Source organism: Snodgrassella sp. ESL0304, assembly GCF_013344995.1.
Taxonomy (GTDB): domain Bacteria; phylum Pseudomonadota; class Gammaproteobacteria; order Burkholderiales; family Neisseriaceae; genus Snodgrassella; species Snodgrassella alvi.
In genome coordinates this window covers 115,343-173,013 of sequence record NZ_JAAEDR010000013.1, presented here as the reverse complement: position 1 = coordinate 173,013, position 57,671 = coordinate 115,343, and the positions used below count along the sequence as shown (strand labels likewise).

50 protein-coding genes (2 of these 50 running past the window's edge) are annotated in these 57,671 nt (G+C 42.5%); 20 read left to right on the top strand and 30 right to left on the bottom strand.

Annotated features, from left to right (window positions below; translation table 11 throughout):
* The 3 genes from GYX91_RS06525 to tssH form a co-directional block, all read left to right on the top strand.
* Window positions 1–1,264, top strand: partial view of an OmpA family protein gene (locus tag GYX91_RS06525; RefSeq protein WP_078474410.1) — the 3' portion only. Its footprint begins 347 nt before the window's first position; the window shows 1,264 of its 1,611 coding nt (coding positions 348–1,611); its start codon lies off the left edge, out of view; its stop codon occupies window positions 1,262–1,264.
* Between the two features lie 34 nt (window positions 1,265–1,298).
* A complete protein-coding gene (locus GYX91_RS06520) occupies window positions 1,299–1,784 on the top strand; it encodes an Hcp family type VI secretion system effector (protein WP_037392137.1) in 486 nt (161 codons plus the stop codon).
* A 61-nt stretch (window positions 1,785–1,845) separates the two neighbouring features.
* On the top strand, window positions 1,846–4,536 hold the full coding sequence (tssH, locus tag GYX91_RS06515; protein ID WP_174830292.1) for a type VI secretion system ATPase TssH: 2,691 nt from the start codon (window positions 1,846–1,848) through the stop codon (window positions 4,534–4,536).
* A 453-nt stretch (window positions 4,537–4,989) separates the two neighbouring features.
* Here the strand turns inward: tssH and GYX91_RS06510 are convergent, their stop codons facing one another.
* Both GYX91_RS06510 and GYX91_RS06505 read right to left on the bottom strand, forming a co-directional pair.
* Window positions 4,990–6,219: a hypothetical protein gene (locus tag GYX91_RS06510; protein ID WP_084550019.1), complete on the bottom strand. Its 1,230-nt coding sequence runs from the start codon at window positions 6,217–6,219 to the stop codon at window positions 4,990–4,992.
* A gap of 315 nt (window positions 6,220–6,534) precedes the next feature.
* On the bottom strand, window positions 6,535–7,737 hold the full coding sequence (locus GYX91_RS06505) for a hypothetical protein (RefSeq protein ID WP_084550017.1): 1,203 nt from the start codon (window positions 7,735–7,737) through the stop codon (window positions 6,535–6,537).
* Between the two features lie 289 nt (window positions 7,738–8,026).
* Here GYX91_RS06505 and GYX91_RS06500 point away from each other — a divergent pair, with 289 nt between their 5' ends.
* Together GYX91_RS06500 and GYX91_RS06495 are read left to right on the top strand one after the other, a co-directional pair.
* Window positions 8,027–8,242 (top strand): DUF4177 domain-containing protein, encoded by a 216-nt coding sequence (locus tag GYX91_RS06500; protein WP_025330941.1) that lies wholly within the window; start codon window positions 8,027–8,029, stop codon window positions 8,240–8,242.
* Window positions 8,243–8,294: 52 nt separating this feature from the next.
* Window positions 8,295–8,450, top strand: coding sequence for a hypothetical protein (locus tag GYX91_RS06495; protein WP_172338487.1), 156 nt, complete (start codon window positions 8,295–8,297; stop codon window positions 8,448–8,450).
* Between the two features lie 324 nt (window positions 8,451–8,774).
* Here GYX91_RS06495 and xerD read toward each other — a convergent pair whose 3' ends face one another.
* From xerD to rph, 8 genes are all read right to left on the bottom strand, one after another.
* A complete protein-coding gene (xerD, locus tag GYX91_RS06490; RefSeq protein WP_084550015.1) occupies window positions 8,775–9,674 on the bottom strand; it encodes a site-specific tyrosine recombinase XerD in 900 nt (299 codons plus the stop codon).
* Window positions 9,668–10,126 carry a methylated-DNA--[protein]-cysteine S-methyltransferase gene (locus GYX91_RS06485; RefSeq protein WP_025330938.1) on the bottom strand — a complete coding sequence of 153 codons (459 nt, stop codon included), beginning with the start codon at window positions 10,124–10,126 and terminating at the stop codon, window positions 9,668–9,670. Before GYX91_RS06485 ends, xerD begins: the two co-directional genes overlap by 7 nt.
* Entirely contained in the window at window positions 10,119–10,565 is a 447-nt protein-coding gene (locus GYX91_RS06480; RefSeq protein ID WP_084550013.1) for a peroxiredoxin, read from the bottom strand. Before GYX91_RS06480 ends, GYX91_RS06485 begins: the two co-directional genes overlap by 8 nt.
* Window positions 10,566–10,601: 36 nt before the next feature.
* Window positions 10,602–10,985, bottom strand: coding sequence for a hypothetical protein (locus GYX91_RS06475; RefSeq protein ID WP_084547264.1), 384 nt, complete (start codon window positions 10,983–10,985; stop codon window positions 10,602–10,604).
* Between the two features lie 71 nt (window positions 10,986–11,056).
* Window positions 11,057–12,295, bottom strand: coding sequence for an MFS transporter (locus tag GYX91_RS06470; RefSeq protein WP_025330935.1), 1,239 nt, complete (start codon window positions 12,293–12,295; stop codon window positions 11,057–11,059).
* A gap of 8 nt (window positions 12,296–12,303) precedes the next feature.
* Window positions 12,304–13,236, bottom strand: coding sequence for a tRNA 2-thiocytidine(32) synthetase TtcA (ttcA, locus tag GYX91_RS06465; RefSeq protein ID WP_174830290.1), 933 nt, complete (start codon window positions 13,234–13,236; stop codon window positions 12,304–12,306).
* A 110-nt stretch (window positions 13,237–13,346) separates the two neighbouring features.
* On the bottom strand, window positions 13,347–14,588 hold the full coding sequence (locus tag GYX91_RS06460; RefSeq protein WP_025330933.1) for an aspartate kinase: 1,242 nt from the start codon (window positions 14,586–14,588) through the stop codon (window positions 13,347–13,349).
* A 203-nt stretch (window positions 14,589–14,791) separates the two neighbouring features.
* Window positions 14,792–15,529, bottom strand: coding sequence for a ribonuclease PH (gene rph, locus GYX91_RS06455; protein ID WP_174830288.1), 738 nt, complete (start codon window positions 15,527–15,529; stop codon window positions 14,792–14,794).
* Between the two features lie 162 nt (window positions 15,530–15,691).
* On the opposite strand from rph, the gene GYX91_RS06450 reads away from it, so the two are divergent.
* Window positions 15,692–16,564, top strand: a complete 873-nt coding sequence (locus tag GYX91_RS06450) for a YicC/YloC family endoribonuclease (RefSeq protein WP_084563869.1) — start codon at window positions 15,692–15,694, stop codon at window positions 16,562–16,564.
* A gap of 104 nt (window positions 16,565–16,668) precedes the next feature.
* Here GYX91_RS06450 and dapC read toward each other — a convergent pair whose 3' ends face one another.
* A complete protein-coding gene (dapC, locus tag GYX91_RS06445) occupies window positions 16,669–17,856 on the bottom strand; it encodes a succinyldiaminopimelate transaminase (RefSeq protein WP_174830286.1) in 1,188 nt (395 codons plus the stop codon).
* Window positions 17,857–18,009: 153 nt separating this feature from the next.
* The gene (locus GYX91_RS06440) at window positions 18,010–19,179 is read right to left on the bottom strand and encodes a nitronate monooxygenase family protein (RefSeq protein WP_025330929.1); all 1,170 of its coding nucleotides are present in this window, start codon (window positions 19,177–19,179) and stop codon (window positions 18,010–18,012) included.
* A gap of 340 nt (window positions 19,180–19,519) precedes the next feature.
* Between GYX91_RS06440 and GYX91_RS06435 the strand changes: the two genes are divergently transcribed.
* Together GYX91_RS06435 and GYX91_RS06430 are read left to right on the top strand one after the other, a co-directional pair.
* Window positions 19,520–20,047 (top strand): C40 family peptidase, encoded by a 528-nt coding sequence (locus GYX91_RS06435; RefSeq protein WP_174830284.1) that lies wholly within the window; start codon window positions 19,520–19,522, stop codon window positions 20,045–20,047.
* Window positions 20,048–20,102: 55 nt separating this feature from the next.
* Window positions 20,103–21,308: an acetate kinase gene (locus tag GYX91_RS06430; protein ID WP_025330927.1), complete on the top strand. Its 1,206-nt coding sequence runs from the start codon at window positions 20,103–20,105 to the stop codon at window positions 21,306–21,308.
* A gap of 227 nt (window positions 21,309–21,535) precedes the next feature.
* Here GYX91_RS06430 and GYX91_RS06425 read toward each other — a convergent pair whose 3' ends face one another.
* Together GYX91_RS06425 and hemG are read right to left on the bottom strand one after the other, a co-directional pair.
* Window positions 21,536–24,304 (bottom strand): calcium-binding protein, encoded by a 2,769-nt coding sequence (locus GYX91_RS06425; RefSeq protein ID WP_174830282.1) that lies wholly within the window; start codon window positions 24,302–24,304, stop codon window positions 21,536–21,538.
* Between the two features lie 757 nt (window positions 24,305–25,061).
* Entirely contained in the window at window positions 25,062–25,619 is a 558-nt protein-coding gene (hemG, locus tag GYX91_RS06420) for a menaquinone-dependent protoporphyrinogen IX dehydrogenase (protein ID WP_084550182.1), read from the bottom strand.
* A 124-nt stretch (window positions 25,620–25,743) separates the two neighbouring features.
* On the opposite strand from hemG, the gene GYX91_RS06415 reads away from it, so the two are divergent.
* On the top strand, window positions 25,744–27,462 hold the full coding sequence (locus tag GYX91_RS06415; RefSeq protein ID WP_174830280.1) for a proline--tRNA ligase: 1,719 nt from the start codon (window positions 25,744–25,746) through the stop codon (window positions 27,460–27,462).
* A 147-nt stretch (window positions 27,463–27,609) separates the two neighbouring features.
* Here the strand turns inward: GYX91_RS06415 and nadE are convergent, their stop codons facing one another.
* A complete protein-coding gene (nadE, locus tag GYX91_RS06410; RefSeq protein ID WP_100115482.1) occupies window positions 27,610–28,401 on the bottom strand; it encodes an NAD(+) synthase in 792 nt (263 codons plus the stop codon).
* 153 nt (window positions 28,402–28,554) lie between these two features.
* Here nadE and GYX91_RS06405 point away from each other — a divergent pair, with 153 nt between their 5' ends.
* From GYX91_RS06405 to GYX91_RS06390, 4 genes are all read left to right on the top strand, one after another.
* Entirely contained in the window at window positions 28,555–28,941 is a 387-nt protein-coding gene (locus tag GYX91_RS06405) for a gamma-butyrobetaine hydroxylase-like domain-containing protein (RefSeq protein WP_232346179.1), read from the top strand.
* 69 nt (window positions 28,942–29,010) lie between these two features.
* On the top strand, window positions 29,011–29,748 hold the full coding sequence (ubiE, locus tag GYX91_RS06400) for a bifunctional demethylmenaquinone methyltransferase/2-methoxy-6-polyprenyl-1,4-benzoquinol methylase UbiE (protein ID WP_025330921.1): 738 nt from the start codon (window positions 29,011–29,013) through the stop codon (window positions 29,746–29,748).
* 72 nt (window positions 29,749–29,820) lie between these two features.
* Entirely contained in the window at window positions 29,821–31,263 is a 1,443-nt protein-coding gene (locus GYX91_RS06395; RefSeq protein WP_174830278.1) for an aminoacyl-histidine dipeptidase, read from the top strand.
* A gap of 216 nt (window positions 31,264–31,479) precedes the next feature.
* Entirely contained in the window at window positions 31,480–32,667 is a 1,188-nt protein-coding gene (locus GYX91_RS06390) for an LD-carboxypeptidase (protein WP_100125374.1), read from the top strand.
* 41 nt (window positions 32,668–32,708) lie between these two features.
* Here GYX91_RS06390 and GYX91_RS06385 read toward each other — a convergent pair whose 3' ends face one another.
* The 3 genes from GYX91_RS06385 to GYX91_RS06375 all read right to left on the bottom strand — a co-directional run bounded on the left by GYX91_RS06385 (window position 32,709) and on the right by GYX91_RS06375 (window position 34,782).
* Window positions 32,709–33,158 carry an Rrf2 family transcriptional regulator gene (locus GYX91_RS06385; RefSeq protein WP_100125375.1) on the bottom strand — a complete coding sequence of 150 codons (450 nt, stop codon included), beginning with the start codon at window positions 33,156–33,158 and terminating at the stop codon, window positions 32,709–32,711.
* An 87-nt stretch (window positions 33,159–33,245) separates the two neighbouring features.
* The gene (gene hmpA / locus GYX91_RS06380; RefSeq protein ID WP_174830277.1) at window positions 33,246–34,463 is read right to left on the bottom strand and encodes an NO-inducible flavohemoprotein; all 1,218 of its coding nucleotides are present in this window, start codon (window positions 34,461–34,463) and stop codon (window positions 33,246–33,248) included.
* A 142-nt stretch (window positions 34,464–34,605) separates the two neighbouring features.
* A complete protein-coding gene (locus GYX91_RS06375) occupies window positions 34,606–34,782 on the bottom strand; it encodes a hypothetical protein (protein WP_174830275.1) in 177 nt (58 codons plus the stop codon).
* Here GYX91_RS06375 and lgt point away from each other — a divergent pair.
* Both lgt and GYX91_RS06365 read left to right on the top strand, forming a co-directional pair.
* On the top strand, window positions 34,771–35,622 hold the full coding sequence (gene lgt / locus GYX91_RS06370; RefSeq protein WP_174830273.1) for a prolipoprotein diacylglyceryl transferase: 852 nt from the start codon (window positions 34,771–34,773) through the stop codon (window positions 35,620–35,622). The two genes, GYX91_RS06375 and lgt, sit on opposite strands and share 12 nt — an antisense overlap.
* Before the next feature lie 114 nt (window positions 35,623–35,736).
* Window positions 35,737–36,465: a helix-turn-helix transcriptional regulator gene (locus GYX91_RS06365; RefSeq protein WP_084550191.1), complete on the top strand. Its 729-nt coding sequence runs from the start codon at window positions 35,737–35,739 to the stop codon at window positions 36,463–36,465.
* A gap of 216 nt (window positions 36,466–36,681) precedes the next feature.
* Here GYX91_RS06365 and GYX91_RS06360 read toward each other — a convergent pair whose 3' ends face one another.
* The 5 genes from GYX91_RS06360 to GYX91_RS06340 all read right to left on the bottom strand — a co-directional run bounded on the left by GYX91_RS06360 (window position 36,682) and on the right by GYX91_RS06340 (window position 43,747).
* Window positions 36,682–39,042, bottom strand: a complete 2,361-nt coding sequence (locus tag GYX91_RS06360) for a DNA translocase FtsK (RefSeq protein ID WP_174830271.1) — start codon at window positions 39,040–39,042, stop codon at window positions 36,682–36,684.
* A gap of 112 nt (window positions 39,043–39,154) precedes the next feature.
* Complete coding sequence (locus GYX91_RS06355; RefSeq protein ID WP_174830270.1) at window positions 39,155–40,270, bottom strand: anhydro-N-acetylmuramic acid kinase; 1,116 nt, start codon at window positions 40,268–40,270, stop codon at window positions 39,155–39,157.
* Window positions 40,270–41,034: an exodeoxyribonuclease III gene (xth, locus tag GYX91_RS06350; protein ID WP_174830268.1), complete on the bottom strand. Its 765-nt coding sequence runs from the start codon at window positions 41,032–41,034 to the stop codon at window positions 40,270–40,272. The genes GYX91_RS06355 and xth overlap by 1 nt, the downstream gene beginning before the upstream one ends.
* A gap of 75 nt (window positions 41,035–41,109) precedes the next feature.
* Window positions 41,110–42,441, bottom strand: coding sequence for a LysM peptidoglycan-binding domain-containing M23 family metallopeptidase (locus tag GYX91_RS06345; protein ID WP_174830265.1), 1,332 nt, complete (start codon window positions 42,439–42,441; stop codon window positions 41,110–41,112).
* A gap of 79 nt (window positions 42,442–42,520) precedes the next feature.
* The gene (locus tag GYX91_RS06340) at window positions 42,521–43,747 is read right to left on the bottom strand and encodes a YihY family inner membrane protein (RefSeq protein ID WP_174830263.1); all 1,227 of its coding nucleotides are present in this window, start codon (window positions 43,745–43,747) and stop codon (window positions 42,521–42,523) included.
* A gap of 126 nt (window positions 43,748–43,873) precedes the next feature.
* Between GYX91_RS06340 and wrbA the strand changes: the two genes are divergently transcribed.
* Both wrbA and nfsA read left to right on the top strand, forming a co-directional pair.
* Window positions 43,874–44,473: an NAD(P)H:quinone oxidoreductase gene (wrbA, locus tag GYX91_RS06335; protein ID WP_078475740.1), complete on the top strand. Its 600-nt coding sequence runs from the start codon at window positions 43,874–43,876 to the stop codon at window positions 44,471–44,473.
* 20 nt (window positions 44,474–44,493) lie between these two features.
* Window positions 44,494–45,234, top strand: coding sequence for an oxygen-insensitive NADPH nitroreductase (gene nfsA / locus GYX91_RS06330; protein WP_110414299.1), 741 nt, complete (start codon window positions 44,494–44,496; stop codon window positions 45,232–45,234).
* 73 nt (window positions 45,235–45,307) lie between these two features.
* Here nfsA and GYX91_RS06325 read toward each other — a convergent pair whose 3' ends face one another.
* Genes GYX91_RS06325 through GYX91_RS06315 form a run of 3 tightly spaced genes read right to left on the bottom strand, consistent with a single transcriptional unit; the run spans window position 45,308 to window position 49,164 of the window.
* Window positions 45,308–46,423: an SGNH/GDSL hydrolase family protein gene (locus GYX91_RS06325; protein WP_172397125.1), complete on the bottom strand. Its 1,116-nt coding sequence runs from the start codon at window positions 46,421–46,423 to the stop codon at window positions 45,308–45,310.
* A 37-nt stretch (window positions 46,424–46,460) separates the two neighbouring features.
* Window positions 46,461–47,672 carry an SGNH family hydrolase gene (locus GYX91_RS06320; protein ID WP_078475743.1) on the bottom strand — a complete coding sequence of 404 codons (1,212 nt, stop codon included), beginning with the start codon at window positions 47,670–47,672 and terminating at the stop codon, window positions 46,461–46,463.
* A complete protein-coding gene (locus GYX91_RS06315) occupies window positions 47,659–49,164 on the bottom strand; it encodes an MBOAT family protein (RefSeq protein WP_084564195.1) in 1,506 nt (501 codons plus the stop codon). The genes GYX91_RS06320 and GYX91_RS06315 overlap by 14 nt, the downstream gene beginning before the upstream one ends.
* A gap of 701 nt (window positions 49,165–49,865) precedes the next feature.
* On the opposite strand from GYX91_RS06315, the gene GYX91_RS06310 reads away from it, so the two are divergent.
* The 3 genes from GYX91_RS06310 to GYX91_RS06300 are packed head-to-tail and all read left to right on the top strand — an operon-like array spanning window position 49,866 to window position 52,295.
* Window positions 49,866–50,873: a cation diffusion facilitator family transporter gene (locus GYX91_RS06310; protein ID WP_174830261.1), complete on the top strand. Its 1,008-nt coding sequence runs from the start codon at window positions 49,866–49,868 to the stop codon at window positions 50,871–50,873.
* Between the two features lie 44 nt (window positions 50,874–50,917).
* Entirely contained in the window at window positions 50,918–51,571 is a 654-nt protein-coding gene (locus tag GYX91_RS06305; protein WP_174830260.1) for an HAD family hydrolase, read from the top strand.
* 25 nt (window positions 51,572–51,596) lie between these two features.
* Window positions 51,597–52,295, top strand: a complete 699-nt coding sequence (locus GYX91_RS06300) for an aspartate/glutamate racemase family protein (RefSeq protein WP_174830257.1) — start codon at window positions 51,597–51,599, stop codon at window positions 52,293–52,295.
* Between the two features lie 70 nt (window positions 52,296–52,365).
* Here GYX91_RS06300 and GYX91_RS06295 read toward each other — a convergent pair whose 3' ends face one another.
* The 4 genes from GYX91_RS06295 to GYX91_RS06280 form a co-directional block, all read right to left on the bottom strand.
* Window positions 52,366–53,250: an NAD(P)H-hydrate dehydratase gene (locus tag GYX91_RS06295; RefSeq protein WP_174830255.1), complete on the bottom strand. Its 885-nt coding sequence runs from the start codon at window positions 53,248–53,250 to the stop codon at window positions 52,366–52,368.
* A gap of 23 nt (window positions 53,251–53,273) precedes the next feature.
* Window positions 53,274–55,838: a [protein-PII] uridylyltransferase gene (gene glnD / locus GYX91_RS06290; RefSeq protein WP_174830253.1), complete on the bottom strand. Its 2,565-nt coding sequence runs from the start codon at window positions 55,836–55,838 to the stop codon at window positions 53,274–53,276.
* A 2-nt stretch (window positions 55,839–55,840) separates the two neighbouring features.
* Window positions 55,841–57,079 carry a multifunctional CCA addition/repair protein gene (locus tag GYX91_RS06285; RefSeq protein ID WP_084562578.1) on the bottom strand — a complete coding sequence of 413 codons (1,239 nt, stop codon included), beginning with the start codon at window positions 57,077–57,079 and terminating at the stop codon, window positions 55,841–55,843.
* Between the two features lie 252 nt (window positions 57,080–57,331).
* Window positions 57,332–57,671, bottom strand: the end of a protein-coding gene (locus GYX91_RS06280; protein WP_174830251.1) for an SLC13 family permease. The gene runs 974 nt beyond the window's last position; the window shows 340 of its 1,314 coding nt (coding positions 975–1,314); its start codon lies beyond the right edge, outside the window — the gene reads right to left on this strand; it ends in the stop codon at window positions 57,332–57,334.

Below are 57,671 nucleotides of genomic sequence, written 5' to 3'. Positions count from 1 at the left end.
ACAGAATAAAATAGCTAACGGTATATTTCTGATACTTAATCCAGATAAATATCCTCATGTGGCAGCATTAGAGCAGCGTATTTCACAATGGCGGCAAGAAATCGAAACTATTCAGGCTTCATACAAACGCTGCCTACCGCTGACATTGGGTATCCATACCGATCTGCTTAATGAAAATCTTGATTACTGGCCTGAAAACAATAGTAACCATTTGTGCAGGGAGCGTACAGATGTGCAAGAGTACTTTTCCTGTTTACAAAAACAATTGGATAGCAGAGCAGCATTGAATGCCCGACAGCCGGAACATCTGGACTATACAACTACATCCACACTTTATCTGAATCAGCAATGGCTTAGTAAATATGTGATTAAAAATTTGTTACCGGAAAAATCATATCGTTATTCTCTGTATATGATGTCATGTGTCTGGTTAAACAGTTTCAATACTAATCAGCAAGCAGGCTGGCGTAAATTTGAAATTGAAAAAACTGGATTTGTTAGTCCGACTCATGTTTTTACAGTTAACGGTCTGAAAAATTTTCCGGTTATTGAGAATAGCTTTGTTCGCCAGCATTATTTAAGTAAAGGTGCAAAATATCTGTGCTACGCAATTGACTGTTTCCTGATGTTCATTCTTATTGGTACCGAGTATTCGTTTGTTCAAAATAAAAAATGGCTGCAGGAAGTTATTGCTGCTCATCAGCAATATATAGCAATACCTCAGCACCTTGAAAATGAACGTATAGATAGTATTAAAAATTTAAAAATCATTCAGCAGACCTTACAGGATTATAAGACATTCGGTGAGCCCAGAAGAATGGGATTTGGTTTATATCATGCTACTGAATTATTACCAGTTATCAATAAAGACATAAATTCTTTCCAGATAGAGAAGCAGAAAAAACAAATTATCCGTTTAGATACCACAGCATTGTTTGACGTGGGTCAGAGTCAGCTTAAAGCGGATGCGAAACTGGTTTTACAAGGGGTTTTAACCTGGGTACAGGCAAACCCGAATAAAAGAGTACTAATAGATGGTCATACCGATAACACCGGAAATGCCGCCAGCAATAAAACTCTGTCATTTCACAGAGCTGAAGCTGTACGTGACTGGCTAGTGAGTGCATCCACCTTTCCGGAAGACCATTTTACTGTACAGGGATATGGGGATAGTAAACCCATAGCAACCAACGACGACCCGCAAGGGCGTAGTAAAAATCGTCGTGTCGAAATTACCTTGGTTGATATGAATCATACCGACTAATGTAATATTTATTAACTAATTAAAGGATATTCATATGGCAATTCCTGCTTACTTATGGATCAAGGATGACGGTGGTTCAGAGGTTAAAGGCTCTGTAACTGTACAGAATCGTGAAGGCACAGTAGAAGTATTGGCATTCGATCACGAAGTTTATATTCCTACTGACGGCAATACCGGTAAACTGACAGGTACTCGTGTACACAAACCTATTTCTTTTGTAAAAGAATATGATGCTTCTTCACCATATCTTTACAAAGCAGTAACCAATGGTCAGAACCTTAAATCTCTAGAATTTAAATGGTATCGCATTGACGATGCAGGTCAGGAGAAAGAATATTTCAACACCCTGCTTGAAAATGTGAAAGTAGTGGCTGTGCGTCCTAAAATGCACAACATTAAAGAAACCAGTAAAGAACGCTATAACCATCTTGAAGAAGTGGAATTGCGTTACGAAAAAATTACCTGGGCTTACAAGGATGGCAATATTGTTCATTCCGACAGCTGGGTTGAGAACCGTTAATTTTAATTAACTCAAGGCGCACGCATCTGTGCGCCTTTTTAAGTATTTAGTCGGAGCCGTAATGAAAGATTCAATGCAATTATTAAGAAAACTCAATGAAAATTGTGCACGGGCACTGAATGAGGCTGCTAACTTCTGTTTAAGCCGTGGTCATCATGAAATATTGCCTGAACATTTTCTCGTCAAATTACTTGAAACAGATAATAATGACCTGAATCTCTTATTACGCCAGAACGAAATCAACATCAACCGGTTGTGGGATGATTTGCTGGCAGGACTGGATAAATTGCCCTGGCAGCGAGTACCCCAGAAACCTGAGCTTTCACGCGCATTACTTAAATGGATAGAGCAGGCATGGATGCTGGCATCTATTGAACACGGACAGGAAGAAGTCCGCTCATTGCATTTGCTTGAAGCTATCCAGAAAATTCCTAGCATCTTCACACTTACAGATTTATGGCAGTTACTGATATTTAGAGCAGGACAACTGGCTGAAGCAGGACGATGGCTTGATAAATACTCAGTTGAAGCAAACACAGACAATGATGCGATCTTCACCAAGAGAATAGATACCGATAGTAAAGCAGCAGAACCTGCTGAAACACCAGCCACACAGAATATACTTAATACCAGTAACTTACAGGATAAACAATCGCCGGCAGAACAGGAAGCCTTGTCACGTTTTACCATCGATCTTACTCAAAGAGCCAGAGACGGATATATTGATGCAATTTTCGGACGGGATGAAGAAATCAGCCAAATAGAAGATATTTTGAGCAGACGACGTAAAAATAATCCAATATTGGTAGGTGAACCGGGAGTAGGTAAAACAGCACTTGTTGAAGGGCTGGCATTGAAAATCGCCAATGACGAAGTGGGCAGCCATCTGAAAAATACCCATATTCTTGCTCTTGATATGGGGCTTTTACAGGCAGGTTCCGGCTTGAAAGGTGAATTTGAGCAGCGCCTGAAAACGGTAATCGAAGCCATTCAGCATGCTTCCGAACCAACCATCCTGTTTATAGATGAAGCTCATACCATTATTGGTGCCGGTAATCAGGCCGGAGGGTCTGATGCAGCCAACTTACTCAAACCTGCACTTGCCCGTGGTCAGTTGCGTACAATCGCAGCAACAACCTGGTCTGAATACAAACAATATTTTGAAACCGATGCTGCTCTTGAGCGCCGTTTTCAGCCGGTAAAAGTAGATGAACCGGATGATGAAAAAGCCTGTCAGATGCTGCGCGGTATTGCTAAACTCTATGCAGAACATCATCAGGTACATATCAAAGATGATGCGATTAAAGCCGCTGTTACATTGTCACGTCGGTATTTACCGGATCGTCAGCTTCCTGATAAAGCCATCGATTTACTGGATACCGCTGCAGCTAAAGTCAGACTTGGTATGCAAACATTACCACTGAATCTGATTAAAAAAATCTCCCTGCACAGCGCACTTCAAGAAGAAATCGACCGTCTGCAACAGGATACTCTTCTCGGACATCAGATAGATAACGAAAGAATGGAACAGTGCCGGCAGCAGCTACAGCAATTAGACCAGGAAATAGAAGAAGAAAAACAAAAATTTGTTCAGGAGCAAGAAGCTGCTCAGGCAGTACTGGATGCGCGTACAAAAGATGAGCACGAAAGCAATCTGCATACACATAATCAGTCTTTTCAGCAATTGCAGCAAAACATTAGCCTGGATGTAGATCAGCAAGTCATTGCCAGTGTAATTAGTGAATGGACAGGCATTCCTGCCGGTCGCATGCTGGATGATGAAATTGAGCGTCTGATGACCTTATCTGAACAACTTAACAGTGAAGTAATTGGTCAGGAAGACAGCGTTAGTAGTATTGTTAATCATATTCGTACCCAGAAAGCCGGACTTGGCGAACCCAACAAACCACTTGGTGTATTCCTGCTAACAGGTACATCCGGCGTTGGCAAAACCAGAACAGCCAAAGCGCTGGCCAGATCACTTTTTGGTAGTGAAGATACAATGATTACCATCAATATGTCTGAATATCAGGAATCGCATACAGTAGCTCAGCTTAAAGGTGCGCCTCCGGGATATGTGGGCTATGGCAAAGGCGGAGTCCTTACTGAAGCAGTACGTAAGCGTCCTTATTCAGTAGTACTGCTAGATGAAATAGAAAAAGCCCATCCGGATGTGCTTAATATTTTCTATCAGGTATTTGACCAGGGTGTTATGCGAGACGGAGAAGGGCGCATCATCAACTTCAAAAACACCATTCTGCTGATGACATCCAATCTGGGCAGCGAAGCTTTACAAAATGCTCCTGATGCCGATTTACCAACCCGACTGGAACTGGTCGATCAGCCCATCCGGGAAGTTCTTGCTCCTGCTTTGCTCGGGCGTATGAATGTACTGGCTTTTCGTCCGTTATCAGCTGACGATATGCAGATTATTATCCGTCAGCAACTAGACCGCATTGCAGCCAAAATTGCAGCTCAATTTGCTGTTATCTGTGAGTATAGTAATACACTGGTAGAGGCGCTGGCGCAAACAACAGCCGGTCATGATTTGGGCGTACGCTATTTTGAACAGATGTTGCAGCAGCAAATTGTCCCCGAACTGGCCAGACAATTATTGCTGGAAAAGCAGCAAGGCCAGAATAGTGCCTATATCCAGCTTAATTTGGGTGAGCAGGGCGTAGTCATTACATTGAGTGATGAACCAATGAAAGAGGTGGCAGCTGAAACAAATAGCGAAAATCAGCCAATATAACTGTTAATCACTGAACATAGTAAAAAGGGCAGACTTAAATAAGTATATGTCCTTTTTGCTATTTATATATCAGCATATTAGTTTTAATTTGGCCATACTTTAAAACTAATCAGCCACAGATTGAATTATTATCGAATAAAAATTGTGTTTGAATTAAATTACCCAGATTCTTTGTTTATATTTTGTTTGTAAATAGACGAATTTATATTTGCCAAAATGTGTACTGAGCCATTTAGGCATATGTATTTGCAGTCGGTTTGTTATATATTAAACGTGTAGAGTAGTTTATTATGAATAACAATAGAAAAATCAGTTAAAGTATACCCTGCGTGATTAATTCAGTCTTTATCCATATTTTGACATAACATTCAGAAAAAAATTATCAATATAAAATAGCCAGTAAGTTTTAGTATACTGGCTAAAAATACTTGAAACTGATAAATTGAATTTTAATTAATTGAGTTCAGGTCGAGACATTATATTAATTGAATTCTGCGGCGTAGGTGGCTGCATAGTAAATTTAGGGTTTGTTGTGTATTTTAGGTGGATTTTGGTATCTATTTTTACTGTTCCATCTATACTCTCCACCTCCTTAGGAAATGCTAGCTGTTCACGGATGCCTATAATTCTTCCTTTTAAATCAAAATAATAATTATATTGTATGGGGATTTGATTATTTTTGAATTGCTTTATAACACTAAAATAGGGATTTTTAAAAACACCGCTGTCATCAGAATCATGTTCATCAAAAAAATAAGAATTAAAAGTAGAAGTGAATTCGTCAATTATATTTTGTAATGCAGCATAATCCTCAGGTTTATATTTACTATTCTGATCAGCTTTGTCTGCAGCCTCTTTTAAAGCCTTTGAAAGGCTTTCAAGCATTGTATTATCAATTTTCTGCATTAAAGCGTAGTCTACATTCAGATTAACCTGATACTTTGCTTTCAGTGTTTTTCCATACTCATCAACGTTTACTTTTTTGAATGCATCCGGTTCAATTGCTGCATAACCATCATCAATTGATTTTGGTAAGCTTTTTAACAGATCGGATAAAGGCATGTTTTTTATTTGAGATTTTGGTACAGCTAATTGTAAATATTTGTCACCAATTACCATTCTTGTATGAGGTATTTTATCTAGCAAATGTGTAATAGCAGAAACATCTGCGTATAGAGATAGATTTTTGAAGTCTATATAGGTGGGAAATTTAAAAGAAACCAGTACATTTTTGTTTTCATAACGAACTTCCGGAATTATTTCCATTTGCCCTTTTCGTATGTCTATAGCACCGGAAAAGGGTACTGAAAAGGATTGACTGAATTGCTCAAAAAAAGGTGCCAGAGAATTTTTTGGTTTTGATTCATTATCATCATCATCGTCATCTGCTTCTGTTTGAGGTAGTGGTTTTGATGCAGTATTTAGAAGCTTGTTATGTGTTTCATTAGTTTTGTTTATTTCAGATGTATCAGAAGAAATTTCATCTTCATTGTTTGTATTAGGATTAATATGATATTCTCCTTGAAAAGAACCACTGAAGTTCAAGCGATTATCTTTTAAAATCATTTGCTGGACACCAGCACGCACCATTTTATCCGGTGAATTGTCATTTATGTGGCTGCATGCTGAAACTATTCCTGCTAGAGTCAATGTTAATATTATTTTTGTAAAATTTAACCCCATAAAATTCCCTTTAAATTAACCGATTTTTTGTTAGATGTTATTTTATTTGTAAATATATTAACTTATGTTTACCTAATATATACCGTTGAGCTTATGGTATCTGTATTTGCAGACAGTTTGGTATATATCAAATGAGTAGGTAGTTTGTTATGACAGGACTATAAAATTCACTCAAGGTATACTTGTCGTGATTCATTCTGTCTGGATTTATGTTTTTGAATTAACATATAATAAATAACTTATCAATGAAAAAAGCCAGTATGTAAAACATACTGGCTAAAAAATTTAAATCAGATCAGATAAGAAAATTAATCATTACCAACCAAGACGAGCCCCTATATTGATTGAGTTTTGTGGTGTAGGCTGCATGGTAAATTTAGGGCTTCCGGTGTAATCCATCCGAAATTTATAATCTATTCTGATTGTTCCTTTTGGCTCTTCCCTACCTGTTATTGCCATTGGAATATCAGTCTTAATGCGAATACCTATAATGCGACCTTTTGAATCAAAGTAGAAATTACCTACTATTAGATTAGATTGATTTTTGAGCTGCTTCATATAAGCACCCATAGGAGTGTCTGCAAGAGCATTATCACTATCGGAATAAATTGAAGCTAAAGCGTCAATTATATTCCCCAGTAAAGCGTAATCTTCTGGTTTATATTTATTATTCTTATCAGCCTTGGCTGCTGTCTCTTTTAGAGTCTTAGAAAGACTTTGTAGAAGTACAGTATTATATTTAAGGCTTGAAGCATAGTCTGTATTCAGATTAACCTGATATTTTGCTTCCAGTGTTTTTCCAAATTCGTCGACATTTACTTTTTTGAATGCGCTCGGATCAATTGATGCATAACTGTCATCTACAGATTTAGGTAAGCTTTTTAATAAATCTGCTACAGGTATGTGTTGTGCTTTATCCTGCGGTACAGCAAATTGCATATATTTGTCACCAATTACCATTTTATTGTAAGGCATAGTATCTGACAGATGTGTAATTGCAGAACCATCGAGATATAAGGACAAATTATTAAAATCTAAATAGGTAGGAAATTTAAAAGAAATCAGTACGTTTTTATCTTCATAACGGACTTCAGGAATCACTTCCATCACCCCTTTTTTCATATCTACAGCACCAGTGAAAGGTACGGAAAAAGATTTACCGAATTGTCCTAAAAATTGCCCTATAGATTTGTTATACAAATCCATTTGTTTGCGGTGATACTCTGTTAATTCTGAAGTATCATCATCATATTCTTCTGATGCAGAGGCTTCTGATGCAGATACTTCTGATGCAATTATTGGCTCGGTTATTTCTGAAGAATTTTTATCTTCATTATTCTGAATAATAAATTCTGTCTGATAAGAACCACTAAAATTAAACTGATTGTCTTCTGTCATAATGCGCTGAATACCAGTGCGCACCATTTTGTCAGGGGATTTTTCAGTTTTATTACCACATGCCGAAATCATACCGGCAACAGCCAGCATTAATATTATTTTTGTAAATTTCAATCTCATAAGAGTCCCTTAGTTTAATAAGCAAAATATATTGTTAATAATTGTATTTTAATTGTAATAAAATGACCAGAAAAAATTAATAAATTACAATTCTAATCAGATATTATAACGAGAACATTATCTATTTCAAGGTTTTAAGCCGAGCATCTGTTAAAACCATTTTAAAAAAGTTATTGCAAAAATAAATTAAATTAATGATAGTAAATATAAATTATAAATTGTTTTGTTGAGAAAAATAATTTATAATTCATAAAATTTTTATAAATTTGGTTTAAATTTTGGAGTTTTTATGAAAGAATATAAAGTTGTTATTTATCAGGAAGGTGCTCTGGCTTCTATGTTTCTGGGCGCGGCAAATGCAGATCCTGTAAAATTTTCCAACTTTCTAAATCGAAATGCTAAAGAAGGATGGCGTGTAGTAACAATGGAAAAAGATATGCGTCGTCTATTTTTACTGTGGAGAAGAGAAGCTTATTTATTAGTAATGGAGAGAGATATTGGTTAAAAAAGCCGGATTAGGATGCCTTTATATTTTCATATTCTGGTGTGTCTTATTGATGCTGGAATTATGGTGGGACATTTTTCCTGCTGAAATTTTTCTAAAAATATCTATATCTTTAGGAATTTTATTCTTTGCTTTGTTGGCGATAGCCGTGGTTCTTGATCAGTTGAACTCAGATAAAAAGCTAAAAGATAAAAATTATTTAGAATAATATTTATTTTGTACTTGAAAATCCAAGTTTAATATTAAATAAACTAGTTAAAAATTTAAATGATTTCGAATTTTTTAAATTAAGTATAAATATTAGGTAATTTATTATTTCACTTGGTTTATCTTTTTTCTAAATGGTTGATATTTTTGTTTTATGATTGAATAACTTTGTCATTTAATTTGATAAAGTTTATAAGGTATTATTCATTTGTGCAGCATATATCAAGTTATGAACAGATTTTTATTACATCTTCAAAAAATAATAACAAAATTTCAAGATTTATAATCTTTTACTCTAAACATAGCAGAATAAACAAATAATTTTTTATCCGCGCGGATGATGCTGAAGCACAATTTGTTTCAGGCGTTCATTGGCAACATGTGTGTAAATTTGTGTTGTGCCGATATCAGCGTGTCCCAGAAGCAATTGCACTACACGTAAATCTGCACCATGATTCACAAGATGCGTAGCAAAAGCATGACGCAAACCATGCGGGCTAAGATGATGAATGCCGGCTACAGTAGCATATTTGGTCACAATCATCCAGGCCAGCTGCCGAGTGATGGCTGTTTTTTTCTGACTGACAAATACGGCATCACAAGCTCGTCCTTTAAGTAAAGCAGGGCGGGCATCCGTAAAGTAACTTTCCAGCCAGTCGGTTGCTTCTTCCCCTAATGGAACCATACGCTGTTTATTTCCTTTTCCGATGGTACTTAACAGGCCGTTTTGTAAATCGATTTCATTGATTCGTAAGTTAACAGCTTCGCTAACTCTCAATCCAGTAGCGTACATAAGTTCCAGTAAGGCTTTATCACGCAGACCCAGAAAGGTTTTGGTATCCGGGGCTGCTAATAGAGCATCTATCTGTGTTTCGGAAATAATATCCGGCAAGTATTGGCCTTTTTTAGGCATTTGCAGCTGCTCGGTAGGTATATCCTGACGGCGGTTATATTCATGCATCCAACTGAACAGACGTTTACAGGCTGATAATGCCCGTGCCTGTGAAGATGGTTTTTCACTGGGGATAAATACAGCAGATGCAAGTGACAAGGGATCTACATTCAGCCAGTTCAGATGTTCGGCTTGTATGCGACGAGCAATTTTATTCAAATCCCGCCGGTAACTTTCCAGTGTATTGAATGCCAGCTGCTCGCTAAGCCAAAGATGTTCGAGCAATGACTCGATTGGTTCGAGTAGTTCTGCCGGTAAAGTATCATTTACCATGTTGCTCCTTCGTGTTTAAGCAGCCAACGCTTTATATTTAGTTCAAAAGCATTGGTACTGAGGCTGAACCCTCCCAGACCACTGGCTGATACAACCCGATGACAAGGAATAATAATTGGTAACGGGTTTTTACCACAGGCCTGACCTACGGCTCTGGGTGAACTGTTTAGCACACGCGCGATATCTCCGTAAGTGGCAATCTGACCATAGGGGATATCGGCAATAACCTGCCAAACTTTTTGCTGAAATGCAGTGCCGTCAGTGGAAGGAGGATAGTTAAATTTTTGCAGGCTGCCATTAAAATAGGAGTCAAGCTGCTTTGCCCAGAATCCAGTCAGGTTAGGTAAGGCTTCGGAAAAGGGTGTTTGCCAATGGATAGCCTTTAATTTTTGCTCAGGACTGAATTCCAGTTTTAATGAGCAGCAGGGCGCTTGATATGAGTAACTAGGCATGCTGTTGCAGTGTATTTAATACGATCTGGGCGTGACCGGCCGCTTTAACTTTACGCCATTCCTGTGTAATTTGCCCGTCCTGATTCAGGATAAAGGTACTTCTTTCAATACCGAATACTTTTTTACCATACATGTTTTTCTCTTTAAGTACATCAAATTGTCTGCATACTGTTTCTTCACTGTCTGAAAGTAGGGTAACGTTGAGTTCATATTTGCAGATAAAATTATGATGGCTTTTCATACTATCACGGGAAATACCAATCACGTTATAGCCCAGTTGTTTGAATTGGGGCAGTAAAGCACTGAATTCCTGTGCTTCGGTTGTACAGCCCGGTGTGCTGTCTTTCGGATAGAAATAAACCACAGCTGGTAAATGTTCTGCAATATTAAAGTTATTTCCTTCGGTATCCGGAAGTGTAAACAGCATAGATTGAGACATTATTTATTTTCCTTTGTATATATTGATTACCTTGGATTAATCGCGAATAAAAGCAGTAATCAGAGGTACATCGCCAATTAGACGGCTGCAGTGTCCATGAATATTTGAGTCGAAGGTAATGCCTTCAGGTAAAGTATCGGCAGAATAAAAATGTTCTCCGGCACTAAAGCGGCGGGTACTACCATCGCGCAGTCCGATTTCCATCACTCCTTGCAATACTATCAGCCATTGTGGTTTACCAGTGCAGTGAAAATCACTTTTAAAACCCACCGGACTGTAACGTAATTGTAACCCTTCTGCATTAAACCAAGGTGATAACTGGCTTTTTTCATTACCTTCGTTTAATTCAATTTTTTCTTCTTTGAATCGGGCAAAACCATCACTTCCGGTATATAAAATTACTTTAGTAAATGTTGTCATAATTTCTACTCATAGCCTAATGGTAAAAAAATCAGTGCAGAGATGTGTATCTGCACTGAAAGAATAATAAATCAGCCTATAACGCCAAGATTGTCATCATTGGACGGGGTATTATTGTGTTTGGGAAGCAGCCATAAAGTGGCAATGATGTCCAGAAGGTAAATAGATGCCAGCAAGCATAAGGCAACATAAAATGACCATTCTTTGACCAGAAAACCGATAACCAGCGGCCCTAATCCGCCAATGCCACGACCCAGATTAAATAATACATTCTGGGCAGTTGCACGCACATGCGGGGGGAAGTTATCAGAAATCAGTGCTCCATAGCCGCCAATCATGCCATTGACAAATAAGCCCATAATGGCACCGCATATCAGTAATGCAGTGGGGTCCTGCAACTGTGCATATTGTGCCACCATGATAAAAGAACCAATCTGGTAAATCAGAAAGATTTTCCAGCGGGCAAAATGGTCGGCCAGAAAACCGAACAGCCAGATACCGATAATCATGCCAATAACGGTGACCGCAGTCCAGTTGCCGGAATCTGTAAGGCTGAATCCCAGTTTTTTGGCAAGATAACTGGGCATCCAGATCATTAAACCGTAATAACCGAAATTTTGTACGGCGCAAAGGATAAATATGCCCAGACTGGTTTTAGCTGTCTGACGGTCTTTAACCAGTAATTTAAGACGCGCAGAAAATGACAACTCACCATTTGCTTTATGTTCGCGGGTAAATTGTTCCGGTTCATTGGTATCATGACGAATAAAGTAGGATACGATAGCCGGAAATAATCCTACAACAAACATGCCGCGCCAGCCGATATGCTGAAGCAGAAATGGTGTAATAAAGGTAGCCGCCAGTACGCCCAGCTGCCAGCCGATACCGACGAAGGCTGATGCGCGATTACGTTTTGATGCAGGCCATACTTCTGCAATCATAGCCATACCGATACCGAACTCTCCGCCCAGCCCCATACCTGCCAGAGCCCGGTAAATAAGCAGGTCGTAATAACCTTGTGCAACCGCACACAGACCAGTAAAAACGGCAAACATGAGAATGGTTAGCGATAACATGCGTATCCGGCCGAAGCGATCACTTAAATGTCCGAAAACGATACCTCCGACAACAGAACCGATTAATGTCCATGTTACCAGTGAACCTGCCTGAGAAGGATTCAGTCCGAGATCAGCACTGATGGCGCTGAGCATAAAACCGAGTATCAGCAGGTCAAAACCATCCATGGCATAGCCACTGATAGCGGCAACCATAGCTTTTGCAGGAGTTAATTTTTTTCTTGGTTGTTTCATAAGGGGACTTACAATCGAGAATCTAAAATGTTAATAACAGTTTTGCCTGCACCGGCAGGCTGATTAATATCACCGGTCTGTGCTGGTGTTGTAATTGGAGAAAAATGTTCACGGTCAAAGGCAATATCGCCGCCATGTGGCAGTTGTTGTCCACGTTGCAAGCCGGCAAAATTGAATAAATGATAATCAGCCAGATGCGAGGGTACGATGTTTTGCATGGCCGAAAACATGGATTCAATGCGCCCGGGAAACTGTTTGTCCCATTGCCGGAGCATGTCTTTGATAACCTGCCGTTGCAGATTGGGCTGTGAGCCACACAGGTTGCATGGAATAATTGGAAATTCCAGCATTTGCGCATACCGGATCAGATCTTTTTCTTTAACATAGGCTAAGGGTCTGATGATGATATGTTCACCGTTATCTGACAGCAGTTTGGGCGGCATGGCTTTAAGTTTGCCTCCGTAAAACATGTTCAGAAACAGGGTTTCCAGAATATCATCGCGATGGTGACCTAAAGCAATTTTGGTACAGTTATTTTCTTTGGCTACCCGGTATAAAATACCGCGTCGCAAACGGCTGCACAGGCCACAGGTAGTTTTGCCTTCATCTATTACCCGTTTGACTACGCTATAAGTGTCTTCTTCAATAATTTGAAACGGAACGCCAAGACTTTGCAGATAATCCGGCAGTATATGTGCAGGAAAACCAGGTTGTTTCTGGTCGAGATTAACTGCAAGAATTTCAAATTGTACTGGTGCAGATTTTTGTAATCTGAGCAGGATGTCCAATAATGCATAGCTGTCTTTACCACCGGAAAGGCAAACCATGATTTTGTCGCCGTCTTCAATCATCTGAAAATCATTAATAGCAGCGCCAACCTGATGACGAAGTCTTTTAATCAGTTTATTGTTTTCGTATTCGCGTTTTGGTGTATGAGACATGGATACAGCACTAATTTATGCAAATACCTGCAATTGTACAATAATTAAAAGGCCGGCAGATGTGACTTAGCCGGCCTGTGTTAATTTTTACATGAATTAAAAAGGAGTTTTCAGCCTTTTTTTACTGGTTCTTTATCAAGCTCAAACACTTGGTGCAGTACACGGGTGGCTAGCTCCAGATATTTTTCATCAATTAACACGGACACTTTGATTTCAGAAGTAGAAATCATCTGGATATTGATATTTTCTTTAGCCAGAGTACGGAACATGGTAGAAGCAATGCCAACATGTGAACGCATGCCCATACCGACTATTGATACTTTACATACGGTATCATCGCCGCAGACTTCACGCGCTCCTATTGTTTTCTGCACTTCATGAAGAATATCCAGCGTATTCTGATAATCACTGCGTGGTACGGTAAAGGAAAAGTCTGTGGTTCCTGCTGAGCCGACATTCTGAATAATCATATCCACTTCAATATTGGCATCGGCGACAGCTCCCAGTATCAGTGAAGCCATTCCCGGCGTATCCGGTACCCCGCGCACATTAATTCGTGCCTGATTTTTATCAAAAGCAATACCGGATACTGCCGCATGTTCCATCATATTCTGATCCTCTTCAAATGTGATTAATGTGCCATTACCGCTGTTTTCCAGACTGCTTAATACGCGCAGCCGCACTTTATATTTACCGGCAAACTCTACTGAGCGGATTTGTAATACTTTACTGCCCAGACTGGCCAGTTCCAGCATTTCTTCAAATGAAATGGTATTGAGACGGCGCGCTTCCGGTACGACACGCGGGTCGGTGGTGTATACGCCATCCACATCAGTATAGATCTGGCATTCGTCTGCTTTCAGTGCTGCTGCCAGTGCTACTGCTGAGGTATCCGAACCGCCGCGACCCAGAGTGGTAATATCATTGTTGGCATTAACACCCTGAAAACCGGCTATGATAACAACTTTGCCGGCATTGAGATCTGTGCGGATGCGTATCTCATCGATCGCATCAATGCGTGCTTTGGTATGAGCACAATCGGTTTTAACGGCTACCTGCCAGCCAGTATAGCTCTTTGCGTCTACGCCAATACTGTGCAAAGCCATGGCAAGCAGACCGATAGTGACCTGTTCACCTGTTGATAAAACAACGTCCAGTTCACGCGGATTGGGCTTTTCCTGAATTTCATGTGCCAGTGCAACCAAACGGTTGGTTTCTCCGCTCATAGCGGATACAACCACTACTACATCATCACCATTGGCTCTGGCTTGTGCTACACGACGAGCTACATTTTTTATACGTTCAACTGTTCCAACTGATGTACCGCCGTATTTCTGTACGATTAACGCCATAATACTGCTTGCTTTCCGGGTTGTTATAATGTCAAAAAAGGACAGGTTGTGTTAACCCTGCCTGCTTAAATATCCTGTCGGATATTCTTTTTAGCATTTTTATCATGCAAAAACAAGCTGCTGAGTTAGTATTTTGTCAGGTTCAGGCAGCTTGTTTTAAATAGTGTTTAAATTCGGAAAATAGGTGATTGTATTTTTGTGAATTAATTTTCAGCCAGTGCTTGTTGCTGAGCAGCAAGAATTTGTTTAATTCCTTTTTGTGCCAGGGTGATTAAATCATTTAACTGACCGATACTGAAAGTAGCTCCTTCGGCTGTACCCTGAATTTCAACCAGCTGCTGTGAGGCGGTCATCACTACATTAATATCCGCATCACAGGATGAATCTTCCGGATAATCCAAATCGAGCAGGAGATTACCGTCAATCATACCGACAGAGATAGCAGCTACAGCTTCACGAATCGGATTTTCTCTGATCAGGCCTGTTTCCAGTAATTTTCTGACTGCCAGAGCAAGAGCAACATAAGCGCCGCTGATGCTGGCGGTGCGTGTGCCTCCGTCGGCCTGTATAACATCACAGTCAATCAGTATCTGGCGGCTGCCCAGTTTTTCTAAATCTACGACTGCCCGTAAGGAACGTCCAATCAGGCGCTGAATTTCCTGAGTTCTCCCCGATTGCTTTCCTGCTACTGCTTCGCGGCGCATACGGCCATTGGCAGAGGCGGGCAGCATGCCATATTCTGCTGTTACCCAGCCACGACCCTGATCTTTTAAAAAGCCGGGTACATTTTCATCAATAGTTGCTGTGCAAATTACTTTAGTATTACCGCAGCAAATCAGTACAGAACCGTCTGCCTGTGCGAGGAAATCAGGCACGATACTAAGATGACGTGGCTCATCGTCAGCACGTCCGGAACGATTGGATAGAAGTGTGTTTTTCATATTTAGAGACTTTGTCGGGAGATGAATGCAGAATTATATAACCAGTGTGTTGCGATTCATATCAATTAAACCTTTTATGGATTAAGCCGTTTTCGTTATACTTGATTTAATTGCCAGTTTGAATATAACCCGGCAGGAATAAACGGTTTAAGGAAAATATATATGTTATACAGTATGACTGGCTATGCAAATGCTTCAGAACAATGTGGAAATCGCCAAATCAATATTGAGCTCAGAGCAGTTAACCATCGTTATCTGGATATCCAGTTTAAAATTGCAGAAGAATTACGTCCGTTTGAAGGCAAGATGCGTGAATTAATCAGTTCTCAGGTGACACGGGGTAAACTGGAATGCCGTATTCAGATTCAGACTCTGCCCAGCGAAAGTACTGATGATTTACCGGTTAATCACAAACTGGTAGAACAACTGGCATCATTTAATCAGCAGTTGCGTCGCAAGTATAAAGATTTAGGTAAATTAACTGTTGCAGATATTTTGCATTTCCACGGTGTTCTTGTGGCGCCAACGGAAGACGAGGAAATATTACATAACGGTGTACTGACTTTACTGGGACAAGTCCTCACCGAATTTAAAGCAGCGCGGGCTCGTGAGGGTGAAAAACTGCAGCAGCATTTGCTGGATCGTCTGAATGATATGACAGATATCGTGGCAGCTATGCAGCAGTTATTCCCGCAATTATTGCAGGACTATATGAATAAGGCTGAAGCCCGTTTGCGCGAGGCAGTGGCTCAGGTAGATGCAGAGCGCCTGAAACAGGAATTCGCATTGTTTATGCAAAAAGCTGATGTAGATGAAGAACTGAATCGTTTAAATACGCACATAGCTGAAGCACGACGTCTGATAGAAGAACATCGCGGCAGCGTGGGTAAACGTCTGGATTTTCTGATGCAGGAACTAAATCGCGAAGCGAATACGCTTGGCAGTAAAGCAATAGCCATTGAATGTACACAGGCATCAGTAGGGCTTAAAGTACTGATTGAACAAATGCGCGAGCAGGTACAGAACGTAGAATAAACAATAGCTGTTTATGCCATACTATTAAAAACCAGAATTACTTTTCAAATTGAAACTGGCAATTCTGGTTTTGTTTTAATTCCAGTATCTGTTTGAAACCAATTCTAAAAAGCCAGTTTAACCATACGATTGGCAGCTTCAATACATTCTTCGACACTGGATACCAGTGCGATCCGCACAAAGCCTGCTCCGGAGTTACCGTATGGTGTATTACGGGCAAGATAACGTCCCGGTAATACACGAATCGCTGCTTTTTGCCATAATTTCTGTGTAAAGGCCAAATCATCACAATCGGGAACATTCAGCCACAGATAGAATGAAGCATCAGGTTTATGCAGAACAAATTTTTGCTGTAATATCGGAATTACTTTATCAAATTTTTCCCGATACAGATTACGATTGGCAATGACGTGTTCTTCATCATTCCATGCTGCAATACTGGCGTATTGTGTGGGCAGGCTCATGGCACTGCCATGATAGGTGCGGTAGAGCAGAAAATCAGCCAGTAGTTTACTGTCACCTGCTACAAAACCGGAACGCAGACCGGGTGCATTAGAACGTTTAGACAGGCTGGTAAACATAATCAGACGGTCGAATGTCCGGCCTAACTGAGTAGCCGCCTGTAATGCACCCAGAGGCTTATTATCATCATCAAAGTAAATTTCTGAATAGCATTCATCTGACGCAATCACAAATCCGTATTTGTCCTGTAAGGCAAATAGTTTTTTCCATTCGTCCAGATTCATTACCGCGCCACTGGGATTGCCCGGAGAGCAAACAAAAACCAATTGTACCTTTGGCCATGTATTCTGATCGATTTCCTGCCATTGCGGCATAAAATGCGGAGCGCGGCAATTGACATATTCTACCCGCGCGCCAGCCAGCAAGGCTGAACCTTCATATATCTGATAAAAGGGGTTCGGGCTGACAACTACAGGCTGATATTCAGTACTGCTGTCAATGATGGTTTGAGTAAATGCAAATAATGCTTCCCGGCTGCCCAACACGGGTAATACTTCAGTATCAGGATTAATTTTTACCCCTGAGTAGCGGCGCATAAGCCATTGAGCACAAGCCTGACGAAGCTCAGGAATGCCGGCAGTAGCCGGATAGGCTGCAAGTCCGTCCAGATGCTGAATCAGTGCATCAGTTAAAACCGACGGGGTAGGGTGTTTGGGTTCACCAATATGTAATGATATAGGCTGGAGATCAGCCGGTGGTTCCAGACCATCCATTAATTTACGTAATCTGGCAAAAGGATAGGGCTGTAACAATTCCAGTTTCGGATTCATAATCGTAAATACAAATTATTGTAAATGCTTTGATACTACCACCAATCAAATTACTGCGGCAGTAAGTATTCATTTTTAGCTCCGGAAAATACCGGTTACAGACAAATAAAAAACCACATGCATGCATGTGGCTTATGAAATTATTCAGCATTTTCAGGCAGATTTCTGGACAGCCTGAATTTCGCCGGTCAGTAAATATTCAATGGTTTCTTTAACAGTGCGCATCGCTGAGCCGAATGGCAGCGGATCTTTACCACGGAAAAATAAACCTTTGTCAGTTTCTCCGCGCCAGGCTGCAGCAAGTTTCAGATCAATACAGAATTGTCCGACTTTTTCCAGACCATCACGTAAACCGCATACAGACAAACAGTTAATCCCCTGCGTACAGCGCCGCGGGTCTGCTTTGGCATTAGCCTGTAATACGCTTTCACGTTTCAGATAGCTATCCAGAAATTTAGTTTTAACGCCGCGTGCCGGCAAGCCGGCTACCGACATGAATTCTACAATTTGTTCGCCTTCGGCACCGGCGAGAGTTTTTTTGAAATTGATATGAGCATCACCTTCCTGAGTTACAGCAAATGCTGTACCGATTTGTACAGCAGCTGCACCCCATTCTTGTAAGGCTACAGTGATTTTCTGAAAATTAGCCATCCCGCCAGCAATGATCAAAGGAATTTTTTCCCGTTCCAGATCAAGTTTTTTAAATAATTCGAATGTTTCAGTCAGTACCCGTTTAAATTCAAAACGTTCATCATTAACACCGGCAACAGTAGCTGCACCAAGATGCCCGGCAGCATGGGCGGGATGTTCGATTACAATTGCATCAGGCAGACGGTTCTTTTTCATCCAGCGTTTAAGCACAATACCAATACCGCGTGATTCCGACAAAATAGGCAGCAAAGCAACATCAGGAAAATTTTCAGTCATATCCGGCAAGTCCAGCGGCAGACCGGCTCCCATTACAATTGCATGTGCACCGGATTCACAAGCCTGCTGTACCATAGCATGATGGTCTTTAACCGCTTTCATTACATTAACGGCGATCATTCCGCGTCCTTCAGACTGGGCAAGTGCGGATTTGATTTCACGATCAAGTGCAATCCTGTTTAAGGTATCGTATTTTTCCTGTGTAGGATTTTCTTTGGACTGCTCAAGTAAATCGGGATGCAAATGACGTAAATCCACGCTTGCAATCGTTCCTACCCCATTTTCCCGCGCTACTGCACTGGCCAGACTTGAGGCGGAAACACCTACGCCCATACCGCCCTGAACAATCGGAATGAGATGATGATTGCGAATAACTAGTGGTGCAAATTCCTGCATATTGCTTCCTGTATTTTGTTTAGTAAGCGATGCTTTAAAGTATTGCTTCGAATAAAAGCCTGTAATTACAGTAAAAAACGTTGGAAAGCATTTTAATTCAGCTGGCTTTTATCAATTAGTGCTTCTACTCTATTCTTGCGCAAGGACACTGTCAAGAGATTAAAACTTCTCAGAGCGATATGGCTTTCTCAAAATGGTAAAATTTGTATGATTTGTACGACAAGGTTAGTTAATGTAATGATTGTCATTTAAGCCTTAATGCTTAGAGCAATTATTACCAACTCATGTTATATTCACTGAGTAAGCATGATTCAGGTAATCACAACAGGGCAAATAACTAATGGTTACATGTAATGCACAGCGGCGTGCTGTTTTAGGTGCGCTTGTTTTATTTCTTTCTGCCTGCAGAATTAGTAGTCGAAAAATAGTTCAGTCTGGTACTCAACCCCGTCTGGCTCCTATTCGAATTACTAAAGTCAGTCATCAGGCAGGGAGTCAGGAATTGCTGTTGCATAGCATGAGTCTGATAGGTACACCCTACCGTTATGGCGGCAGTAGCCGGGGTAGCGGATTTGATTGCAGTGGTATGGTGCAATATGTTTACCAGCAGGCATTGCAGGTAAATCTGCCTCGTACCGCACGTGATATAGCAGCTGTTTCCGCCCCGATCCGCACAAAAGATTTGCAGGTTGGGGATTTGGTGTTTTTCAACACTTCGGGACAGGCTTATTCACATATGGGGCTGTATATTGGCAACGGTGAATTTATTCATGCGCCTTCCAGCAGTGGTGTTATTCGCACGGCCAGACTGGACCAGCCCTATTTTAGCCAGCGTTTTACAGGTGCACGCACGCTGTTTGCCCGCTGAATAAAATTAATTATTCATTTTGAATTTAATAATCACGATATAACAGGACAACAACATGAGTGAGCAGGATTTAGTATTGGTACTTAACTGTGGCAGTTCTTCAGTAAAAGCCGCAGTAATGGATTTAGCCGAAAAAGAAGTTTTAATGAGCTGTCTGGCTGAAAAAGTAGGTAATACTGATGCTTTCATCACCTTTAAAATCAATGGTGAAAAACATAAACACGCTTTAACCGGCAATCATGATCACGTTGCAGCTGTAATGGCTTTGCTGGAACAGTTAAAAGATCTGGGCTTATATGACCGTGTCAAAGCTATCGGCCATCGTGTCGTACATGGCGGCGAACGATTTACCCAGTCTACAGTGATTACTCCTGAAGTAATGCGTGATATTGAAGCCTGTATTGTACTGGCTCCGTTGCATAATCCTGCTCATATTCTGGGCATTCAGGCAGCACAGCAGGCGTTTCCTGAGCTGCCGCAGGTAGCAGTATTTGATACAGCATTCCATCAGACTATGCCACCGCATGCTTATCATTATGCTATTCCGTCAACACTGTATACCCGTTACGGTGTACGCCGTTATGGTGCGCATGGTACCAGCTACCGTTATGTTGCTCAGGAAACCGCAGCATTTTTGCGCCGTGATATTAATGAAATGAGCATGGTGATTGCTCATCTGGGTAATGGCGCCTCTATTACCGCTGTTAAAAACGGTCGTTCACAGGATACCAGCATGGGGCTGACCCCGTTGGAAGGTCTGGTTATGGGTACCCGTTGCGGCGATATCGATCCGAGTATTTTCTCTTTCCTGGCCGCGAATGCCAAAATGAGCATTGATGAAATTACCGAAATGCTGAACAAAGAAAGCGGTATGCTGGGTTTATCCAATCTTTCCAACGATTGCCGTATGCTGGAAGAAGCTGCTGCCAACGGACACAAAGGTGCCGAGCTGGCTCTGGATGTATTTGCCTACCGTCTGGCTAAATATGTAGGCGGTATGATGGTTGCCTGCGGCAGTCTGGATGCATTGGTATTTACCGGTGGTATTGGTGAAAACTCAACTACAATGCGCGAAAAAGTAGTTAATTATCTGAATGTATTTGGCATGATTCTGGATCATGATGCCAATATGGAAGCCTGCTTCGGTACACCGGGAGTAATTAGCACAAAAGACAGTAAAGCAGCAGTTTTGGTTATTCCGACTAATGAAGAGCTGATGATTGCTCAGGATACTGCCCGTTTAACAGGGATGCATGTGTAAAGAAATGAATTCGAAACAGTGAAATAACTGTGAGATATTCTTAAGACTTTTAAAACAGGCTTTGTATGATTACAAAGCCTGTTTTTGTATAACATTTTATTTATTTAAATAAATACTTTAATATTTCATAAAAAATATAAAATCAGATATCAACTAATAATGAAAAAGGAATCCGTAAGATGGATTCCTTGAGAAGCAGATATTATAAATAAATAACTATTTATAAATTATTTTCCCCAATATGAAGAAATAATTGCCTGCTGATTAAATTGCATTTTTTGATTATCTGTCGTGGCAATATCATGAGTACTCGCAGTAAAACTCGACATGGCATTTACTAACTGTTCAACTTGTGAAGCATAAATTTCCTTACCATCAGCAGTGGTTATACTATACTGACGGTTATATTCAGAAACAAACCAGCTTTTTACAGTAACCTGATCAGAAGTACCGATATGACTGATAATTAAATCATTTCCGTTTTGACTAAACCATAATTCTCTGCTGCTATAGTCTTTGAAGGCAAGAATATCGCCTTGTTGTCGGTTTATTGCTATATCTTCAACAACATCTCTGCCATGATTAGCGTTGAAAACATATAAATCTTTTTCAAAGTTACCGCCGAAAAGATAATCATCGCCGGCACCGCCATTCAGTATATCGTAACCTTCTTCTCCAAAAAGTGAATCATTACCTTCTTCACCATAAAGGGTATCGTTACCCTGTCCTCCATAAATGTAATCATTGCCCTTACCGCCATAAAGAATATCATTCCCTTTTTTACCATTGATAATATCATTACTGTCCCAGCCGGTAAGTACATCATCATTATCAGTACCCTCCAGTACAAATGTCATTTTTGCAATATCAATTGCAGTTATTGTTTTATCTTCAAAGATAAAATTAAATGCACGTGTATTTGCATAACCGGAGATGAAGAAATCAGTAAGAGTAACTGAATCATTATTGCCATAAGCCTGTATGACTAAATTGTTTCCTGAACGGCTGAATCTGGCATCAGCAGCAAAAGCTTTTTCAAATTTAACATCATTATAGTTATTGCAATCGGAAGATAAGCTTTTATCATTGATAATGTCATTACCGTGACCTGTCTGAAAGATATAGAGGTCTTTTCCTTCACCGCCAGCCATAACATCATTACCAGTACCACCAATCATAACATCGTAGCCTTCTCCTCCCAGCAGGATATCGTTACCATTGCCGCCAATAAAAATATTATCTCCCTGGGTGTCTTCCAGATAATCGTCACCGTCGCCACCATTAAGAATATCGTTACCATTGCCGCCGTATAGCTTGTCATTGCCGGCTTCGCCGTTGAGTATATCGTCGCCGTTACCGCCATACAGAATATCATCACCCAGCCCGCCATTAATAATATCGTTACTATCCCAGCCATGTAGTACATCATTACCATCAGTACCATTCAGAACCAATGTCATCTGGGCAATTGCTTCCGCCGGAAGAGTGATATCCGCAAAGATAAAGTTAAAAGCGCGTGTGTCTGTACTATCTGGTTTAAAGAAGTCTGTAAGAGTAACCGAATCCTGATTACCATAAGCTCTGATAATTAAATTATTTCCTGAACGGCTGAAAATGGCATCTTTGAAGAACGCATTTTCAAATACAACATCATTGTACTTTTCATGATTTCTGTCTTCATAACCTTTATCATTAATAATGTCCTGACCGTGTCCTGACTGAAAAATATAACGATCTTTTTCCCAATCACCGCCATTTAGAATATCATTACCTGTACCACCGTCAAGAATGTCATATCCGGTATTGCCAATCAGCGTATCGTTACCATTACCGCCGATAAGAATGTCATTTCCATCTCCGCCATCGATATAATCGTCACCGTTTCCGCCATCTAAATAGTCATTACCATTATCACCGCTAAGAAAGTCATTTCCATCGCCGCCGTTAAGAATATCATTTCCATATCCGCCGTACAGCCTGTCATTACCCAGTCCGCCATTAATGATATCGTTGCTGTCCCATCCCTGCAGTTCATCATCACCGTCAGTACCATTTATGATAAATGTCATTTTTGCAATATCGACTGCAGTTAATGTTTTATCTTCAAAGATAAAATTAAATGAACGTGTATATGAGTTATGAGTGATAAAGAAATCGCTAAGAGTAACGGAATCATTATTGCCATAAGTCTGTATGACTAAATCGTTTCCAGAACGGCTGAATCTGGCATCTGCAGCAAAGGCTTTTTCAAACTTAACATCATTATAACTATTACTATCAGAGGACGAGCTTTTATCGTAGATAATGTCATTACCGTGGCCTGTCTGAAAGATATAAAGGTCTTTACCTTCACCACCAGCCAGAACATCATTACCAGTCCCGCCAATCAGGACATCATAGCCATCATCACTACCAAGCAGAATATCGTTACCGTTGCCGCCTATAAGTACATTATCACCATGTTCGCCAACGATATAGTCGTCGCCATCGCCGCCATTAAGAATATCGTTACCATTGCCGCCATATAGTTTGTCGTTACCGGTACCACCGTTAAGAGTATCGTCGCCGTTTCCGCCATACAGAATATCATTACCAGCTCCGCCATTAATAATATCGTTACTATCCCACCCATGCAGGACATCATCGCCATTAGTGCCATCCAGTGTGAATGTCATCGCTGCGATATCATTGCGATATAAAACTTTATCGGCAAAGATAAAATTGAAAGCACGGCTATCAGCATTATCAGTATTAAAATAATCCGGAAGGATAACAGCATCTGTTGCACCATATGCTTTGATTACCAGATCATTACCGGAACGAGTGAAAATAGCATTAGCTGCTTTAGCCTGCTGAAAAATAAGATCATTGTACTGAGATACATCATATTCATTACCTTTATCTTGTATGATGCTCTGTCCATGACCCGGCTGGAAAACATAGCGATCTTTTGTCCAGTCGCTCCCGGTTTGTATTTTTTTAACAGTTTTAATCATTTCTAGATCCTTATAGGTTTTCAAAAATAAATATTAAAATTATTTGTATGTAAATATTTTATAATTCAAATAATATGTTTTTTTAAATATAAATATTAATAATTTACTAATTTGTTGCGGTAGATAATAAACTATATTATTTATATATTAAAATTTATTAATTTATAATTATATATTTTGATTTATATTTTGTCTGTATCTGTTTAAAACTGTTGTATTTTTATTTACTTTGATATTGTTTCAGGTTCATATTTAATTGAGTATTGATAACCATAAAAAGATAGGTTGATTTATATATTTATGAATTTTGTTTTTAAATTTTCTACTGTTACTATATCTAAATATAAGGAAATTTACTTTAAAACATTTAGGTAAAATATTTTTAATACATTAAAAATATTTAAATATAAAATCAATATAATGTCAGAACGTATAAATATAATTCAATTGTCTAAATAATACCGATTAAATATTAAGTTCTAAAAAATATTTATTTGAGATTTTTTACATGAAAATAATTTAAAATTAAATTTTATATATATAAAATGATATTATTAAAAATAGTGAATTAGTAATCAGTATTAAATTTAAATTTGATAATACTGAGATTTTTATAATCCATTATTTATAGTCTTTTAATTAAAAGATTAGATTTAGATAAAGCAAATATTAGTATTTATATAAATACTTATAAGAATATGAGTGTTAAGCTGATCGAAACGAATATCAATTTTGTGGATAATGCTAATGTAATATTTTATAACTTGAGTACTTCTTCACCGAAATTCCGTACCTTTTGCCAGTCGGTATATTCAATATGGGCATCCAGACGGGTTTCACCTTTATTCAGTTTCATAACCAGACGCATCATGTAGCGGTCGAGCAGGTTGTATTTGGCATAGTGCAGCTCTCCGGCAAAAATTCCAATTAACTGAGGGCGCCATGGGCTTTTGGTAAAAAATTTACGTGTGTAGGTATGTGTTTGCGGTGTACTGCGATGAGGTTTGTTAGCCAGTATGCTAACGCTGAAAAAGGCACTTGGGGTGTTGCTGAGAATTTGCTGATGGCGTTCTATCCAGCGTGCCAGTTGAGAGGCGTAGTGTCCGTACCGGATAGAGGCACCAATGATGATCTTATCGTATTCCCCCTGCTGAATAAGCGGATCATCTGCAAGATTAATCATATCAACTGTGATACCGGCAGCAGTCCATTGCGCTTCAAGTGTTTGGGCAATTTTAAGGGTATAGCCAAAACGGCTGCTGTATACAAGCAGATATTTCATGGTGTACAGATTCAGATAAATAAGGCTTATCATATCACGTCTGCCGGTTTTTACTCAGGGTAATTATTTAAAGCTGATTTTGTTTATTCAGGTACAAGATATTGGCTTTTTTACTGCGCGGAGACTGGTACAATGGCGGCTGTTTTTGGAGATATATATGAAAGCCAGTCAGTTTTATATTTCAACATTAAAAGAGGCTCCGGCCGAAGCGGAGTTAGCCAGCCATAAGCTTATGCTGCGTACCGGGATGATCCGGCGTCTGGCCAGCGGATTGTATACTTGGATGCCGATGGGGTTGCGGGTACTACGCAAGGTTGAACATATTGTGCGGGAAGAGATGAATCGTGCCGGTTCGATTGAATTGCTGATGCCGGTAGTTCAGCCGGCTGAATTGTGGCAGGAAAGCGGCCGCTGGGCATTTTATGGTAAGGAATTATTGCGTATTACTGATCGTCACGAACGTGAGTTCTGTATGGGGCCAACTTGTGAGGAAGTAATTACGGATATTGTGCGCAGTGAAATTCGCAGCTACAAGCAGTTGCCACTGAATTTTTATCATATTCAGACTAAATTCAGGGATGAGGTACGGCCACGGTTCGGGGTAATGCGTGCCCGTGAGTTTGTTATGAAAGATGCTTATTCATTCCATACTTCATTTGAATCATTGCAACAGACTTATCGGGATATGTTTAATGCCTATTGCCGCGTTTTTGACCGGCTGGGACTGGATTATCGTCCTGTGGCAGCAGATACCGGCAGTATTGGCGGAACGGGTTCGCATGAGTTTCAGGTTCTGGCGGAAAGTGGTGAGGATGTTATTGCCTATAGTGATATATCTGACTATGCAGCTAATGTTGAGCTGGCTGCTACTTTGCCATTATCAGGAGAGCGCCGGAGTGCAGGGCAGGCTTTAAGCAAAGTTCACACGCCGAATGTACGCAGTATTGAAGATTTAGTGGCATTTTTAAATATTCCGGTTGAGCAGACTCTGAAATCGCTGGTTGTTGAGGGTGAAGAAGAGGGAACGGTAGTATTGCTGCTGGTTCGCGGAGATCATCATCTGAATGAAATCAAGGCTGAGAAGCTGGCAGGAGTAAAAGTACCGTTAACTATGGCTTCTGTGGCAGCTATTGAAGCAGCTTTCAATGGCGCACATGGTGGTTCGCTTGGTCCTGTGGGCTTTAAGGGTAAGGTATACGCCGATTTTGCTACTGCAAAATCTGCAGACTGGGTAATTGGTGCTAATGAAGACGATCATCATTACACAGGCTTTAATTTTGGCCGTGATGCAGCAGAACCGGAATTTGCTGATTTACGCGAAGTAATCGCCGGTGATCCTAGTCCGTGCGGAACCGGAAGTCTGAAGCTGGCCCGCGGAATTGAGGTTGGCCATGTGTTCCAGTTACGGACTAAGTATTCTGAAGCTATGCAGGCTACTGTTCTGGATCAGAACGGTAAAAATGTTGTGCTGGAAATGGGGTGTTATGGTATCGGGATTACGCGTGTGATTGCTGCGGCAATTGAACAGAATAATGATGAACGCGGTATTATCTGGACAGAAGCTATGGCACCGTTTACGGTGGTGATTGTGCCGATGAATTATAAAAAGTCAGCTGATGTAAAAGCTGCCGCAGATAATTTGTATGCGCAATTACAGCAGGCCGGAATAGATGTGCTGCTGGACGATCGTGATGAACGTTCCGGTGTATTACTGCATGATTCTGAGCTGATTGGTATTCCGCACCGGATTGTGATTGGTGACCGTGGTCTGAAAGCGGGTAAAGTAGAGTATCAGGCGCGCAGGGATACTGAAGCTACTGAGCTGGCCGTTGATGCAGTAGTGCCGCATATTTGTGCTTTATTCAGCCGTAATTAATATTTTACATGTGTACAGACCGGATGTTGTGCGTCTGGTTTTGGCTGATTATTTTTAAAAATAATAATCTGATTTGATAATGTAATTATGGTTGCAGTTTGAAGATTAACGAATAAAAAACCAGATTTTGCAATCTGGTTTTTTATATTATTTAAGTAATTCGCCCGGAATCTTGCATACCGGAATCGGGTTGATTTTATGTTGCATGGCACGATGATAACGTTCATAAATAGCAAATACTTCGCGCTCGCGGCCGGTAAAATCGTCTATTTTATGGGTATCGTAAACACTCATTGCCCATTCGAGCTCAGGATAGGTTGCACCAATCTGCTCTTCATCGGTTTTATCGGCATCCCATAATCCATCCGTAGGCGGAGCATCAATAATATTCTGATCTATGTTCAGTTCTTCAGCCAGTGTATATACCTGGCTTTTAAGCAGATCGGCAATCGGGCTGAGATCTACGCCGCCATCGCCGTATTTGGTAAAGAACCCGACGCCGAAATCTTCTACTTTATTACCGGTTCCGACCACAAGCAGGCCGCGTTCCTGAGCGTAGTAATATAGTGCAATCATGCGCAGGCGGCTGCGTGCATTGGCCAGTGCCAGCTGGGTTTGTTCATCTTTATTGTCGCCAATGTCTACCGCCATGGTAAATGAGTCAAAGGTGCGGGTAAGGTCTACCCAGTGTTCTTCTATGTTGTTATAACGGCTTTTCAGCTGACGAATATGCTCCTGTGCCCGTGCTATCTGATTAACTTTCTGATGAATAGGCAGTTCCAGTACTAATGTGGGCAAGCCTGTTCTGGCAGCAAGAGTAGAGACTACGGCAGAATCGATACCGCCGGAAACGCCTACAACAAAACCTTTGCATTTTGCCTGAGTGGCATAATCACGTAACCAGTTAACAATATATTCAATGATGGCTGCTGTTTGCATGGTGTATTCTTTCGCTGATTATTGAGCAGGATTAATATACTTCTTTAAGCTTTGCCTTGCAAAGGGTCTGTTGCGACTGTTGCTGCCGGCTTATGTATTTAATCTGATTGGGCAGTAAGTGGTATATTAGGTTAGAATAGGTATAGTTTGTTAATGTCTTGTGACGGAAAAAATAGTTATATGCAGGATATGGTGCCAGCTGAAATCCGCTTAAGTCAGAACCGGCAGAGATTACGGCTGGTCTACGGAGCAAAAACATATGAGCTTGAGGCTGAGTTTCTGCGGGTATTTTCACCCAGTGCTGAAGTGCGCGGTCACGCAGCGGGGCAGGAAGTATTACAGACAGGTAAGCGTGATGTAACGATTACTGCTTTGTCTCAGGTTGGTAATTATGCTTTGCGTATTGCATTTTCAGACGGACATGATACAGGGTTGTACGACTGGGATTATTTGTATGATCTGGCTGTTCGTCAGGCAGAACTCTGGGCTGGTTATGAAAAGCAGTTACTTCTTGCCGGCGCCAGCCGTGACCCCGACTGATTTGCGGTTATTCGGATGCAGGCAGCCGGATAAGTTTATTTGGGCAATATTTAATTCTGAAAGTGTGGTATGAGCGATCACAAAACTCATTTTGGTTATCAAACTGTTGATGAAGATGAAAAAGCGGGTCGTGTTGCCGGTGTATTCCATTCGGTGGCCAAAAACTATGATGTGATGAATGATGTGATGTCCGGCGGTTTACACCGGATCTGGAAGCACTTTACCATTACCACAGCTCCGGTACGTAAAGGCGATAAGGTACTGGATATTGCCGGTGGTTCAGGTGATTTGTCGCGCGGCTGGGCCAGACGGGTAGGACGCAGCGGTGAAGTCTGGCTTACTGATATTAATTCTTCTATGCTGACAGTGGGCCGGGATCGTTTACTTAATGAAGGGCTGGCATTGCCGGTGGCGCTGTGTGATGCAGAAAAACTGCCTTTTCCGGATAATTATTTTAATCTGGTGTCGGTATCGTTTGGTTTGCGTAATATGACGCATAAAGAAGTGGCACTGGCTGAAATGTATCGCGTTTTACAACCCGGCGGTACTTTGCTGGTACTGGAATTTTCGCATGTATTCAAGCCGCTCAAGCCGGTTTATGATTTATATTCATTTAAGATGCTGCCGCTGATGGGTAAGCTGATTGCTAAAGATGCAGACAGCTATCAGTATCTGGCAGAATCAATCCGTATGCATCCTGATCAGGAAACGTTAAGAAAAATGATGCTGGATGTAGGATTTGATAGTGTGAATTATCATAATTTAACCGCTGGCGTGGTGGCTTTGCATAAAGGGGTTAAGTTTTAGTTTGTCAGTTGACACTGTGTTCAGGCTGCCATATGGTGGCCTGATTTGTTTTATATGTGACTGGGTAATGTTATGAGTGAAATTGAACAATTACAGCCGCAGCCGGTATGGCAGTGGTTTGCGCGTTTGTGTGCGGTACCGCGTCCGACATTTCATGAACAGGCTGTGCGGGAAATGCTGGTTAAGGCAGCACAAGAATATAGTCTGAAAACAGATATTGATGCTAAGGGAAATTTGCGTATTTGCAAACCTGCCACTGCGGGTATGGAAAATTGTGTGCCGGTAGCCATTCAGGCGCATATGGATATGGTAGCACAAAAAGGCGCTGATTCGCAGCATGATTTTCAGCGTGATCCGGTGCAGACCCAGATTAAAGATGGCTGGGTTTGGGCTAATGACACAACCCTCGGTGCTGATAATGGTATTGGTCTGGCTATGGGGCTGGCAGTAATATTCAGTGAAGGTATTGCGCATCCTGAATTAACGCTGATTGTTACGGTTGAAGAAGAAATCGGTATGGGCGGAGCAGAAGCGCTAAGTGCGGATTGGTTGCAGATGCCCTATCTGATTAATCTGGATACCGAAGAAGCGGGTGAGATTTTTATCGGCTGTGCCGGTGGTCGTGATGCCAGTATGACCTTACCTCTGAACTGGCAAGCCGGTAAGCTGTCTGCATGTACTGTTCGGGTGTCCGGTTTGCGTGGTGGTCATTCAGGCGTGGATATTGATAAAAATCATGCCAATGCTAATGTATTGCTTGCACGGGTGCTGTCTGGTTTGTATGCACAGATACCTTTTGCTCTGGGTTCATGGCAGGGTGGCGAGTTGCGCAATGTAATCACACGTGAGGCTCAGGCTGTGATTGGCCTGGATGCTGATACAGCACGTGCAGCTGTTGCACCAATTGCTGCTGTTATTGCTGCAGAATGGGCAGAAGAAACACAGTTAAATATTGAAGTCTTACCGGCAGAGGATCTGACTCAGGCCGCTACTCTGGAAAGTACTCAAAAAGCGCTTGATTTGCTGCTGGCTGTGCCCAATGGTGTAATGCGTATGAGTGAGCAGTTTAAGGGAATTGTGGAAACTTCTTCTAATATGGGGGAAGTGAAAACCGGAACCGATGGTTTACTGATACATTGTCTGATGCGTTCGCTTCTGGAAACCCCTAAAGATGAATTCAGTTTGCGTCTGGCTGCATTAGCGCGGATGGCCGGGGCAAATCTGGAGTTAATAGCAGATTATCCGGGCTGGGCACCGAATGCAGACTCTTCTTTACTGAAACTAACCAGCACTATTTTTGCCCGTCACTATGGTAAACAGCCACCGTTGCAGATTATTCATGCCGGACTGGAATGCGGGATTCTCAGTGGTAAAGCACCTCATCTGGATATGGTGTCATTCGGACCGACAATACGTGCAGCACATTCTCCTAAAGAACGGGTAGAAATTAAAGCTGTGGCTGAATGCTGGTCTGTTTTGCTGGATTTACTCAAATCTATACCGCCACGGCAGTAATCAGGTTGCCGGTTGGTACTGAAAAGGCATGGCTGTGACATGCCTTTTTGCTATTTTTTTGCTGCTATTCTTCGTAAACAGGGTATAGTAAGCCTTAGCCGGTTTGTACCGGCATAAATAATTTCGGTTCTGACTATTGTTAATCAGAATGAATTACTTTTACAATGGCCCATATATTTTTGTCCGGACAATCTGCCGGATCAGGAAGTGAGTTTTATGGATACTCAACAAAATAGCCGTCGTAATTTTCTGCGTGCCGGTGCTGCTTTTGCAGGTGCCGGTCTGTTGCAGGCTTGTCGCAGCAATCCGAAGCCTGACGTCAAAACAGCATCAACACCTAAAGTACCTGTGCAAACCAATAATAATCTTAATACTATGCGTATTTTTGCCTGTTCCGGATTTGGTGAAAGTGTCAGCCGAAGTGAGCTGGCAGCCCAGCGTCTGGCTATAGCCGGTTTTGCCGTGAGTAATCAGCAGGCGTTTATGCGTCGCTATCAGCGTTTTTCTGGCAGTGATGCTGAGCGTGCTGCAGATTTGCAGGATGTTGCTATCGGCCGGGTACCTGTACCGAAGGTACTGATGGGGCTGCGTGGCGGATACGGGGCGATGCGTATTTTGCCTCTGGTTAACTGGTCTTCTCTGGGTGCAAGAATGCGTGAGCAGGGTACATTACTGTATGGCTACAGTGATGTTACTGCTGTGCAACTGGCATTGCTGGCTCAGGGGAAAATGTGCAGTTTTGCCGGACCAATGCTGTATAGTGAGTTTGGTAAACCACAGATGAGTTTATTTACCACCCGTTCTTTTATTGAGAACAGCTGTAATCCGAAAATGTCAGTTACAGTTGCCGATATACAGAATTATCAGATACGGGCTGAGGGTATTTTGTGGGGAGGCAATCTGAGTGTGTTGTCTGCGCTCGCCGGCTCTCAATTTATGCCACAGGTGAATGGCGGTATTTTGTTTATTGAAGATGTGGGTGAACAGCCATACCGGATAGAACGCATGCTTCAGACATTGTATCTGAGCGGAGTACTTGCACGACAGCAGGCAATTATTCTGGGTAATTTCCGTATGGGCTCGATTCGTGATGTCTATGACAGTAGTTATACTTTGAATTCTGTGATTCAGACGATGGCAAGGCTGACAAAGGTTCCGGTACTAACCGGATTTCCTTTCGGGCATATTACCGATAAGGTTACCTTTCCCCTGGGCGCCAAAGCAAGTTTGTATTCTACCAATAATGGTGGTTATCAGATTGATTTCAGTGATTATCCGGTTTTGAATCCTTCTGTACTGGCTTTAAATACGCTGCTTCCGCAACCGCCTGCCGTTGAGGGACTACTTAACGGATCTACTGCGCCTGCTAATGATTCTTCATCTGAAACCGAAGATACGATGTAATTATTCTGGCAGTAATTTGTCAGCTTGAGTTTTCAGCTGATTTATTCTGGCTGCTCCAGCCATTTGATAATTGCCTGATTGTCAGCCGGAGCCTTGAGCTGACTGAGGGTATAGCGGTTCAGGGAATGATAAAAGGCTCGCTGCGCTTCGCTGAATAGTCGGGGAAGATAGCAAAACTCTGCCATTGAGCATGGGGGTTGCCGGCAGTTGATTAAATGAGGGGTCTCTGATGAGGCCAGCTCCAGTGCCTGAACAATATCACCCAGTTTGAGCTGATAGCTGGAGTCAGCCAGTTTTATACCGCCTTTTCTGCCCTTAAAGGAATCAATCCAGCCGCTCTGCGCCATGAAATATACAATTTTTACCAGATGATTTTTAGATACGCTGAGCTGTCTGGCCAGACTTTCTACGGTAGAAAGTCTGTTCTCAGGCAGGTATTGTAAAGCTAATAATACGCGTAAGCCTAAATCGGTAAAACGGTTTAATTGCATGGCAGACTGTCAGACTAATGGAAGGTTAATTTTGCCTGTTTTCAGCTGCCATGAAAAGATTTCGTTTAAATAATTTTAAAATGGTTATTATGCTGCCAGCTGGCTGAATCCGCCTGTACCGAATAATTCCATGAAAATCTGGTTTTGTGGTATTTGTAAATCACGCAGAGCCTGATATTGTGCATGCATAAATTCTATCGGGCCGCAAATATAATAGTCTGCATCAGCAGGCAGTAGTGAGCTGTCCAGTTCGGATAAATTCAGACGACCAATTTTATCAGCCGCTAATTCTTTACCCGGGTTTTCACAGGCCAGATAGCTGCGCAGGTTAGGCATGCTTTGCTGCAATTCGGTGATATGCTGGTGCATTGCCAGTACATTACTGTTGCGGCAGGCATGAATAAAACTGATTTGCTGATGCGGATTTTCTTCTGCGGCAAGGGTATTCAGAATAGCAATCATGGGTGTGATACCAACACCTGCGCTAATCAGAACAGTATTTTTATGCGGATGGTGGAGTATAAAAGTACCTGTCGGGTTGGTTACTTCCAGTTCATCACCGATTTGGTAATGCTCATGCAGAGTTGTAGACACATAACCTTCAGCATGTTGTTTGTCACCAATTTCTTTTTTGACGCTGATGCGGAAATAGTTCGGATGATTGCTGTCGGAAAGTGAGTACTGACGCGGTTGCCGGATGCCTAACTGAGGTACCATAACCCGAACGGAAATATACTGACCGGGCTTATACTCCGGCAGCGGACTGTTGTCTGCCGGTTGCAGATAAAAAGAGGTAATCTCGCTGCTTTCAATCTGCTTATCAACTATTTTAAATTTTTTCCAGCCATTCCAGCCGCCTTCAGTTTGATCTTGTTTCTTATATAGATTTGCTTCTGTGGTAATAAGAATGTCGGCCAGTTGCTGATAAGCGGCAGTCCATGCTTCTATCAGTTCGCTTTCCATGGGGACGTTCAATACCTCACTGATGGAGTGCAGCAGATTGGTACCAACAATTGGATACTGATCCGGCTGAATATCCAGACTGACATGCCGGTGAGCGATCTGACTAACTGCATCGCCGAGGTTCTGTAATTTGGTAATGTTTTGAGCATAAGCCAATACTGCACTGGCCAGTGCATGTGGTTGCGCATCATTGCGCTGGTTGCCAAGGTTAAATATTTCTTTCAGGTCGGAGTTATTGGTGAGCATCCTGTTGTAAAAGTAGCGGGTTAGTTCAACGCCGTGTTCCTTTAGGGTTGGAATAGTAGACTGAACCAGTTCGATTTGTCTGGTAGTAAGTTGCATGATTGTTCTCCCGAAAATTTTGTATAATTTAATATGTATATAAAATACATATTTTATATTAGGCTGCTTAATAGCGGCTGTCAATAAATACTGAATCAATTAAATGAATGATTTTTCTATTTCAATCTGTTCGGTATTGCTATTAAGGGATGAAATGCGGAAAGTGGCGCATAGATTGGCGAATATGAGTTAAACTGTCTGCTATTTTGGTTGTGGTATTTCTGGTCATTCCGGCTGTTATCCAGAATAGGGTGACTGGCTGTTGTGACTGATGAAATGAGCAGGATATCTGAGGAATGCTAAATTTATGATGATCCATCCGAATTTTGATCCAGTACTGATACATCTGGGTCCTCTGGCCATTCGCTGGTACGCATTAAGTTATATTGTTGGTTTTTGTTTGTTTATCTGGCTGGGACGCAGACGGATTAAAAGCGGGCAGACCATATTTACCAATGAATTGCTGGAAGATTTATTTACCTGGGGTGTATTCGGCGTGATACTGGGCGGGCGTCTGGGCTATGTGTTGTTTTATCAGTCTGCGTACTATTTCAGTCATCCGCTGGATATTCTGAAAATCTGGCAGGGTGGTATGTCGTTTCATGGCGGCTTTATCGGAGTGCTGGTCGCCATGTTGCTGTTTGCCCGCAAACACAAGATTAAATTCTGGGCAGTAGCCGATTTTGTGGCGCCGCTGATACCGCTCGGACTGGCATGCGGCCGTATCGGTAATTTCATTAACGGCGAGCTGTGGGGACGTGTTACCAGTGCTGATGCTTTCTGGGCGATGGGTTTTCCGCACGCGCATGATGATGATGTGGCGCTGGTGAAGCAGGATCCGCAACAATGGCTGCCGGTATGGGATAAATTTCAGATGCTGCCGCGCCATCCTTCACAGCTGTATGAATTTATGCTTGAAGGAATTGTGCTGTTTGTGATTATGTGGCTGTTTACCAAAAAACCTCGTCCGCTGGGGCAGGCATCTATGCTGTTTTTACTTGGCTACGGTGTATTCAGGTTTATTGTTGAGTTTGCGCGTGAACCTGATGACTATCTGGGTTTGCTGGCGATGCATATGTCTATGGGGCAATGGCTCAGTCTGCCGATGATTGTGATTGGCGCAGTCGGATTCGCTTATACTTGTAAAAAAGCAGCTTAAACTGAATTTATAAAGCTGTTAAAGCCGCAATAAAATATATTTATTGCGGCTTTAATCATTGGCAGACATGTTTTACGGTGTTTTTGTACTAATATATTTTACGAAAAAGAAGAAATGAAAAACTTTTACGAAGATAATATGATATTTGCCCAGCGCATAAATGAAATAGTTGAGCTATTAGGCAATCCCAATGTTGTGGCTAAAAAGGCTGGAGTAACTGCATCATCAGTATTTAGATGGCTACGGGGAGAATCTGATCCATCTAGAACAAATTTAATACGACTTGCTGATGCAGCCAATGTAAATATTGCTTGGCTAGCAACGGGAGAGGGTAAAAAATTTAAAAATACACAGGAATCAAATACAAGCAATATTCAAGTAACAAAATCAACTGTCGATGTTTCAGGAAAACGTGTAGATATTGATGATTTTGTTTTTATTCCAGAATATGATATTAAAACCGCATTAAGTTATAAATTTATATCAAATGATGATGAGCCTGTCCCGACAATGGCTTTTCGCCGAAGTTGGGTAATCAATTTTTTGCATGCAAATCCACGTGATTTATCAGTAATAACCGTCCAGGGTGATTCAATGGCTGATTTACTCTATGATGGTGATAAATTACTAATTAATCATTCAAGGAATCAACCGGCAACTGGTTTATATGTTTTAAGAATTGGTGATGAGTTAATTGTTAAACGTACTCAGCTGCTCCCTGATGATAAATTATCAGTTAAATCTGAGAATAAAGCCTATGACCCGTTTACAATTAATTTAAAAAACTTGGAAAATAAAATTGAAATTGTGGGACGCGTTGAATGGTTTTGTAGAAAAATTTAACTATACGTTTAAATATGTTTAAATATGTTATAAATTATATTTAAAATATTTTAAAGAATGTACAATTTTTACCTATTTTGAGATAAAAGAAAAACTTAAATTTAAGCGCAGAAAAAACGGCTAAACTGCCTGTATTTCAGATATTTCAGCCGTTTTTTTATTTGCAGTGTACAGCTTTAAAAGATATCCCCTTACACACAGAAGGGTAATTAATCTTTACAGGCTGTCTTTGTGTGCCAGAATCCGCCGGCTGCCGCCCAGCTCGGCAGGTGAAACAATACCTGCGGCTTCAAGTGCTTCCATCAGATTTGCTGCACGGTTGTAACCAATGCGCAGATGGCGTTGTAAAGATGAAATAGATGTTTTACGGGTTTCCAGTACAAAGGCTACCGCCTGATCGAATAATTCGTCACTGTTGGCGTTCGGATTAACCTGATTAACATTAGTCTGAGCAGCCTCTCCCGATAATAAGCCTTCTACGTATTGGGCAGGAGCCTGCTGTTTAATGAAGTTAACGATGGCATGAACTTCATCATCGGAGACAAATGCACCATGCAGACGGGTGGGTTCAGCCTGACCGGGCGGTAAAAACAACATATCACCTTTACCCAGCAGGTTTTCAGCACCCATCTGATCCAGAATGGTACGGCTGTCAATTTTGCTGGATACCTGAAATGAAAGCCGGGTGGGAATATTGGCTTTAATCAGTCCGGTAATCACATCAACGCTCGGGCGCTGTGTTGCCAGTATCAGGTGGATACCGGCAGCACGGGCTTTTTGTGCCAGCCGGGCAATCTGCTGTTCTACTTTTTTGCCTTCTACCATCATCAGGTCAGCCAGCTCATCAATAACAACCACGATATAAGGCAGTTTATCCAATGGTTCCGGATCGTCCGGATTGGTACTGAATGGGTTAACCAGTGGCGTTGATGCTACTTTGGCAGCTGCTACTTTGTCATTAAAGCCGGTAATGTTGCGTACTCCGACATGCGCTAACAGCCGGTAACGTTTTTCCATTTCGGTAACACACCAGTTGAGTGCCTGAGCTGCTTCTTTCATATCGGTAACTACCGGAGCAAGCAGATGCGGAATGCCGTCGTATACGCTTAATTCCAGCATTTTCGGGTCTACCATGATAAAGCGTACTTCGTCCGGCTGTGCTTTGTATAAAATCGACAGAATCATGCAGTTAACACCGACAGATTTACCAGAGCCGGTAGTACCGGCAACCAGTAAATGCGGCATTTTCGCCAGACTGGCAATCACGGGTGCACCGGCAATATCTTTCCCCATAGCCATGGTTAATTTATCAGCGGCTTCATGAAAGATTTTTGCACCCAGTATTTCTGACAGCAGAACGTTTTGGCGTTCTTCATTAGGCAGTTCAATGCCCATTGTGGTTTTACCGGCGATGGTTTCTACAACACGTACGCTTTGTACTGAAAGGGAGCGGGCCAGATCTTTATTAAGATTGACTATCTGGCTGCCTTTTACTCCCTGCGCCGGTTCGATTTCATAGCGGGTAATAACCGGGCCGGTAGTGGCACTGGTCACTTCTACTTCAACGCCGAATTCTTTTAATCGGGATTCGATGTGTGCAGCCGTTTGCTGCAAAAGCTCGCTGTTAACCACAGCAGGCTGACCGGAAGGTTTGCTGAGTAATTCTGTATCCGGTAAATGAATCAGACCATTATCACTTTTTACTATAGGTTCAGATACCGGTGCCGGTTCTGTTAAATCCTGTGCAACGGGTACTTCTGTACGTACAGCCACGGTTTTACGGTTGCTGGTAGTAAGCTCGGGCGGTTCGATATTTTTTGCTGTAATATTTTTGGCCTGTCTGACTACACGCCGGACGGTTTTGTTGTTAGGAAATTCGGTAATTAACCGCTGCGGCCGGCGCAGTAATTTGCACCAGAACCATTCAAACTGTGCACCAAGTTTTTCGATTACGGTTAACCACGATACCTGCAATAACATTGACAGCCCGATCAGCATCATAAATATACTGATAATCAGACCGCCGGTCATACCGAAGAACTGATGTAATAGTTTTCCGAAACTCTGCCCGGTTAAACCTCCTGCACCAATAGGCAGAGCATTTTCAAGCATACTGGTAAATACCAGATTTTCCAGGGCAGGGCTGAAAACCAGAAGTACAGCTAAACCACTCAGAGCCAGCCAGCTGCTGTAGGGTTTACTGTCAACGCTGGTGTTAAGAGAACGTGCATTGAGCGGACGAAAGCTTTTATACAGAGCGATAATGGCAGCAATAATTAACCACCAGACAGATAAACCGAAAATGTAGTAGCCAATATCAGACAGCCATGCTCCGGTAAGACCAGCCAGATTATGAGTTTTATTAATTTGTGCAATACCGCGTGACCATGCCGGATCAGCCATATCAAAGCTGGCTAATGACAGTATGACAAACAGGGTAATCATCAGTGCCAGCAGCCAGAAAATATCATTAATGAGATTCATTAACCATGGCTGTCTGGGTTTGCTGATTTCCTGTGGTTTGAGTTTTTTCGGTAACTGCTTGCTCGGAGCAGTTTTTTTTCGTGTTGTGGCCATAAATGTTGCAGCTTAATTTGGTATTTTTATCAGAAATTAACTGGTTATTATACGTTCTGTCAGGCTCTGTATCTGATATTAGTAACAGGATTTAACGGTTTTTTGCGGAGTATCAAACCCAGTAACCGCAGCCGGGTATACGTGCACCATGAGCACCCGTAGCATGATGAGTGGCTACAGGCTGACGCTGATACCAGCATGCAGCCAGCCAGGCAAAGGCAGAAGCCTCAACCAGTTGTGCCGGAAGTTGTAAAGTATCGGTGCTGTATAGAGATATCCGGTGTAAATCAAGCTGCTGTGCCAGTGTTTGCATCAGAAGCAGATTTTGCGCCCCGCCGCCACATGCATATACGCTGCCGGCATCAGGTGCGGCATTTATAATGGCGTTTACTGCACTGTGTGCGGTTAGTTCAAGCAGAGTGCGTAATACATCTGCGGGATTTTCCTGTCCGTTAAGATACTGGCTGAGCCAATCGAAACTGAATAAATCACGGCCGGTGCTTTTGGGGTAAGGCTGGCTGAAATAGGCATGGCTGAGCATGGCTTGCAGCAATGGCTCAATTGTCCGGCCTTGTGCGGCCAGTGTGCCGTTAAAATCAAATTCCTGCTGCCAGTTTTGCTGTACCCATGCATCCATCAGCATATTGGCCGGACCGGTATCAAAGCCAAATGCCTGCTGGTGTGGTTGCAAAACACTGATATTGGCAATGCCGCCCAGATTCAGAACCACACGGCATTGCTTTTCATCAGCAAAAACTGCCTGATGGAAGGCCGGTACCAATGGCGCACCCTGACCACCGGCAGCCAGATCGCGGCTGCGAAAATCACCTACTGTTGTGATACCGGTAAGTTCGGCCAGTAGTGCCCAGTCCATTAGCTGAATACTGTAATGCTGTTCCGGTACATGACGTATGGTCTGACCGTGACAGCCCAGTGCTGTCACGGCTCGTGCTTCAGTTTGTGCTGTAGTGAGCACTGTACTGACAGCCTGCGCATTCAGGTGTGCCAGCTGCTGTGCCAGTACGGCTGCCTGTGCCAGTTCGTTCTGCTGTGGTATTTGTAATGATAATAGCTGCTGCCTGAGTGTTTCCGGGTAGGCGACGAATGCATGTGCACAGACACCCAGCCATTGAGTACCGGAAAGTTTGGCCAGTACGGCATCAATACCATCCATGCTGGTGCCTGACATCAGGCCGATATAGTATTGAAAAGAAGGTGTGCTGTTCATCAGGCGAAAGTAGCCATTACCGGTGCATGATCACTGGGGCGTTCCCAGCCGCGGGCTTTGCTGTCTATCTGTACTTCACGCAAAGCCGGCAATAACGCATTGCTGATCAGTATATGATCTATGCGTAAACCAAGTTTGCGTTTAAACATATTCATACGATAATCCCACCATGTATAGTTTGTGCTGTCCGGGTAAAGATAATACAGACTGTCTGTTAATCCCAGATTCAGCAACTGTTGAAACCAGCTGCGTTCCTGTGCTGAACACAATACTTTGTCCTGCCATTTTACCGGGTCATAAACATCTGTATCGTGTGGTGCGATGTTAAAATCGCCCAGCAATATGGTTTTGGGATATTGTGTCAGCTCAGTGTTGATATAGTTATTCAGTGCCGCAAACCAACGCTCTTTATAGGCAAATTTTTCGCTGCCTACAGCCTCACCATTGACGCAATAAGCACAGATAATTCTGACATCATTAACCGTTGCCGCAATAATACGTTTTTGCGGTTCATTCAATTCGTGGATATCAACTGTTACGTCCTCAAGAGGCTGTCTGCTGAGTATGGCAACGCCATTATAGGTTTTTTGCCCGTTCCATGCTGCATGATAGCCAATTTGGGTAAAATCAGTTTCCGGGAATTTATCCTGCTCAAGTTTCAGTTCCTGCAAAGCCAGTATATCCGGCTGGTTTTCTTCGAGCCAGCGCAGCGTATGCGGCAGACGCACATTGAGGGAGTTCACATTCCAGGTGGCAATTTTCATGATGGATTCTGTTTCAGCAAAACGGGTATTGTATGCGTAAAGTTTGGTGAGTTCCAGAGCAGATACCGCTATCAGTTAATCCAGCTGGGCAATGGTAACATTCAGATTACGAAAGCCGGATAACTGCTTATCCCAGTGATGCTGTTTCTTTTTGAAGTCAGCCAGTTCACGTGCATTCAGTGTGCGGGTCGGCAGGGCAACGCTGGTCGGATTTACCGGCTGTCCGTTAATCCGGACTTCGTAATGCAGGTGCGGGCCGGTAGAAACGCCGGTACTGCCTACGTATCCGATAATATCACCAGCCTGTACATGCTGACCAACACTTAGATTGGCAAAAGCACTCATGTGTCCGTACAGGGTTTGCATGCTGTCGTTGTGCCGCAGCACAACTGCATTGCCATAGCCCCCTTTGATACCAAAGCTTTCAACAGTACCATCCGATGGGGCATGTATGGGTGTTCCGCTGGCAACAGCATAATCGATACCGCTGTGCATACGCAGAGTTTGCAGTATCGGATGAAAACGTGTACCAAAGGGGGAGGAAATCCGTGCACCATCGACTGGTACACTGGAAAATCCTTTGCGCAAAGGTTTACCGTTTACATCATAGTACTGGCCGTTACCATCATTACCGGTATCGTAATAATAGGCATGATAAATATTGCCATTGTGGCTGAATTCTGCTGCGCGTATATCACCTGTTGCCAGTTCCTGACCGCGATAATACAGGCTGTCGTAAATCAGGCGGATAGTATCGCCACTTTGCAGCGAGTTAATATCAATTTTGTCTTTGAAAATTTCACGCAGTGATTCTCTGATTTCTACCGGAATACCAGCTTGTGCCAGTGCTCCGCGTGCAGAGGTTTTAACGACAACGGCTTTAAATGTCGGCAGGGTTTCAGTATCCACTGCGCTGATATCGGCATTCCAGTTATTACCGGTTTTTTTCAGTGCTACCAGATTTTTTTCGCCATTATCATCATCATTAAAAAATTGAATATCGGTGAGGAGGCCATTGTTATCCGTACGGATACTGAAAACCTGATTGACTTGTAAATGCTGTACCTTATTTTTGATGATGTTAAGACTGGTAATGCGCTGAATTTCATCTGCACTGATACCAAAGCGGCTTAGTACCATGTTAATCGTATCGCCGGGCTGGACGATTTCGTCCCGCCAGAAATTCTGTACAGGCGCCTGGGTTTTAATGTTAACCGGTGCCAGTTTAAGTGTTATATGCTTTGGCTGATAACGATCTGAATTGTGTTTACGGCCGGATATGAGTACAACCAGTATAATCAGAAGCAATACGATTGCCACGGCAATACCACACCAGAGTTTTGGTTTGGCGGCTATTTTCTGTTTGAACTGCTTAAACAAGGCTGATGATTGAGTTAACAGGGACATGGTTGTGTATCGGGCAATCCATCCTAAAACAGGTAAATGTAAAACTATTTATCTGAAATTACCAGTGTCAGAATAATTTTTATGATTGATTTTGTGTTTGCTGTTGTAGTTGTCTTGCCCATCGGGACAGACTGATATTCAGTTGCTGTAAACATGGCTGTAGCAGGGTGTTTACGGAAGTAGCTACGGCTGAATTGTGATTAGGCTGATAAATAAATAGTTGATACAAATCTGACAGCATGATTTTATCCGGATCTTTTTGCAATATCCAGCCGTCAGTACAGTAAGCAATATAATGCTGCTTTTCGAGTTTAGAAAGTATCTGGTCTAAATGTTTATCACTGATTCCGAGCTTTTGCTGCAACAGACAGGATTTGACAGCCTGTCCTTGTTGCTGAGCTGTTACCAGTTGATACAACAGATCAAGTGCATTTTCAAATGGCTGATACTGACGCAGATGGCGAAATCTGTCCTGATGCCAGTAGGGCAAAGAAGAGGTAAGTACAGCACCGGCAAGTAACAGCAACCATAATAAATTCAGCCAGATTAAAAAAACCGGTATTGCTGCAAATGCACCATATACTTTCTGATAATTGCCGAAATAGGTAACAAAAATAGCAAAGTCGCGCCGCAATAAATCCAGCCCTACTGCTGTGATGAAAGCACCCAGCAGAGCATGCTGCCATTGAACAAAACAAAATGGTACCAGTTTATATAATAAAAACAATAAAATGGTGAATAGCGCCAGATTGGTGATAATTTTAAAAAGTGTGCTGTAAAACGGTATCTGATTGGCCATATTGGCCGGATTAGATAATAAATTAATAAAAGACAGGCTCATCCCCAGCACTACCGGTCCGAGGGTTAGCAGTGCCCAGTAAATCAGAATACGAATCCATAGTGGTCGCTGATCGCGTGCCTGCCAGATTTGATTAAATGCATGCTCAATTGTCTGTATCAGCATCAGTGAGGTAATAATCATAAAACTGATACCGACAGCAGTTAATCCGCTGGCTTTATCTCGGAAGTCATACAGATAGTCACCGACAGAATCGGCACCGGCTGCCGGTACAATAATATGGGTCAGAAACTGATTAAAGCGTGTGGCCATATCTGCAAACATGGGAAACGCGTTAATGACAATAACAGTAATGGTAAAAAACGGTACCAGTGCCAGCAGCGTAGTAAATGTCAGGCTGGCGGCAATAAGCGGCAGCTTGCAGCGCTGATAGTTATGCGCAACAAACAATAAAAACTGTGGCAGGCGCTGCTGTAAATATTTGCTTTTAAATAATTGTATATTCATGGCGACTCCTCACATGGCTGATTGTAACCAAAAAGAGCAGACGGCGCAGACTTTCCGTGCAGGCTGGTCAATTTATGACACTTACGGCACAATAATAGCTTTCAGACAATCTTCAAGGAGCAGTATATGGCCGATTTACCTATTCTGGTGGTGTATTACAGCCTGTCAGGCAGTACCCGTAATCTGGCACTGGCACTGGCTCGAGGTGCAGACAGTGTGGAAGGGTGTGAAGCTTTGTTACGCACTGTACCGAAAGTATCGGCTGTATGTGAAGCAACAGCAGCGGAGATTCCGGATGAAGGAGCGCCTTATGTTACTCTGGATGAAGTTCAGAACTGTGCAGCGCTTGCTCTGGGCAGTCCGACGAGGTTTGGAAATTGTGCTGCACCGGTTAAATATTTTCTCGACAGTACCAGCAGCCTGTGGCTGGCGGGAAGTCTGATTGGCAAACCAGCCTGTGTATTTACCAGTACCACCAGTTTGCATGGTGGTCAGGAAAGTACGCTTTTAAGTATGATGACTCCGCTTTTGCATCACGGCATGCTGTTGTGCGGTATTCCGTTCAGTGAACCACAGCTTAATGGTACCCATAGTGGCGGAACACCTTACGGTGCCAGCCATGTGGCTGGTCATAATAATAATACCCAATTGAGTGCTGAAGAAGAGGCACTGGCGTTTGCGCAGGGTAAGCGGCTGGCTGAACTGGCGCTGCGTCTGAAACGCTAAAATTAATATCAGGAATAATCATGAGTTACCACACCAATCTAAAGAGTGAAGCTACTTTACCGACTATTTACCGTCATCGCTCCATCCGTAAATTTACTGAAGAAGCTTTAACGGATGAGCAGCGTGAAGCGATCTGGGAGGCCGGTCGTGCTGCTTCTTCATCCAGTTTTATGCAGAGTACCCAGATTATTCGCGTCACAGATGCAGAAAAACGTGCGGCTTTATGTGAAGTTGCAGCCAATCAGAAATACGTACGTACTGCTGCAGAATTCTGGGTATTTTGTATTGATTACACAAAACACAGGCAGGCTTTTCCTGAAGCCCAGCTGGACTGGACTGAAGGATTAATTCTCGGTGCTGTGGATGCCGGTATCATGGCACAAAACTGTCTTCTGGCAGCTGAATCAATGGGCTTGGGCGGTGTGTATATTGGTTCTCTGCGTAATAATGTCGTCCGTGCGGCAGAAATACTGGCGTTGCCGCCATTAACTTTTCCGCTGTTCGGCATGTGTATCGGGCATCCGGCTCAGGATCCGATGTATCGTCCCCGTCTCCCTCTGGAAACACTGGTGAGTGAAAACCGCTATAAGGCACTTGATGCAGCCAAACTGGCTGCTTATGATGAACAGCTCACTGCTTATTATAAAGAGCGCAGTGGTCTGGATCTGAACTGGAGTAAGGCTGTGACTAACAATTTTTCTCAGCCTTTACGTCCGCAGATTCTGCCATTTTTGCATCAGCAGGGGCTGGCGAAACGTTAAACAGACTGAATAAAAAATAACCGGTTTTGCAGGATAATTACCCGCAGAACCGGTTTTTTATTTAAATGTAGAATTACCGCTGCTGACGCATGGATAAAATACTTTCACCCAGTGCCTGACCAAGTCGCTGATAACCTTTTGAGGTAAAGTGAACACCATCATTGCGGGCCAGTCCCTGATTAATCCATGGTTTCATACTGCATTCACCACCCATTACAGCCTGCCAGTCCCAGAAAAATACCTGCTGGCTTTGTGCCACTTCTTTTTGCATTTCCTGTAATTCAGTGAGTTTTTCCGGTCGTACGCCGCATGAGCCGGCTGTACTTTTCAGGCTTTCCGGTGCACCAAGAATCATAATGGCGCTGTTGGGTGAGGCCGCACGAATGCGGTTAATAGTTTCAATCAGATTTTGTCTAACGGTTTCAATCTCAACTCCGTTATAGGCTTCGTTGGTACCGTAGGCAAGAATAATCAGGTCAGGAGCAATAACATTCAACTCCTGCTGCCATGCCTGAGTATTCCAGCGTTGCCACTGAGTAAGCTGGGCTCCATTAATTCCCAGAGCAGAAAATACCACACCCTGACGGTTTTGATTACGTACCCACCAGCCGCCTATGGCTGTCTGAAAATTCATACCGGCGGTAACGGTAATCGGAAAACGTGCATTAAACTGACTGAAATGCCATTGATTGTCTTTGGGTTGTGCGCCAAGTTCAATCTGTTTACCATTACTGTCGGTAATCGTTAAATCTTCATCATTCGGTCCCTGACGGATAGTGACGGTAACCGTTTGTTCGGCTTCGGGCTCTCCACGTGTTTTGATGGTCATCACAGCCCCCACAGAAGGAACAGCTACCAAACCGCCAAGTGCATAATTCTGGCTGGTATCGGTACGGCTGGAGATAGCCTGCCAGCCCTGATTCTGATAGGTAAAACGCGCCAGACGTAAACCCGGAAACTGAGTCGGCATAGCCCAGCCGGGACCGCCATTGCCTAATTGCTGCTGTAAATACATACGGGCAGCATCAGTAAGGTAATCCGCTGCTGTATGTGAATCACCGATTTGTACTATATTGATGCTTTTTTTCTGTAATGCCTGGGCTATCTGAGCAGCATGATTATTCTGCGAAGATGCTGATACCTGTTTGCGGCCAGATTTTGCCGGAACCGGATCTGCTGAACAGGCCATGATCGACAGGCAGCAACTTAAAATGACAAAATGTTTTTTACTGTACATTTGTTGAATCGTTATCCATAGTTTGTGCTGGCAGGTTAAAGCGGTTAAAAATATTTTGGGCAATAATTTTTTGCCCGGTCACAGTAAAATGAATCCCGTCTGAACTGCGGGTTTTAATTTTTTTTCCATCGGTTTGCGTTACCGTATCATAAAATTGATCACCATTACTACCCAGCATTGCGCGGGTATCTACGACATATCCATGATTTTTGCTTACTTCATCGGCTGTAATCTGACGCAGATAAATCATTTGCTCATTCAATTTCTGTTTTCTCATACTTGGCGGAGTCAGCCACAAAACGGTGACCTGATGCTGTCGGGCACTATCCATAATCGTTTTGATGTGGTTGCGGTAAATACTTTCCCATTGAGGAGATGCGAAGCTGACAAATCTGCTGCCGTTATGCGGATCAGGAATATCCCATGGATCATTAGGACCAAGAAACATAACCAGTATTTTGATATGCGGATTATTATCCAGCGTATTTGCAATAGTTTGCGGCCAGTTAAAAAAGCTCGGATAGGTTAATCCGGTACTCTGTTTGCTCAGGTTAATGGTTTTAATACCATAAACATCACTGAGCCATTTTTGCACATGCGGTGCCACTCCCTGCATTAATGAATCACCGGCAAAAAACACTTCATCAGCAGCTATAAGCGTAAAGGCTGCTTTCATATCATTTTCTTTTGCTGCTTTTTTCTGGGCTAACCGATGCTGTTCCTGTGCAAGTTTTAGTTGTTGCTGCAATTTGGCTTTATAGCTGTCCGTATAGGCATAATTATCATTAAAAGCAGTGATGATGCTGAGGTTAGCAGACTTGATATACTGATTAAGCTGGCTGACACCGTTATTAAGTGTTTCGCCGGCATGGCTGCCTGTTTGCCACCATGTCTGCTGTTTCAGGTTCGTTAAAATACTATTGCTGTGGTAAGTTTGCTGATAATAGGCGATGACAGAATTTTGCATCAGCCAAAGTGAAATAGTTGCAGTGATGAGAAAGAATAGTAAAACAAAACGAAATTGTTGTTTATTACTTTTCTTTGGGCGCTCTCTGGTTTCTGTTTCTTCACTTGCAACGACAATAGGTACGGTCGTGATGGTTTTTACACTAACATCTGTTATTTCCCTGAACTGGGAAAACTTTTTTTTACTTCCCTTTTTGCGGTAAGAAGGCACGCGGCGATATTTAGAAATTGGCATAGATAAATCCCGGAATACCAGCCGGCGCACAGATTAATACCAGAACCACTAACAGTAATAAAGGAAGAATCAGACGGTATCGTGGCAAAGAATCCGCGCGCTTGTATAACATATTGGTAAATTTTGCCAGAAATGGATACAGTGTCCATGCCAGCAATAACAAACTAAAAAAATAAAACGGATTGGTACTCAGAGGTACATTAATATTGTTGTAAAGCAATGCGTGTAACAAAAGCATAGCATCGTTAAGTGTAGGTGCGCGGAAAAAAATAAAACAAAAACATACAAAATGTATAGTCACAACTATGCTGACAATTTTAGCTGGCCGGCTACTTTTACTCAAAGCGTCGCGAGCTTTATTCAATTCACAATGACGCAGACGACTGTACAGCCAGTCGCCCAGATTAAGCAAGATCATCCCGGCTGCATGCAATAAGCCCCAGATTAAAAAATGCCAGCCTGTCCCGTGCCAGATTCCGGATAATGCCATCGCTATCAGCAGGTTAAGCTGAGTGCGAGCCATTCCATGTCGGCCGCCGCCCAATGGAATATAAATATAATCCCGTATCCAGGTTGATAAGCTGATGTGCCAGCGCAGCCAGAATTCGCGGATATTGTGTGCCAGTAATGGTGTGCGGAAATTTACCGGAAGGCGAAATCCCAGTAGCAGCCCCATCGCAATCATCAGGTCACTGTAACCGGAAAAATTAAAAAACAGCTGAACAGTATAGCCATATATGGCAGCCAGTATTTCCAGACTATGATATTGCATGGGATTGGCAAATACCGGATCTACCCAGTTGTCGGCAATCCAGCCGGACAGCCACCAGTTTTTCATTAAAGCCATTACAATCAGACACAATGCCAGAGTAGGTGCCAGAATTCTGCGGCGTTGCGGAGTATAGATTTGTGTTGCCATGCCGCAGGGCTGTTTATATATATCCGTTAACCCGCGTGCATCGTAGGCGCGTGCAATCGGGCCTGCAGTAATAGTAGGGAAAAAAGCCAGATGCAGGGCCAGACCCGGTAATGTAAAAACTTTACCGGCAGGCTGATTGTGGCATCGCTCCTGATAAAGCGAAACCAGATAGCTGATGGCCTGAAATGAGTAGTAGGACAGTCCCAGCGGTAATATGATACCCGACAGCCAGTCGGAACTCAGTTTCAAACTTTCCAGGCCATAGCTGACAGAGGTGCGGAAAAAATCAAAATACTTCCATAATGCCAGATTCAGAATAGTGCATATGATTGCAGTTATCAGCCATATTCTGGGTTTAGCGGCATGAACTATTCGTACAGATGTGGCATAAATAAATACCGTAAATAGCAGTAATGCAATTAGTGCCTGTATTTTTCCGCACAAATAAACAATCAGATAACTGGTGCACAGTAAAAGCAGATTTTGCAGTTTCGGTTTGCTGCCCAACAGCCAGTAAAGACAGAAAAAGACAATAAATGAAAGGCCGAATTCAATAGATATAAAACTAAACATGAAACAGATAAACAGTCAGAAAGTAGTGATTGTTAAACCATGCCAAACATAAATAATAAGAAAAGCAACAGTTGAGAATCAGTTAATTCATGTTTATGCTTAAATCCGGATTATTTCCGGCAGCTAATATATGCATACAATATTTGTTTTGTAAAAGCATATAATCAATCAATGATCCGGTATTATGAATAAGCTTACAAAAAATCTCACATTACCAGAATAAACAAGTATTCTCAGTGTGAATGAAAAATACATATTCATAAAATATAAACACTGCAAACCGGAATATGTATTCTTTTCGCTTAATCTGAATTGGCTGTCAATTCTCAAGTCTATTAATGATTCAGTAGCTCACTGAACATGACTTGTACATACAAGTATTTTACCTTGATATGTGAAACAATGTAAGGAAATTAATAAATAAAAATTTATTATTTAAATAATAAACATATTAAAAATATTTACTGCTTTTGCTGATATCAATATTTCTCCGCACGAAGCCAGAGTAAACACCGGCAAAATTTCTGTGTTTTCTGCTATTATCAAATTATGTAAAAAATTTATTGCCGGTATGTATATAAATATTAACTATGGATTCCAGAATGATCTGAGCTGAAATCTGCTGATATTCACATTTGACTTTTACCATATGTCAGGGTTTAACGTATTAAATGGTAGCAGACAATATTTAAAGGAATACTATGCACGACCACGACCACGACCACGACCACGACCATAACCATACACATGAGCATAAACATGATGAAACTCATCATCACCATCATCACCTTGGTGCACATAGTGCAGATAAAAAAGTTTTAAGTATTTCACTGCTGATTATCGGTGCATATATGGTGGTAGAGATTATTGGCGGCTGGTTAACCAATAGTCTGGCACTGCTGTCGGATGCTGGTCATATGTTTTCGGATGCACTGGCACTGGCACTGTCGTTAATCGCATTTCACCTGAGTGAGCGACCGGTAAACGGTCGGCAGACCTTTGGTTATAAACGCTTTGAAATTATTGCGGCGGCAGTAAATGGTCTGGCGCTAATGGTAATTGCAGTCATGATTGTTTATGAAGCCATAGGTCGTTTTGTTAATCCGCCGGATATTGCTACCCGGGGCATGCTGGTTATCAGTACGATTGGTTTACTGGTAAATATTATTATTGCCTGGTATATGCACAGCAGTAGTGAAACAGAACATAATGTAAACATGCGTGGGGCGTTTTTACACGTACTGGGTGATTTACTCGGTTCGGTGGGTGCTATTGCCGCGGCTGTACTGATGATGCTGTTTGGCTGGCGCTGGGCTGACCCGGTAGCAAGTATAGTGGTAGCCTGCCTGATTGCTTACAGTGGAATCGGAATCCTGAAAACCACTTTGCGTATTCTGATGGAAGGCACACCGGATACAATTGAGCTGGAGCAGCTGGGCAGAGTGATTCAGGATATGCCGGGAATTAAAGCAGTACATGATTTACATGCATGGACCATTACCAGCAATATGAATGCTTTATCCTGCCATATTGTTGTTGATGGTACATTAACGATAACGGAAGCAGAGAAACTGGTTAATGAGCTTGCAGAAGTATTGCTCAAACATGATATACATCATGTTACAGTGCAGACAGAAAGCGCAGCACATAAACACAGCAATAATCTTTTATGCTGTATTCCTTCTGTTGCCGGTCAGCATGTTCATTAATACAATATAATCAGATTATCAGACCATATTTCAGGTAGAAAATCATGATTAAAGCTGTGTTATTTGATCTGGACGGTACCCTGGCCGATACGGCGCCAGACTTAGGGATAGCCCTTAATAATGTGCTGAAAAAGCAGAATTTACCGCCTAAAACTATGGCAGAGATTCGTCCGGTTGCCAGCCATGGTGCAGCAGGACTGATTAAACTCGGTACAGGTATGCAGCCTGATAATCCTGCGTTTGCAGCTTTGAGGCAGGATTTTATGGCTGAGTATGAACTGCATTTTACTGATCAGACAGTTTTATTTGGCGGCATCAATGAGTTATTAGAAAAACTGGCCGAACAGAACATAGCCTGGGGGATTATTACCAATAAGCCACATGTTTTTACTGACCGTCTGGTACCAAAACTCGGATGCAGTATTGAACCGGCTGTAATCGTAAGCGGAGATACCACCAGTGCGCCGAAACCCAGTACCGAACCCATGTTCTATGCCTGCCGTCACATTGGCGTAGCTCCCGAAAACTGCCTGTATATCGGTGATGCAGAGCGTGATATGCAGGCAGGACGTAATGCCGGCATGATTACAGTGCTGGCGAACTGGGGATATATCGGTGCAGAAGATAACATATCGCAATGGCCAGCCGATTATATTGTTGAGCAGCCAAAAGAAATTCTTCAGCTATTAAGTAAATAATTTTTTAAACGAACAAGGGGAAAACATGAAAACCATTGGGTTGCTCGGTGGCATGAGCTGGGAAAGTTCTGCTGAATATTACCGCATGATTAATGAACAAGTACGTGAGCGTCTTGGCGGTACGCATTCAGCCCGCAGCATCATGTTATCTGTAGATTTTGCCGAAATCGAAGCTTTGCAGCATCAGGGACGATGGGATGAACTGGCTGAAAATATGTGTACAGCAGCATGTCAGCTGGAGCAGGGCGGAGCACAGTGTATTGTAATTTGTACCAATACCATGCATCGTATGGCTGAACAGGTACAAAATAGTATAACAATACCTTTGCTGCATATCGCTGATGCAACGGCTAAGCAAATTTGTAGCCAGAAACTGCAAAAAGTTGGCTTACTTGGTACCGAATTCACTATGAAGCAGGATTTTTATAAAGGCCGGCTTACAGAAAAATTCGGTTTAGAGGTATTGATTCCTGACGATAAAGATTGTCAGACAGTACATAAAATTATTTATGAAGAGCTGGTATCAGGTATCATACGTGAAGAATCACGCCAGCAGTACCGGCAGATTATCCGGCGTCTGGTTGATAAGGGCGCTCAAGCCATCATTCTTGGCTGTACCGAAATTATGTTACTGGTTTCGCAGGATGACAGTCCGGTACCGGTATTTGATACTACGGCAATTCATGCTACTGCAGCAGTAGACTGGGCTTTAACAGATAAATAATGCAGTTTCCGAAATATAAAAGCGGATAAACTGATAAAACAGATGGCTATCTAACCATCTGTTTTGTTTTTCACACAGATTCAGTTAAACGGTTGCGCAGCCAGCGTGCAGCTGTAGCTATTTCACCGGCACATAAACCTATAGGACCGGTATCATTGGCAGCAAGAATATCTGCCGCAGCACCATGTAACCATACTCCGGCTGATACTGCCTGCTCCGGTGGGATTTGTTGAGCCAGCAAACTGCCGATTATACCGGCTAAGACATCACCGCTACCTGCTGTTGCCAGTCCCGGATTGCCGGTTTCATTTTGCTGTATCTGGCCATGAGGTGAAATAATCAGACTCTGATGACCTTTTAAAACTATCCATGCTGAATATTTTTGCGCCAGCTGGCTTGCGGCCTGATAACGGTTATTCTGAATTTCACTAATACTGCATTGCAGTAAGCGTGCAGCTTCTCCCGGATGCGGCGTTAAAACAACATTTTGATTCTTTTGCCTGCCAGTCAGCAAATTAGGTTGCTGAGCAAGTAAATTCAGTGCATCGGCATCGACTACCATCATATGCTTCTGTTGCAGACATTCAGTCAGTGTTGTCAGTGCTGTAGTTGAAGTACTCAGACCACAGCCAATCACCCATGCGGTAATATCGGAACGGTGTAAAAGCCGCCCAGCGGTATTTAACATAATTTCTGGCTGCTGGCTTAGTATTGGCATTGGTAATGCCGATTGCTGAAAACCAAGCCATACTTTACCGCAGCCACAATGAAGTGCAGCTATTCCGGCCAGAATAATCGAACCGGCCATGCCTTCAGAACCGCCCAGAATACCCAGCGTGCCAAACGTACCCTTATGGCTCTGAGACGGACGCTGCTGACACAATGCAGGAAACTGTCTGTTTGCCTGCCGTTGCCACTGGCTAAGAATATTTTTATCAATCTGAAAACTGTTCATTATCTGTTTCCCGTTATCACTGCTTAGCGCAGTAATTGATCCAGAAGGGCATTTTTAAGCTGCAATTGCTGTTGAGTATCGGCCAGTTGAGGCGCATATACCAGAAAACTGTCTTCTACCCGTTCATCCAGAGTAGTGATTTTGGCAAAGCGAATACTAATATTTAAATCGGATAAAACAGCAGCAATGTTGGCAAGTAAAAAACGCCGGTTTGCTGTAATAATGTGCAGGCTGTACCAGCCGGGATTATCTTCTTCATCAATACTGATTCGCGGTGCAATCGGAATATGACGGCTGCGCCGGCTCAGACTGGCCGGATTGCTCGCAGACATCGGCAATTTACCATTTACAAACTGATTAAGCGCCAGCTCGGTTTTATTCTGAATGGTCAGATAATCATTCGGGTTGAGATTCGACGGAAATTGCAGAATAAAAGTATCCAGAATAAAGTTGTGTTCAGTGATATAGGCGCGGGCTGTCAGAATGTTCATCCCTGCTTCACTGAAAACCGAAGCCAGCTCAGTGAAGAGTTTCGGGCGGTTAGGCATATAAACCATCACCTTCAGGGTATCATTATCTGGTAGCATCTGGCTGTGCGCCTGAGCCTGCTGTTCGTAATTAATAATTTTTGATAAATGCCATAAAATATCCTGCCACTCATGGCGGGCAAAATAAGCCTGACCGAGAATATGCCACAATTGGCGCTGCTGTGATTCGCTGATGTGATATTGATTTAACTCATGCATTGCCTGTTGCCGGCGGTCAAGAATAGTCGTGTGCCGGTTGCTTTGTTTACCATTGAGCTGATGCAGCGTGGCTTTATATAAATTTTCCAGCAAACTGGCTTTCCATGAATTCCAGATTTTCGGATTGGTGCCCCGGATATCTGCTACGGTCAGCAGATATAAAGCAGTGAGCCGTTCAACAGTTTTAACCTGTTTGCTGAATCGGGTAATCACTTCAGGGTCTTGAATATCTTCTTTCTGCGCTGTCATAGACATCAGCAGATGCTGTTCTACCAGCCACGCCAGTAAATCGCTTTCTTCACTATCCAGAAAATGATCTTCGGCAAAGGAGCGGGCATCGGCTACGCCTTTTTGTGCATGGTCACCACCACGGCCTTTGGCAATATCATGAAACAGTGCAGCCATATACAAAATATGTTTGCGTGCAAAAGTATGCATTAATGTTGCGGCAAAAGGCAGTTCATGGCTGTGCTGTTCCATGGCCAGACGCCGCATATTGCGTACCACCATTAAAATATGGTCATCTACCGGATAAATATGAAATAAATCATGTTGCAGCAGACCGACTATTTTTCCCCATGCCGGCAAATACCGGCCGAGCACACCATACAGATTAATAAAGCGCAATAAATGAGTCAGACCCTCTCCGTGTTTGAAGAATCCGGCAAAGCATTCGCGATTTGCCGGATTCTGATAAAACTCTTCATTCACCAGCTGATGTGCAGCCGCCCACCATACACGCAGAGTTTTTGGTGCCAGACCAATTATGTCATTGTGTTCCTGAGCAACACGTAAAATGGTAAATATATGCTCAGGCTGTTGCGAGAAAAGTTCAAGATTATGCACCGCCAGCATATTACCTACCTGATAATAATGCTGATCCAGATTAACCACTACACGCGGCAGAGAAGCGTAGACACGGTCGCGCAGCATAGGTACCAGAATACCACTGAGTTGTTTCACGCCTTTTAGTGCACGATAAAAATCATGCATTAGTTTTTCACTGGCACGGGAATTTGCATCATCGCGATAGCCAAGATTCTGTGCTACCTGAGTTTGTAAATCAAAAATTAATCTGTCTTCAGCCCGTCTGGCAGTCAGATGCAGCTCAATACGGATTCTGGCCAGCTGTTTCTGGCAGCTCAGTAACAGCCTGGCTTCAGTTCGGTTCAGAATAGTATTTTTCATCAGCTGATGAATCTGAGGAGGTAATCCCTGAACTTTTGCCAGCCACAATAAAGTATGAATATCGCGTAAACCACCCTGAGTGGTTTTTACATTGGCTTCCAGCAGACTGGCTTCACCGGCCGCTTTGGTATATCGTTGCCGTTGTTCCAGTATTTTACCTTCGATAAAAGCAGCCACATCCCGCTGTAAATCAAGCTGATGAATCAATTCAGCAGCCAGATCCTGCCGGCCGCATAAATACCGGCTTTCCAGTAAGGCTGAATCACCCGTTAAATCAACCCGGGCACTTTCACATAACTCATTAATTGTTCCCACCTTAGGGGCGGGCTGTAAATGGATATCCCATAATATTTGAACAAAAGCACCAATTTTCTGCTGAATATCGTCATCAATCGGATTTCTACTGACAATAGCAATATCCATATCCGAATACGGATACATTTCGCCGCGTCCGAATCCACCTATTGCCAGCAGACACATTTCTTCTCCGGCAAACAACTCCTGCCACAGTGTGGACAGCACATCAGCAATTACTCCGGTATGCTGGCGAAAATAGACAAACGGATGCCTGCGCTGCCGGTATATTTCTGCCGCTTGTTGTTTGTGCTTGTGCAGCTTGTCCGACAACTGAGTAATAAGTGCTGAAGATGACATAATTAATAGCCGTGTGATTGAGATTGACGATATGCGTTCTGTATCGGGCGAATCTGATTCAGCCTTGCCTGATCGATTGCCTGAGCTATCTGCTGCGGTTCAGCCACTGTCCGGGCAATTGATGCTGCATCAATTGCCATTGCCGCAGACTGTAAATTTAGCCAGTGCTGTTGCTGAGGATATGGCTGATGTTCAAATCTGAGGCGTCCGCGTATATCAGCGAGGCATACACGCAAAATCTGCCTGAATCGATCCGGACGGCGCAATGCATCGGTTTTTTTCAGAATATCCAATGTTGTTTTGGGTTTAAGCTGGCTGACACTATGTAACCTGATATGATATTCACATACCAGTAATGCCAGTTGCGCACAGGCTTTGGGTACCTGCCAGCGCCGGTTTACCGCTTCTACGGGTTTTATTCCGGCATAATCATGTCCGGGGTGGCGTGGTAATTTATCTGCCGGAGTCAGCGCTTTGCCCAGATCATGAGTGAGAGCAGCATAACGTTCTTCCAGTGAATAATCATTTTCAGCAGCATACTGCAAACACAGTAAAGTATGCTCACCGGTATCTATTTCAGGGTGGAAATCAGCGCGTTGCGGTACGCCGAATAACGCATCAACCTCTGGTAAAATTACTTTCAGTGCACCGCAGGCACGTAAAACGTCTATCATCAGCCGCGGATTCTTTTCCATCAGCCCTTTAGCCAGTTCCTGCCATACCCGTTCAGCAACCAAAGCATTTACTTCACCATTATTTACCATCCGGCACATCAGTGCCATAGTTTCATCGGCTACTTTAAATCCATAACGCGCTGCAAAACGGGCAATGCGCAAGATACGTACCGGGTCTTCTGCAAAAGCGGGGCTGACATGTCGTAATATACCGCAGCGTAAATCAGCCAGCCCGTTATACGGATCAATCAGATTACCCGATGCATCTTCGGCCATAGCATTAATGGTTAAATCGCGTCGTTGTAGATCCTGCTCCAGCGTCACATCTGCCGCTGCATGAAAAGTAAAGCCATTGTAACCGGCAGATACTTTACGTTCGGTACGTGCGAGCGCATATTCTTCATGAGTTTGCGGATGCAGAAATACCGGAAAATCCTTGCCTACAGGCTGATACCCGGCTTCCAGCATTTTTTTTGCATCTGCGCCAACCACTACCCAGTCGCGGTCGACCACCGGCCGCTGCAGATACTTATCTCTTACTGCACCACCAACCAAATAAATTTGCATATAAAATATAAAAAAGTATTAACAGAAAACAGATGATTATTGTGCCGCAGTCCAATCAGCTTGTTAACTGGTTTTTTGCAAACATGCAGCTGGCAGTTCCGTCAGCCAGCATTAATAAGCAAACAGCCTTTGGAAAAGAGCAGGCTGAATCCAAATCATCTTAAAGAATATTTAACAGGCAGATAAATATCTGCTGTGCAGAAATATAAAACGCTCTGCTTTAAAACAGAGCGTTTTTAAATAATATTGATATTACATCATCAGAGCCGGAACAATCATAGCCAGCCCGGGAAAAAACGGTACAGTTGCAAAGGCAATAATCAGTAAACGTTTAAACATCATTTCCTGCTGTTTTTCTTCGGTTACACTTACCACCAGAGTACCGGCAATATGAATCGGATTAACGACACTGAGCATAGCTGGTGCCGCACAGGCAGTCAGAATCAAAGAAATTTGCGGAGAATCGCCAAAAATCGTAAATACCATCGGAATCATCAAACTGATAACACCTAAAGTGGAGGACTCCACATTACTCAGGAACGTAGTCAGGTAAGCGAGCATAAACAATAAAGCAATTTTACTGCTGGTCATA

Bases quoted from the DNA above. Each gene is read 5' to 3' on its own strand.
- GYX91_RS06520 (WP_037392137.1), top strand. From the start codon at position 1,299: ATGGCAATTCCTGCTTACTTATGGATCAAGGATGACGGTGGTTCAGAG.
- tssH (WP_174830292.1), top strand. From the start codon at position 1,846: ATGAAAGATTCAATGCAATTATTAAGAAAACTCAATGAAAATTGTGCA.
- GYX91_RS06510 (WP_084550019.1), bottom strand. From the start codon at position 6,219: ATGGGGTTAAATTTTACAAAAATAATATTAACATTGACTCTAGCAGGA.
- GYX91_RS06505 (WP_084550017.1), bottom strand. From the start codon at position 7,737: ATGAGATTGAAATTTACAAAAATAATATTAATGCTGGCTGTTGCCGGT.
- GYX91_RS06500 (WP_025330941.1), top strand. From the start codon at position 8,027: ATGAAAGAATATAAAGTTGTTATTTATCAGGAAGGTGCTCTGGCTTCT.
- GYX91_RS06495 (WP_172338487.1), top strand. From the start codon at position 8,295: ATGCTGGAATTATGGTGGGACATTTTTCCTGCTGAAATTTTTCTAAAA.
- xerD (WP_084550015.1), bottom strand. From the start codon at position 9,674: ATGGTAAATGATACTTTACCGGCAGAACTACTCGAACCAATCGAGTCA.
- GYX91_RS06485 (WP_025330938.1), bottom strand. From the start codon at position 10,126: ATGCCTAGTTACTCATATCAAGCGCCCTGCTGCTCATTAAAACTGGAA.
- GYX91_RS06480 (WP_084550013.1), bottom strand. From the start codon at position 10,565: ATGTCTCAATCTATGCTGTTTACACTTCCGGATACCGAAGGAAATAAC.
- GYX91_RS06475 (WP_084547264.1), bottom strand. From the start codon at position 10,985: ATGACAACATTTACTAAAGTAATTTTATATACCGGAAGTGATGGTTTT.
- GYX91_RS06470 (WP_025330935.1), bottom strand. From the start codon at position 12,295: ATGAAACAACCAAGAAAAAAATTAACTCCTGCAAAAGCTATGGTTGCC.
- ttcA (WP_174830290.1), bottom strand. From the start codon at position 13,236: ATGTCTCATACACCAAAACGCGAATACGAAAACAATAAACTGATTAAA.
- GYX91_RS06460 (WP_025330933.1), bottom strand. From the start codon at position 14,588: ATGGCGTTAATCGTACAGAAATACGGCGGTACATCAGTTGGAACAGTT.
- rph (WP_174830288.1), bottom strand. From the start codon at position 15,529: ATGAAAAACACACTTCTATCCAATCGTTCCGGACGTGCTGACGATGAG.
- GYX91_RS06450 (WP_084563869.1), top strand. From the start codon at position 15,692: ATGTTATACAGTATGACTGGCTATGCAAATGCTTCAGAACAATGTGGA.
- dapC (WP_174830286.1), bottom strand. From the start codon at position 17,856: ATGAATCCGAAACTGGAATTGTTACAGCCCTATCCTTTTGCCAGATTA.
- GYX91_RS06440 (WP_025330929.1), bottom strand. From the start codon at position 19,179: ATGCAGGAATTTGCACCACTAGTTATTCGCAATCATCATCTCATTCCG.
- GYX91_RS06435 (WP_174830284.1), top strand. From the start codon at position 19,520: ATGGTTACATGTAATGCACAGCGGCGTGCTGTTTTAGGTGCGCTTGTT.
- GYX91_RS06430 (WP_025330927.1), top strand. From the start codon at position 20,103: ATGAGTGAGCAGGATTTAGTATTGGTACTTAACTGTGGCAGTTCTTCA.
- GYX91_RS06425 (WP_174830282.1), bottom strand. From the start codon at position 24,304: ATGATTAAAACTGTTAAAAAAATACAAACCGGGAGCGACTGGACAAAA.
- hemG (WP_084550182.1), bottom strand. From the start codon at position 25,619: ATGATAAGCCTTATTTATCTGAATCTGTACACCATGAAATATCTGCTT.
- GYX91_RS06415 (WP_174830280.1), top strand. From the start codon at position 25,744: ATGAAAGCCAGTCAGTTTTATATTTCAACATTAAAAGAGGCTCCGGCC.
- nadE (WP_100115482.1), bottom strand. From the start codon at position 28,401: ATGCAAACAGCAGCCATCATTGAATATATTGTTAACTGGTTACGTGAT.
- GYX91_RS06405 (WP_232346179.1), top strand. From the start codon at position 28,555: ATGTCTTGTGACGGAAAAAATAGTTATATGCAGGATATGGTGCCAGCT.
- ubiE (WP_025330921.1), top strand. From the start codon at position 29,011: ATGAGCGATCACAAAACTCATTTTGGTTATCAAACTGTTGATGAAGAT.
- GYX91_RS06395 (WP_174830278.1), top strand. From the start codon at position 29,821: ATGAGTGAAATTGAACAATTACAGCCGCAGCCGGTATGGCAGTGGTTT.
- GYX91_RS06390 (WP_100125374.1), top strand. From the start codon at position 31,480: ATGGATACTCAACAAAATAGCCGTCGTAATTTTCTGCGTGCCGGTGCT.
- GYX91_RS06385 (WP_100125375.1), bottom strand. From the start codon at position 33,158: ATGCAATTAAACCGTTTTACCGATTTAGGCTTACGCGTATTATTAGCT.
- hmpA (WP_174830277.1), bottom strand. From the start codon at position 34,463: ATGCAACTTACTACCAGACAAATCGAACTGGTTCAGTCTACTATTCCA.
- lgt (WP_174830273.1), top strand. From the start codon at position 34,771: ATGATGATCCATCCGAATTTTGATCCAGTACTGATACATCTGGGTCCT.
- GYX91_RS06375 (WP_174830275.1), bottom strand. From the start codon at position 34,782: ATGGATCATCATAAATTTAGCATTCCTCAGATATCCTGCTCATTTCAT.
- GYX91_RS06365 (WP_084550191.1), top strand. From the start codon at position 35,737: ATGAAAAACTTTTACGAAGATAATATGATATTTGCCCAGCGCATAAAT.
- GYX91_RS06360 (WP_174830271.1), bottom strand. From the start codon at position 39,042: ATGGCCACAACACGAAAAAAAACTGCTCCGAGCAAGCAGTTACCGAAA.
- GYX91_RS06355 (WP_174830270.1), bottom strand. From the start codon at position 40,270: ATGAACAGCACACCTTCTTTTCAATACTATATCGGCCTGATGTCAGGC.
- xth (WP_174830268.1), bottom strand. From the start codon at position 41,034: ATGAAAATTGCCACCTGGAATGTGAACTCCCTCAATGTGCGTCTGCCG.
- GYX91_RS06345 (WP_174830265.1), bottom strand. From the start codon at position 42,441: ATGTCCCTGTTAACTCAATCATCAGCCTTGTTTAAGCAGTTCAAACAG.
- GYX91_RS06340 (WP_174830263.1), bottom strand. From the start codon at position 43,747: ATGAATATACAATTATTTAAAAGCAAATATTTACAGCAGCGCCTGCCA.
- wrbA (WP_078475740.1), top strand. From the start codon at position 43,874: ATGGCCGATTTACCTATTCTGGTGGTGTATTACAGCCTGTCAGGCAGT.
- nfsA (WP_110414299.1), top strand. From the start codon at position 44,494: ATGAGTTACCACACCAATCTAAAGAGTGAAGCTACTTTACCGACTATT.
- GYX91_RS06325 (WP_172397125.1), bottom strand. From the start codon at position 46,423: ATGGCCTGTTCAGCAGATCCGGTTCCGGCAAAATCTGGCCGCAAACAG.
- GYX91_RS06320 (WP_078475743.1), bottom strand. From the start codon at position 47,672: ATGCCAATTTCTAAATATCGCCGCGTGCCTTCTTACCGCAAAAAGGGA.
- GYX91_RS06315 (WP_084564195.1), bottom strand. From the start codon at position 49,164: ATGTTTAGTTTTATATCTATTGAATTCGGCCTTTCATTTATTGTCTTT.
- GYX91_RS06310 (WP_174830261.1), top strand. From the start codon at position 49,866: ATGCACGACCACGACCACGACCACGACCACGACCATAACCATACACAT.
- GYX91_RS06305 (WP_174830260.1), top strand. From the start codon at position 50,918: ATGATTAAAGCTGTGTTATTTGATCTGGACGGTACCCTGGCCGATACG.
- GYX91_RS06300 (WP_174830257.1), top strand. From the start codon at position 51,597: ATGAAAACCATTGGGTTGCTCGGTGGCATGAGCTGGGAAAGTTCTGCT.
- GYX91_RS06295 (WP_174830255.1), bottom strand. From the start codon at position 53,250: ATGAACAGTTTTCAGATTGATAAAAATATTCTTAGCCAGTGGCAACGG.
- glnD (WP_174830253.1), bottom strand. From the start codon at position 55,838: ATGTCATCTTCAGCACTTATTACTCAGTTGTCGGACAAGCTGCACAAG.
- GYX91_RS06285 (WP_084562578.1), bottom strand. From the start codon at position 57,079: ATGCAAATTTATTTGGTTGGTGGTGCAGTAAGAGATAAGTATCTGCAG.